A 57671-nucleotide genomic window follows, 5' to 3' on the forward strand; every position below is an offset into this window, starting at 1 on the left:
AAGGGAGGTGCTAGAGGCTTATTTACCATGGGCTGAAACTATTCAGGAAAAGTGCAAATAGAAAACGTTCCAGAGTCAAATCAACTTTGGAACGTTTTTTCAATATACCCTGTTATTGGGCGGTTACGAAGCTGTATTCAAAAGCGAGAGCAAACCTGAAAAATGTTTGCTTTTTAACACAAATCAACAAAAAATAAGGTATTAATAACGATTACATTTTTAGTAATGCTAACTTTTTGTAACAAAATATACAAAAATGTATTTCTTTTGCTTGTCAATTTTGTTACAATAGGCGTGTATTAAACGTACTAAATAAAAGGAGTTTTTATGTTAAACAGGAAATTTTTCACTTATGCGTCATTATTAGCATTGGTTGCTGTTCCTACTGTTGTTGAAGAGGTTACTCTGCAACAGCATCCCGTCTATGCTGAAGAGGTGGTTGTCCCTAAATCAGAAGAACCTGTTGCCACTGGTGTGGAAGAGAATGGTTCTGCAACAACTCCCCTAGCCCCTGTCGAGACTACCCAACCAGCTCCTACAACACCAGCTGACTCAGTCAATACGACTGTAGCAGCTAAAGAAGAGACCTCAGCGAGTCCTGAAGTAATGGCAGATGCTAATGGCAGCCAGCCTATTTCAGACGTTCGAGTAAGCCCTGAAGGAAAACCTTACACAGTTACAGGTAAAATTATCAGCGTCGTGAATGGCTGGGGTGGTAATGGTTTTTACATTCAAGATAGCAATGGCACAGGACTTTACATTTACCCTGAGAAAAATTTGGGTTATGCCAGTGGAGACATTATTCAACTGACAGGTACACTTACTAATTTCAAGGGTGAATTGCAGTTGAAAAAAATTACTGCCCATAAAAAATTAGAAGGGCAGCTTCCTACCCCTGTTAAAGAAACAACCATTCCCGAATTAGAAAAAGCAACTCAATCAACACTAGTTAAGTTATCGAATGTAACTGTAGGAGAAATAGCATCGGATAAATACGAAACCTCTTCTTTTAATGTCACAGATAACGATGGTAAAAGTGTGGCAGTTCGTTTAGACAATCGCACGGGGATTAAAACAAGTGACTTAGTCGCTAAAATTGGCCAGGGGGATGTCATCAATTTGACAGCTATTTTGTCAACTTTTGATGGAAAATTGCAATTAAAGCCATTTACCTTGGAACAATTTGAAGTGGTGAAACAGGCTGTCAGAAAAGAAGACACTACGCCAGTTGGCAAGGTTGTGAAAATTGGAGATATCCAAGGGACTAACCATACTTCTCCTCTTTTGAAAAAAGCTGTAACAGTTGAACAAGTTGTTGTTACTTACTTAGATGATTCCACTCATTTTTACGTTCAAGATCTTAACGGCGATGGTAATGTAGCCACTTCAGACGGTATCCGTGTCTTTGCTAAAAGCGCCAAAGTAGCTGTCGGAGATGTGTTGACGATTTCCGGAGAGGTTGAGGAATTTTTTGGTCGTGGATATGAGGAACGTAAACAAACTGACCTTACAATTACCCAAATTGTGGCTAAAACTGTTACCAAAACAGGGACAGCTCCAGTACCAGCCCCTCTTTTGTTAGGTAAAGATCGTGTGGCACCTGCTGATGTCATTGATAATGATGGCTTACGTGTCTTTGACCCACAAGAAGATGCTATTGACTATTGGGAATCCATGGAAGGCATGTTGGTTGCTGTCGACGATGCGAAAATCCTTGGTCCAACGAAAAATAAAGAAATCTATGTTTTACCTGGTTCTAGCACGAGAGTGTTGAACAATTCAGGTGGTGTATTGTTGCCTGCAACCAGTTACAATACCGATGTGATTCCTGTACTTTTCAAAAAAGGTAAGCAAACCATCAAATCTGGTGATTCTTACAAGGGAAGATTAGCTGGGCCAGTCTCATACAGTTATGGTAATTACAAGGTTTTTGTTGATGATAGCCAAAAGATGCCTGTCTTAATAGATGGCCACCTTGCACCTGAAAAAACACATTTGCAAAAAGACCTAAGCAAATTAAGTATTGCATCTTATAATATTGAGAACTTCTCAGCAAACCCATCTTCAACCAAGGATGAGAAAGTCAAACGTATTGCTGAATCCTTTATTCACGATTTGAATGCACCTGATATCATTGGACTGATTGAGGTACAAGATAATAACGGCCCAACCGATGATGGTACTACAGATGCTACCCAAAGTGCTCAACGCCTGATTGATGCTATTCAAAAGCTTGGGGGCCCAACTTATCGTTATGTTGATATTGCTCCAGAAAATAATGTTGACGGTGGTCAACCTGGTGGGAATATTCGGACAGGCTTCCTCTATCAGCCAGATCGTGTTAGTTTATCGGATAAGCCAAAAGGTGGCGCTAAGGATGCTCTGTCATGGGTAAACGGGGAGTTAAACCTCAGTGTTGGTCGAATTGATCCAACTAATCCTGCTTGGAAAGATGTCCGTAAATCACTAGCAGCAGAATTTGTTTTCCAAGGAAATAAAGTCATTGTGGTAGCAAACCATTTGAACTCTAAGCGTGGGGACAATGCTCTTTATGGACGTGTGCAACCTGTTACCTTCAAATCTGAAGAAAGACGCCATGTTTTAGCCAATATGTTGGCTAAATTTGCCAAAGAAGGAGCAACTCATCAGGCAAATATTGTGATGTTAGGTGACTTTAACGATTACGAATTCACAAAGACGATTCAATTGATTGAAGAAGGGGATATGGCTAACTTGGTTAGCAGACATGATTTAGCAGATCGTTATTCTTATTTCTACCAAGGAAACAATCAAACCCTCGATAACATGCTAGTATCTCGTAACCTGCTTGGTCAGTATGAATTTGACATGGTGCATGTGAATTCACCGTTTATGGAAGTTCATGGCCGTGCTTCTGACCATGATCCATTGTTGCTTCAATTATCCTTTAAAAAAGCCGCAGATGCAGGTATAGAGGAAGGTAAACCAGCTCCGACTGCTACTGAGCAGAAAAAGGTAGTGACAGCTAAACCACTTGCGGCAGCTCAAAAAGCTTCCTCAGAGAAGGCTTTGCCAAAAGCAGGTGAAAAAGCTGGGATTGTGATGACTATCTTAGGAATGACTAGCTTGTTTGCTTCTGTTAAGTTATTTAGAAAAGGCAAAGAAAGACAATAAGCACAAAACAGTTTTAAAATCCCTAGTGGGGTAAAGGACCTGAGTAAAGTCTCAGGTCCTTTTACTTTTCAGCCACATAATTTATCTCACAAAAGAGAAAATCGTGATACTAAAAGTATTCAGTTAGTCTGTATGAAAGGAATCGAGAAGGTAACCATGCCCCTTTGTTATAGGTCGCAGACTTATTTAGTATTTTTGTCAAGTTGGTCTTTTTGTGGTACAATGTAACCGTTGCTTAGCAACCCTTGGTGCTTAGTTCCCTTTCACCAAGCATATTAGACACGTAAAGAGTTAGGTTTGACTAACTGCTTTGACGTTAAAGGAGAAAAAATGACAAAATTAACAGTGCGTGACTACGTTCACATTGCTTTAGTGGCTGCTCTCTATGTGGTATTGACCATTACGCCTCCTCTGAATGCCATTTCTTATGGAATGTATCAGTTTAGGGTATCTGAAATGTTGAATTTCCTTGCTTTTTACCATCGCAAGTATATCATTGCAGTGACTCTTGGGTGTATGATTGCAAACTTTTACAGTTTCGGACTTATTGATGTCTTTGTTGGTGGTGGCTCAACCCTTATTTTTGTGACGTTGGGTGTCGTTCTCTTTAGGAAGTACCACAAAGACTATCTATTTAATGGTCTTGTTAACAAGGCGTTCTTTTACTTTTCTTTCTTTTTTGCCGCTTCCATGGTGACCGTGGCTATTGAGCTTTCTTTCTTTGGTGCACCCTTCCTGTTGACCTGGTTTACAACGGCTATGGGGGAATTGGCATCGCTGCTCATCGGCTCTCTGATTATTGATAAGCTAGCTAAGCGTATGTCTTTTCATTAACGAATATTCATAACCGGAGTGAGAGAAGCCCTACACTTTTTAGAAAATAGGTACTTGGACAGTTGCTGGATTTTACAGCTGTCCTTTTTATTTTCTTCTGATTAGGAAATAGCTTATTTTCACTCTTTTATGATAAAATAAGAGTATGAAAAAACGCATAAGAGAATTGACGGAATTGCTTAACCGTTACCGTCAAGAATACTATACCAATGATTCCCCTTCTGTTTCTGATAGCGAGTACGATAAGCTTTATCGTGAGCTAGTGGATCTTGAAAACCAATACCCTGAGCATGTCTTACAAGATAGCCCAACTCAGAATGTCGGAGGAACCCTTCTTACCGGTTTTGAAAAATACCAGCACCAGTATCCGCTATTTAGTTTGCAGGATGCTTTTTCGCGTGAGGAATTAGATGCCTTTGACAAGCGGGTTAAATCGGAATTTCCTGATGCCACTTATCTAGCAGAGCTAAAAATTGACGGCTTATCCATCTCTTTAAGTTATGAAAATGGCCAATTACAGGTGGGAGCTACCCGCGGAGATGGTAGTGTTGGTGAAAACATTACAGAGAATCTTAAACAGATTAAAGATATTCCTCAAGTACTGCCTCAACCCCTGACCATAACTGTTCGAGGAGAGGCCTACATGTCTCGGCAATCCTTTAAAGCAATTAATGAAGAGAGACAGGAAAACGGTGAAACAGAATTTGCCAATCCTAGAAATGCTGCTGCGGGTACCTTGAGGCAATTAGATACGGCGGTAGTGGCTAAGCGTCAATTGGCTACTTTTCTCTACCAAGAAGCTAGTCCCACAATCAGAAGTCAGCAAGATCATGTCTTGAAAGCATTAGCCGATTTGGGCTTCTCAGTTAATCAGCGTCACCATCTGTCATCCTCTATGGATGAGATTTGGGATTTTATTCAAACTGTGGAGGCAGAACGCGATCAATTGGCTTATGATATTGACGGTATTGTCATCAAAGTGAATAACTTAGCCATGCAAGAAGATTTGGGATTTACGGTTAAAGCACCACGTTGGGCGATTGCCTACAAGTTTCCAGCAGAAGAAAAAGAGGCAGAAATCCTTTCGGTTGACTGGACAGTTGGTCGAACAGGTGTGGTTACCCCAACAGCAAACTTGACACCAGTTCAATTAGCTGGAACAACGGTCAGCAGGGCTACCTTGCATAACGTCGATTATATTGCGGAAAAAGATATTCGAATTGGAGATACCGTAATTGTCTATAAAGCTGGGGATATCATTCCTGCTGTCTTGCGCGTGGTTTCTGACAAGCGTCAGGAACAGGTGCCTATGTGGATTCCAAGTCAATGCCCATCTTGTCAGAGTGATTTAGTGCATTTTGAGGATGAAGTAGCTCTACGCTGTATCAATCCTTTGTGTCCGAGTTTGATTCAGCGAGGGTTGGAACACTTTGCCAGTCGAAATGCCATGAATATTGCTGGACTTGGGCCTGCTGTTGTGGAAAAACTCTTTTTAGCAGGGCTTGTTCACGATGTGGCAGATATTTACAAGCTCACTAAGGAAGATCTTCTGCATCTAGATGGCATCAAAGAAAAGTCGGCCGAAAAATTGCTAGCAGCTATTGAAACGTCCAAATCAAATTCAGCCGAGAAATTGTTATTTGGTTTAGGTATTCGTCACATTGGTGCTAAGGCCAGTCGTTTAATTTTGGAAACTTGCGGAAACATTGAGCATCTTTTAACGGTGAGAGAAGAAGACATTGCGACTATTGATGGTCTGGGCATGGTGATTGCTAAATCATTGGTTCAATATTTTCAACAAGATTCTGCCATTCTTTTAGTAGAAGAACTAAAGAATGCTGGGGTTAACTTAGCTTATTTAGGACAGAAGATTGATAGTAATGCAGAATTATTTGGCTTAACGGTTGTTTTAACGGGCAAGTTGGAGAAAATGACTCGCAACGATGCAAAAGCAAAATTAGAAACCTTAGGTGCTAAAGTGACTGGCAGTGTGTCTAAGAAAACAGACTTGGTGATTGCTGGAAGTGATGCAGGGTCTAAGTTGGAGAAAGCGCAGGCTTTAGGCATTCGAATCGAGGGTGAAGAGTGGCTAGAGCAGCTTTAAGAGAGGTATTGTATGAAAAAACAAATGAGAGCACGTCTCATTTATAACCCGACATCAGGACAAGAAATGATGAAAAAGAGTGTTCCTGAGGTCTTAGATATTTTGGAAGGGTTTGGGTATGAAACCTCTGCCTTTCAGACGACAGCAGAAAAACATTCTGCTTTAAATGAAGCCAGAAGAGCTGCGAAAGCTGGATTTGATTTACTGATTGCTGCTGGAGGAGACGGTACCATCAATGAGGTGGTCAATGGGATTGCGCCACTGAAAAAGCGTCCCAAGATGGCTATTATCCCAACAGGAACAACCAATGATTTTGCGAGAGCTTTGAAAGTTCCAAGAGGAAACCCTAGTCAGGCAGCCAAACTCATTGGAAAAAACCAAACCATTCAAATGGACATTGGTAGGGCTAAGAAAGATACCTATTTTATCAATATTGCGGCAGCAGGGAGTTTGACTGAATTGACTTATAGCGTTCCTAGTCAGTTAAAAACCATGTTTGGCTACTTAGCTTATCTTGCCAAGGGAGTTGAGTTATTGCCACGTGTTAGCAATGTTCCTGTTAAAATTACTCATGATCAGGGCGTTTTTGAAGGTCAAGTGTCCATGATTTTTGCAGCCATTACCAATTCTGTAGGTGGCTTTGAAATGATTGCTCCAGATGCTAAACTGGATGATGGCATGTTTACCTTGATTTTAATAAAAACGGCTAATCTTTTTGAAATTGTCCATCTTTTACGTTTGGTCTTAGATGGGGGTAAACACATTACAGACCGTCGTGTGGAATACATAAAAACCAGTAAAATAGTAATTGAACCTCAATCAGATAAGCGCATGATGATCAATTTAGATGGGGAATATGGCGGCGATGCCCCAATCACACTTGAAAATCTGAAAAACCATATTACATTCTTTGCAGATACTGATTTGATTTCTGATGATGCCTTGGTACTGGACCAAGAAGAATTGGAAATTGAGGAGATGGTGAAGAAATTTGCGCATGAAGTAGAAGATTTAGAACAAGAACTGGAGGAATAAAGAAAGTGATAGATAATGCCATTACCGTTCATTATCATAGTCGTCAAGGAAACTACTTTAATTTAAGTTTGTGGCAGTGGCAAGATGGGAAATGGGGAAAAGATGCCTACTTCTCTCGATTTGATAGTTTTGGTGCAGTAGCTCAGTTAAGTTATCCGGCTCCTTACTTTTTAAGCCATGCTTATGTGATTGTAAAAGATCAATTGTGGCAGCACAAAACGATTGATTATCGTATTGACCGTGACTATGGTGTTCCAAAAACAGAAGTTTGGCTAGTGGACGGTGATGACACTGTTTATTATTCAAGGCAAGCTGCAGTTGCTAGTCGTTCGTATGGGCGTAGAATGGCTCATTCGTTTGATATGGCAGTTAACAGCAAAGCTTTCGATAAGCGTTGGGGATTTGATGGATGGCTTGGTTTTCGTTACCAGGAGAATCAGACGACCTTTCGCTTATGGGCTCCGACTGCTGAACGAGTTGATCTGATTTTATATGATTCAACAGCTGAACGAGCAAGCGTAGAGAGAGTTGTTCCTATGGATCGCGGCCATGTCAGTAATCCTGAAGATCATTCTAAAAATACTCACGGAGTGTGGGAGTTATGTTTAGAAGGAGACTATAACTATCAGGCCTATCGTTATCGAGTGTATTACCGTAAACGGACCTTTAGAGATACACGAGACCCTTATGCCATTGCAACAACGGCTAATGGTCGCCGCTCCATTGTGATTGCCCCTGACCAGCTAAAGCCAGAAGGTTTTGAAGTCAAACAGGGCAAAGAAGCAACGTGGAGACTAGACAATCCTAATCAAGCTGTTATCTATGAAATGCATGTGCGAGACTTCTCAAAATCTGAGACTTCAGGTGTCAGTCCATTACATCGTGGTAAATTTAAAGGTTTAATCGAAAAAGGAACGCGTAACGAATTTGGGGACAAGACTTGTTTTGATTATGTCACGTCATTAGGGATAACTCATATTCAGTTGCAACCTCTTTTTGATCATCATCAAATCATTGAAGACAATGGGGAATATGCCTATAACTGGGGATATGATCCTGAAAATTATAATGTTCCTGATGCGAGTTTTACCAGCAATCCTCACGAACCTGCGACACGTATTTTAGAATTAAAAGAAGTGATTCAAGCTTATCACGATGCTGGTATTAATGTCATCATGGATGTGGTTTATAACCATACCTTTTCATCTAGGGACTCAGCATTCCAACTAGCTGTTCCTGATTATTATTACCGGATGAATCCCAACGGAACCTTCCAAAATGGGTCGGGCTGTGGTAATGAGACGGCTAGTGAAAAGGAAATGTACCGTAAGTACATGCTTGATTCTATTTTATATTGGACCAAAGAATTTAATATTGATGGTTTCCGTTTTGATTTAATGGGCTTGCATGATATTGAAACCATGAATCTTATCAGACGGGAATTAGATAAAATTGACCCAAGAATTCTTGTTTTTGGAGAAGGATGGGATATGGGAGTGGGGTTAGCTCCTGAACAAAAAGCTAAAAAAGATAATGCTTACAAGATGCCAGGAATTGGTTTCTTTAATGATGATCAGCGTAACGCGGTTAAAGGCGCAGAAATCTACGGGACCTTTGAGGAAGGTTTTGCCTCTGGTGCAGCCACCGAAGATAGTGTTGCCAAGTCTATTTTGGGAAGTGATGAGTTGGTCCATTATTTAAGTCCTAGTCAGGTAGTTAATTATGTAGAAGCTCATGACAACTACAACTTGAATGACCTCTTTTGGGCTCTCAATCCAACTGATAATCAAGAAGAACATACTCGTCGTATCCAGCTAGCTTCTGCCATGAATATCTTGATGCAGGGCATGTGTTTTATGCAGATTGGTCAGGAGTTTCTAAGAACTAAATTATATCCGACAGGAGAACAAGGAGAACTCACCCACGCAGACAAAGAAAGAGCAATGAACTCTTATAACGCTCCAGATCAGGTGAATCAAATTGACTGGAGACAAGTCACTCTAGAAAAAGAAACCGTTGCTTTTATGAAAAAATTATTTTTTTTGAAAACAAAAACCCATCTGTTTTCATATCCAAGTTTCGAAGAAATTCGTCGTCATGTCTATATTGAAAAAGCGGATAAAGGTGCTGGTTTTATCAGCTTCACAGTGGATGATAAAAGAAAATACAAGGTTATTTTCACAACTTCTGGCAAACGCTTGCAATCATGTGTCGAGAATGATATAATTGAAACAAATGACAAGCGCTTTCAAAAAGGGGAGTTGTTACTCAATCCTTTGACAGCGATGATCCTTGATATTACAGAATAACCTGAGGTTTCTCAGGTTATTTTTGTTTTCTTGAGGCATAATCTTGTCTGGGATGAACCTGAAAATAGAGGTTTAAAAAGAGTGAGGATTAAAAGAGGGTGATGGAATGGACAATGAGTTAGCGCTTTACACATTTGGCACCGGGGAGAATAACCAGTTGCAAGATTACTTGGGTGTTCACCGGGTTGACATAGATCATAAAACTGCTTACGTCTTCAGGGTGTGGGCTCCGAATGCAGAAGAAGTGAGCCTAATAGGCGATTTTACTGACTGGAAAGCTAATCCTTTAAGCATGTTTAGGCATGAGGCGGGTGTTTGGGAGGTGACCACACCATTAGCTAAAGAAGGGGACATTTACAAATACCTGGTTAAACGGCAAGGTGGTCACGTCGTCGAGAAAATTGATCCTCTTGCTGTCTTGTTTGAAGCTAGGCCAGGGACAGGAGCTGTTGTTAAAACATTACCAGATAAAAAATGGCGAGATAGTTTGTGGATGGGGCGAAGGAAACGCTTTGGGTTTAGAGAAAGACCTGTTAACATCTATGAGGTCCACGCTAATTCCTGGAAGAAGGATGAAACTGGAAAGCCATATGACATGTCTCGCTTGAAAGAAGAGCTGATTCCTTATCTCAAAAAGATGCATTATACTCATGTAGAATTTCTTCCTGTCATGACGCATCCTTTGGACATGAGCTGGGGATACCAACTGATGGGGTATTTTGCTTTTGATTCGACCTTTGGTAGCCCAGAGGATTTCCAGGACTTTGTCGAAGCTTGTCACCTTAATAACATTGGCGTTATTGTCGACTGGGTACCAGGGCATTTTACACAAAATGATGATGCTTTAGCTTACTTTGATGGAACGCCAACCTTTGAGTATCAAGACCATCATCGAGCGCGGAATTATGGCTGGGGGGCTTTGAACTTTGATTTAGGTAAAAATCAGGTGCAGTCTTTCTTAATCTCCAGTGCCTTATTTTGGTTAGAAACTTATCATATTGATGGTATCCGGGTAGATGCGGTTAGCAACATGTTGTATTTAGATTATGATCAAGGGTCGTGGACACCTAATATTCATGGTGGAAACCAAAATCTTGAAGGGGTTGCCTTTCTTCAAAACTTGAATCGGGTGATAAAAGAAAAACACCCAGATGTCATGATGATCGCAGAGGAATCCTCTTCAGCAACACCGATTACCAGCCCTATTGAAGAGGGTGGACTAGGGTTTGATTACAAATGGAACATGGGTTGGATGAATGATATTTTGAGTTTCTATGAAGAAGACCCTTATTACCGGCAATTTGATTTCAACCTCTTGACTTTTAGTTTTGTGTATTGTTTCAATGAACGCTATATTCTGCCATTTTCTCATGACGAAGTAGTGCATGGTAAGAAGAGCATGATGCATAAGATGTGGGGAGATCGCTATAATCAGTTTGCAGGTTTGCGAAATCTCTACACTTATCAAATGTGTCATCCAGGTAAAAAATTACTATTTATGGGCTCTGAATTTGGTCAATTTTTAGAGTGGAAGTACAATGATCAACTAGAATGGCATGATTTGGAAGATCACTTTAATGCCAAACTACAACGGTTTACAGCTGAGTTAAATCAGTTTTATAAAGATCATAACATGCTTTGGCAAAATGATGAGACGTATGACGGTATTGATATCATTGATGCTGATAACAAACAAGAATCGGTTTTATCTTTCTGTCGCCTCAACAACAAAGGGGAACTGTTGTTGTGCGTCTTTAACATGACGCCTGTTGAACGACCAGGTTTTACTGTAGGTGTTCCAGTCGCAGGAATCTATGAGGAAGTTTTCAATACTGAAATGGAAGCGTATGGAGGTGTTTGGAAAGAACACAATCCTATCACTAAAACAGTAGAAGCACAATGGAAAGAATATCATCAAACCCTCTCTTTCACTTTACCAGCATTGGGAGCAAGTATCTGGAAGGTTAAGCGTCGTCAAAAAGACTAGGAAATGTCAGAATAACTCTCCTCTTTTTATCATTAATGTCGGATTAAGAGATGAAGGGAAGAAAGAGAGCTTATCCAAAAGTCTCTTTGACATATTAGGTGATGTTAGTCATGAAAGGATATCTAAATGAAGAATGAAATGTTAGCTCTTATCTTGGCCGGTGGTCAAGGAACTCGTTTAGGAAAATTAACACAAAGTATTGCTAAACCAGCAGTGCAATTTGGGGGTCGCTATCGTATCATCGATTTTGCCTTGTCAAATTGTGCCAATTCAGGGATTCACCATGTTGGTGTCATTACCCAATATCAACCGTTAGCTCTTAATAACCATATTGGGAATGGGTCATCTTGGGGTCTTGATGGTATTAATGCTGGTGCTACCATTTTACAACCTTACTCAGCAACAGAAGGTAATCGTTGGTTCCAAGGAACCAGTCATGCCATCTATCAAAACATTGATTACATTGATAGTATTGATCCTGACTATGTCCTTATCTTATCTGGAGATCATATTTACAAAATGGACTATGATGACATGCTTCAAAAACACAAAGACAACATGGCCAGCTTATCAGTCGCTGTCATTGATGTGCCTCTAAAAGAAGCTAGCCGTTTTGGTATTATGAATACGGATACCAGTGATCGTATTGTGGAATTTGAAGAGAAACCCGCTCACCCCAAATCAACCAAGGCCTCTATGGGGATTTACATTTTTAACTGGAAACGTCTAAGAACCATGTTGGTTGATGCTGAAAAAAATAATATTGACATGTCTGACTTCGGTCAAAATGTGATTCCGTCCTATCTAGAGACAGGTGAGAGGGTTTATAGTTATAACTTTAAAGGTTACTGGAAAGATGTAGGAACCATCGAATCCTTGTGGGAAGCCAATATGGAATATATCGGAGAAGAAAATGCTCTGGATAGTCGTGACCGCTCATGGAAGATTTACTCTAAGAACCATATTGCACCACCAAACTTTATCACTGAAGAAGCAGATGTTTCGAATTCGCTTGTGGTTGATGGTAGTTTTGTATCAGGGAAGGTTGAGCATTCTATTTTATCAACCAATGTTCAGGTCAAAAAAGGTGCTCAAGTCAAAGATTCCTTTATCATGAGTGACGTTATTATTGGAGAGGGTGCCAAAATCACACGTGCTATTATTGGAGAAGGTGCCGTCATTGGTGACGGTGTTGTGATAGATGGAACTGAGGATGTGCAAGTTGTTGGTTACAATGAAGTAGTGGGGGTTTCAAATGAAGATTGACAAATACACAGCCATTTTGGGAAGTTCAATTGGCTTTGCCGAAATGAAGGGATTGACAGATTCAAGACCCTTGGCAAACTTACCGTTTGATGGGAAATACCGTCTCATCGACTTTCAATTATCCAACCTTGCTAATGCAGGGGTGAGAAGTATTTATGGTATTTTCCGTGGGGAAAATATCCGTTCTGTCTTTGACCATATTAGATCTGGTAGAGAGTGGGGATTAAACTCCTTATTGAGCCACTATTTTTTAGGTTTTTATAACACTGCAGAAGATTCTCAAGAAGCAGATAAAGAGTATTATGATAATATATTAACCTACCTCAAACGTTCTGGATCAGACCAAACCATTTATATGAGTTGTGATATATTATGTAATATCGAACTAAATCAAGTTATCCATCTGCACACGGTTAATCAACGACCTCTTACAGTGGTCTACAAAAAAATGCCAACGGATGCCATCTCAAAAGCCAACGATATTTTAGATATTGATGAGACAGACACCGTTATCAATAGACGTCAGATTCCGAGCAATCAAGATATCGAAAAAATGTCAGCGGGTATTTACATTATTGATACCCCTTGGTTGATTGAACAAATGGAGAAAGAAGCTCAAAAAGAAAAACCTCAAAAGTTACGTTTTTTACTTCGTGAGTTAACCGTTTCAGAAGGAGCTTTGGGATTTGAATACACTGGCTACTTAGCCAATATTCACTCGGTCAAATCTTACTTCGATGCTAATATGGACATGCTTGATCCCCAAAAATTCTATTCTCTCCTTTATGCCAATCAAAAAGTCTACACTCGTGTGAAGAATGAGGAATCGACTTATTTTGATCAAACGTCAGAGGTGAAAAATTCACAGTTTGCATCAGGAAGCATTATTAAGGGATATGTGGAGCATTCTATTGTGTCGCGTAACTGCCACATCGAGGTAGGAGCGCGGGTAAAAAATAGTATTTTATCACCTAAAGCCATTATCGGTGAAGGAGCCATCGTTGAGAATGCTATTATCGACAAATTAGTGGAAGTGACACCTGGTGTTACCATTAAAGGAACGCAAGAAGAACCAATGGTGGTCGCTAAAGGAACTAAGGTTATTGAGGATATGATAAGATGAAAATAATGTTTGTGGCGGCAGAGGGAGCTCCTTTTGCCAAGACGGGTGGTCTAGGTGATGTGATTGGTGCCTTGCCTAAATCCCTGGTCAGAAATGGTCATGAGGTCTCCGTTATTTTGCCTTACTATGATACCATTGACCAAAAATTTGGCGATCAAGTGGAAGACGTGTTGTATTTTTACACACAAGTAGGTTGGCGCCGTCAATACGTTGGTCTCAAGAAGATTGTGAAAGATCAAGTGACCTTTTATTTTATAGATAACCAGTATTATTTCTTTAGAGGAAAAGTCTATGGTGACTGGGACGATGGTGAACGATTTGCTTATTTTCAGCTAGCCGCAATTGAGGCGCTGGAGAGGCTTGATGCGATTCCAGAAGTTTTGCATGTGCATGATTACCATACAGCAATGATTCCTTTCCTATTAAAAGAAAAATATCATTGGATTAAGGCTTATCGAAAGATTAAAACAGTTTTCACTATTCATAATATTGAATTTCAAGGTCAATTTGACCCAGGAATGTTAGGAGACCTATTTGGTGTTGGAGCAGAGCGATATGAGGATGGGACTCTGCGGTGGAACAATTGTCTCAATTGGATGAAAGCTGGGGTGTTATATGCAGATCGCGTAACGACTGTATCTCCATCGTATGCCGGTGAAATTCAAACTTCTGAGTTTGGAAAAGGTTTGGATCAGCTGATGCGGATGGAATCGGGGAAATTAACAGGAATTGTTAATGGCATCGACACAGAAGTGCTCAATCCTGAGACAGACCCACACTTAGTTGCTCCCTTTTCAGCAGCCGATTTATCTGGAAAATCAGCCAATAAAAAGGCTTTACAAGAAAGATTGAATCTTCCTGTACGCGATGATGTTCCACTCATTGGCATTGTCTCACGATTGACTGACCAAAAAGGCTTTGACTTGGTGGTGCAGGAGTTGGATAATCTACTCCAGCAAGATGTTCAACTGGTTGTTCTTGGGACAGGTTATAAGGATTACGAGGACGCTTTTAGGTGGTTTGCACAGGTTTACCCAGAGAAGCTTTCAGCTAACATTACCTTTGATTTAGGGTTAGCGCAACAGATTTACGCTGCCTGTGATCTTTTCTTAATGCCAAGTGCCTTTGAACCTTGTGGGTTATCACAAATGATGGCTATGCGCTACGGGACGATTCCAGTTGTTCATGAAATTGGAGGATTAAAGGATACGGTTATTCCTTACAACTCCTTTGATAAAACAGGAACTGGATTTGGTTTTAATCACTTCTCCGGTTTTTGGATGATGAAGACCCTCTTGTTTGCTTTGGATGCTTATCGCCATCATCTAGAGGATTGGAAAATGCTACAACAAAATGCCATGACACGTGATTTCTCATGGGAGACAGCTAGCTTGGCTTACGTGGAGTTGTATCACGGTTTGGGAACAGTTATTTAATTCGTTATCAAAAATATGATAAGACCAGAGAGACGGCGAAAGCCGTTTTTCTGCTGGTTGGGGGTTTTGGAAAATCCCAACCTTTTTGTTATAATAGAAGTGTGTTTCTATTTTTTGAAAGAAAATCCCAACCTTTTTTTCTGTTTTTGTAAAAAGGTTAGTATTAGTCTAAGAAAGCGTACCCAGACTAAAGAAATCTGTTGACATTCTTAATTTTAAGGAATAGAATAGCAAAGTAAAAAAAATTTTAAGGAGTATTCTACTATGAATCCTATTTTCGCATTGGCTTTGGCCTGTTTTGGTGTTTCTCTTGCTGAAGGTTTCTTGATGGCAAATCTTTTCAAAGCAGCTTCTCGCCAACCAGAAATCATTGGTCAATTACGTTCGTTAATGATCTTGGGTGTTGCCTTTATCGAAGGTACTTTCTTCGTTACCCTTGTTATGGCCTTCATTCTTAAATAACAGCCTATTTTATAATAGAAAAGGAGGGTGTTAGATGGAAGAAGCTAAAATACCTATGCTGAAGCTTGGTCCAATAACCTTTAATTTGACCCTACTTGCTGTTTGTATTGTCACAATTGCGATTGTCTTTGCCTTTGTTTTTTGGGCAAGTCGCCAAATGAAATTGAAACCAGAAGGGAAGCAAACTGCTTTAGAATATTTAATCAGTTTTGTGGATGGTATTGGAGAAGAGCACTTAGATCATAATCTACAAAAATCTTATTCGCTCTTACTGTTCACCATTTTTCTCTTTGTGGCTGTCGCTAATAATTTAGGATTATTTACTAAACTAGAGACAGTTAATGGCTATAACCTATGGACCTCGCCAACAGCCAATCTGGCTTTTGACCTTGCTCTATCCCTTTTTATTACCTTAATGGTACACATTGAAGGGGTTAGACGTCGTGGCTTGGTTGCCCATTTGAAACGTTTGGCTACGCCGTGGCCAATGACTCCGATGAATTTATTAGAAGAGTTCACAAATTTCTTATCACTTGCCATTAGGTTATTCGGTAATATCTTTGCCGGGGAAGTTGTTACAGGTTTGATTGTTCAACTGGCAAATTATCGAGTTTATTGGTGGCCAATTGCTTTCCTAGTCAATATGGCGTGGACAGCCTTTTCAGTCTTTATTTCCTGCATACAGGCTTTCGTTTTCACAAAACTGACAGCGACCTATCTAGGAAAAAAAGTCAATGAATCAGAAGAATAAGGAAGGAGAACAAACGAATGTCAATCACATTTGGTGAACTCGTTGGGAATTTTATTCTAGTAACAGGTTCTGTAATCGTCTTGTTACTCTTGATCAAAAAATTCGCTTGGGGTGCAATTGAATCGATTTTACAGACACGCTCACAACAAATCTCTCGAGATATTGATCAGGCTGAGCAATCACGCTTAAGCGCTCAACAGTTAGAGGCAGAAAGTCAAGCTAACTTGGACGCTAGTCGTTCAGAAGCAAGTAAAATCATCAGTGATGCCAAAGAAATTGGTCAATTACAAGGTGATAAACTGGTAGCAGAAGCTACTGATGAAGCAAAACGCTTGAAAGAAAAAGCGTTGACAGATATTGAACAAAGCAAATCAGACGCTATCTCAGCAGTCAAAACAGAAATGTCTGATTTAACGGTTCTTTTAGCGGAAAAAATTATGGGAGCTAATCTTGATAAGGCGGCGCAAAGCCAGCTTATTGATAGTTATCTTGATGACTTAGGAGAAGCTTAATGACCAAAAAAGAACAGGCTCTTATTGAGCAATATGCAAAAAGTCTTGTCGAGGTAGCAAGTGAACATCATTCTCTTGATGCCTTAAAGGCTGATGTGCTTGCCATTTTAGAGACGTTTGAAGCAACGAATCTTGAACATAGTTTATCAAGCCTGGCTGTTCCACATGCTGAAAAAATGAAACTGGTAACCTTATTAAAGGGAAATAATTCTATTTACATGAATAATTTCTTAGACCTCATTGTACAAAATGAACGTGAGACTTACTTGTATCCTATCCTTCAAGCAGTTTTGAAGGAGATGGCGGCGGTCTCAAATCAGTATGATGTGACCGTTACCTCATCACTACCTTTGACTGAGGAGCAAAAAAGCCGTGTTCGTGCAGTTGTAACAAAGAAATTTGCTGTAACAGCAGGTCGTTTAATTGAAAAAGTGGATCCTTCGCTTATTGGAGGATTTATTATCAGCGTCAATAATAAAGTAATTGATACCAGTATTCGTCGTCAATTGCAAGCATTTAAAATGAATTTAAAATAGAAAGTGGTGTGACTTTTGGCAATTAATGCACAAGAAATTAGCGCTTTAATTAAAAAGCAAATTGAGAACTTCCAGCCAAATTTCGATGTCACAGAAACTGGGATCGTTACCTATATTGGTGACGGTATTGCACGTGCCCGTGGATTAGATAATGCCATGAGTGGTGAACTTCTTGAATTTGAAAATGGTGCCTACGGGATGGCTCAAAACCTTGAGTCAAATGATGTGGGTATCATTATTCTTGGTGATTTTTCAACAATCCGTGAAGGAGATGTGGTTAAACGTACCGGTAAAATCATGGAAGTACCAGTTGGTGAAGCTCTCATTGGACGTGTGGTAAACCCACTTGGACAACCAGTTGATGGCTTGGGAGATATTGAAACAACTGGCTTTAGACCAGTAGAAACGCCAGCTCCTGGTGTTATGCAGCGTAAATCCGTTTCTGAACCATTACAAACTGGATTAAAAGCAATTGATGCTTTGGTTCCAATTGGTCGCGGGCAACGTGAGTTGATTATCGGAGACCGTCAAACAGGAAAAACATCCGTAGCTATTGATGCGATTTTGAACCAAAAAGGTCAAGACATGATTTGTATCTATGTGGCTATTGGTCAAAAAGAATCAACCGTTCGTACACAAGTTGAAACCCTTCGCCGTTACGGTGCCTTGGATTATACTATTGTTGTGACAGCATCAGCCTCACAACCATCACCATTGCTCTTTATCGCTCCTTATGCGGGTGTTGCCATGGCTGAAGAATTTATGTACCAAGGTAAGCATGTCTTGATTGTCTATGATGATTTATCAAAACAAGCGGTGGCTTATCGTGAATTGTCTCTCTTGCTTCGTCGTCCACCAGGTCGTGAAGCTTACCCAGGGGATGTTTTCTACTTGCATAGCCGTCTTTTGGAACGCTCTGCAAAAGTTTCTGATGATTTAGGTGGAGGTTCTATCACAGCTCTGCCATTTATCGAAACACAGGCCGGAGATATCTCTGCATATATTGCGACTAACGTTATTTCGATTACAGACGGACAAATCTTCTTGCAAGAGAACCTCTTTAATTCAGGGATTCGTCCAGCGATTGATGCAGGATCATCTGTCTCACGTGTAGGTGGTTCAGCTCAAATTAAAGCGATGAAAAAGGTTGCTGGTACTCTTCGTTTGGATTTGGCTTCCTATCGTGAATTAGAAGCCTTTACCCAATTTGGTTCGGACCTTGATGCTGCAACACAAGCAAAACTTAATCGTGGTCGCCGTACGGTTGAAATCTTGAAGCAACCATTGCATAAACCATTGCCTGTTGAAAAGCAAGTCGTTATTCTTTATGCTCTTACCCATGGCTTCTTGGATGATGTTCCAGTAGATGATATTTTGGCCTTTGAAGAAGCTCTTTACGACTACTTCGATGTTCATTACGATAACTTATTTGAAACTATCCGTACCACAAAAGACCTTCCTGAAGAAGCTGACCTTGATGCGGCTATTAAAGCGTTTAAAGATCAATCAAACTTTAAGTAATAGAGGGAGGATACTAGTATGGCAGGCTCTCTAAGTGAAATTAAAGCTAAAATTATTTCAACTGAGAAAACAAGTAAAATCACTAGTGCCATGCGTATGGTTTCTTCTGCAAAACTTGTTAAATCTGAGCAAGCAGCTCGTGATTTTCAAATTTATGCCTCAAAAATTCGTCAGATTACCACAGATTTATTGAAATCAGAATTAACCATAGGATCTGATAATCCGATGTTGGTGTCTCGTCCTGTCAAAAAAACAGGCTATATTGTCATCACGTCTGATAAAGGACTTGTTGGGGGTTACAATTCAAAAATCTTGAAATCTGTTATGGATATGATCACAGAGTACCACGCTGATGGTGACTATGAAATCATTTCTATTGGTAGTGTTGGTTCAGACTTCTTCAAAGCAAGAGGGATGAATGTGGCTTTTGAACTTCGTGGACTTGCGGATCAACCAAGTTTTGAACAAGTGAGACAAATCATTTCACAATCCGTTGACATGTTTGTCAATGAGATTTTTGATGAGTTATATGTCTGTTACAATCACCATGTGAATAGCTTAACCAGCCAAGTCCGTGTTCAACAGATGTTGCCAATTTCTGACTTGGTTGCTGATGAAGCAGCAGAAGAAGGTGTTACTGGGTTTGAATTGGAACCTAATCGTCATGATATTTTAGATCAATTGTTACCTCAATTCACAGAAAGTTTAATTTATGGGGCTATCATTGATGCTAAAACGGCTGAACATGCAGCAGGTATGACTGCTATGCAGACAGCGACAGATAACGCTAAGAATGTCATTAACGATTTGACCATCCAATATAACCGAGCTCGTCAAGCAGCAATTACACAAGAAATCACTGAAATTGTTGCAGGAGCAAATGCACTAGAATAAAAAATGACGCTGACTAGCGATTAGGTTATTGTCAGCATTCAATTTTATCAATCGAGATAAAATGACTTATGGGATTCCTTTTTAAAATCACTTGCGGTTTTTAGAATGAGATAGGTTAGTAAAACTAAGCAATCCCTTACTATCGAATATAAGGAGAAATGAATGAGCTCAGGCAAAATTGCTCAGGTTGTTGGTCCAGTAGTAGACGTCATGTTTGCTAGTGGGGACAAACTTCCAGAGATTAATAATGCATTGATTGTTTATAAAGATAGTGATAAAAAGCAAAAAATCGTCCTTGAAGTTGCTCTGGAACTTGGTGACGGTATGGTGCGAACAATCGCTATGGAATCAACTGATGGGCTTACACGTGGGTTAGAAGTTCTCGACACTGGTCGTGCGATTAGCGTACCAGTAGGTAAAGAAACTTTGGGACGCGTCTTTAATGTACTTGGAGAAACCATTGACTTGGAAGAACCATTTGCAGAAGACGTTGACCGTCAGCCGATCCATAAAAAAGCACCATCGTTTGATGAATTATCAACATCATCAGAAATTCTTGAAACTGGTATCAAGGTAATTGACCTTCTTGCCCCTTACCTTAAAGGTGGTAAAGTTGGACTCTTCGGTGGTGCCGGAGTTGGTAAGACTGTTCTTATCCAAGAATTAATCCACAATATCGCCCAAGAACACGGAGGTATTTCAGTATTTACCGGTGTTGGTGAGCGAACACGTGAAGGAAATGACCTTTACTGGGAAATGAAAGAATCAGGCGTTATTGAGAAAACTGCCATGGTTTTTGGTCAGATGAATGAGCCGCCTGGGGCACGTATGCGTGTAGCCCTTACTGGTTTAACCATTGCTGAGTATTTCCGTGATGTAGAAGGCCAAGATGTTTTGCTCTTTATTGATAATATCTTCCGTTTCACTCAGGCAGGTTCAGAAGTATCAGCCCTCTTAGGCCGTATGCCTTCTGCTGTTGGTTACCAACCGACCCTTGCTACTGAAATGGGACAATTGCAAGAACGTATTACGTCAACTCAAAAAGGATCTGTTACTTCTATCCAAGCGATTTATGTGCCAGCCGATGACTATACTGACCCAGCGCCAGCAACTGCATTTGCTCACTTGGATTCAACAACTAACCTTGAGCGTAAATTGACTCAAATGGGTATTTACCCTGCGGTTGACCCATTGGCTTCAAGTTCACGGGCCTTAACACCTGAAATTGTTGGTGAAGAGCACTATGCTGTGGCAACAGAAGTTCAACGTGTGCTTCAACGCTACCGTGAATTACAAGACATCATCGCTATTTTGGGGATGGATGAATTATCAGATGAAGAAAAAACATTGGTTGGACGTGCGCGTCGTATCCAGTTCTTCTTATCACAAAACTTTAATGTTGCTGAACAATTTACAGGTCTTCCTGGTTCTTACGTGCCAGTTGCTGATACAGTTCGCGGCTTTAAAGAAATTCTTGAAGGAAAATACGATGATCTTCCAGAAGACGCCTTCCGTTCAGTTGGTCCAATCGAGGATGTGATTAAAAAAGCCGAAAAAATGGGCTTTTAATGAGGTGATGCCATGACACAAATGACTGTTCAAGTGGTAACGCCAGATGGAATCAAATATGATCACCATGCTAAATTTATTTCGGTAACAACACCAGATGGGGAGATGGGGATTTTACCTAATCACATCAATTTAATTGCACCTTTGCAAGTTCATGAAATGAAAATTCGCCGAGGTGGTGAAGATGAAAAAGTGGACTGGATTGCAATCAATGGTGGTATTATTGAAATCAAGGATAATGTGGTTACCATTGTCGCTGATTCTGCAGAACGTGACCGTGATATCGATGTCAGCCGAGCAGAGCGAGCAAAACTAAGAGCAGAACGTGAAATTGCACAGGCTGAAACAACCCATAATATTGATGAGGTTCGTCGTGCCAAGGTTGCCTTGCGCCGCGCTTTGAATCGTATCAACGTTAGTAAAAAATAAAAGCTGTTAATAAAGAGGGAAGGGATCCAAGCTATGGCTTATCCTTCCTCAATCTTTATGATATCCTTTTTCGAGAGTTTAACCTTATTCTTTTCTCGCGGCAAATCATTATGGCCAAAGAAATGTGTAAGAGAACTCTTTTTTTATTGGGATTGTAAGGGGTTAGAAACCATCTCATCATAGGGGTACTGCTTATTAGATCACTGTTTAGAGGTGACATCCAGAAAAAGAGCCATAATTAACAAGAGACTCTATTATGCTTTGAGCTTTTATGTATGGACGTTCTTGCTTAGTTGGACGGATCAAAATGGTATGTTATAATAGGTTTATGGAATCACTAATGAAAATTATTACCTTTTTATGCCATTTATTTTTTATTGGCCTCAGTTATCAACTACTGATTAGCGTGATTGACTGGACAAAGTTTAGTCATCACCACCCAGAAAATCTTGGCAAACTGCGTCTTTTTGTATTTCTAGTGGCTATTGCCCTAGGGTATTTGGTGAGCCATTTTATGTTAGAATTAATTCAGATTAGCCAAACTCTCTTTTTTGAGTTCCGCTAGGATGTCAGCAAAAGATATATGGTATAATATGACAACAACTATGAGATAGATATGGGAGAAGATTGTGGATAAAATAATCATTGAAGGTGGTCAGACACGGTTAGGAGGAGAAGTAGTTATTGAGGGAGCTAAAAATGCAGTTCTTCCTCTGCTAGCAGCAACTATCTTACCTTCAGAAGGGAAAACAATTCTCAGAAATGTTCCTATTCTTTCTGATGTTTTTACGATGAATCATGTGGTGCGTGGTTTAGATATTACCGTTGATTTTAATGAGGCAGCTAACGAAATCACAGTTGATGCTTCAGGAAACATTTTAGATGAAGCTCCTTACGAGTACGTGAGCCAAATGCGTGCCTCTATTGTTGTTTTAGGACCTATTTTGGCGCGTAATGGCCATGCCAAAGTGTCTATGCCAGGTGGTTGTACAATTGGTAGTAGGCCAATCGATTTGCACTTAAAAGGCCTAGAAGCCATGGGGGCAAAGATTACTCAAAAAGGTGGAGATATTACTGCTCAAGCAAAACGCCTAAAAGGAGCAACTATCTACATGGATTTCCCATCTGTTGGTGCTACTCAAAACTTAATGATGGCTGCTAGTTTGGCTGAAGGCGTGACGGTGATTGAAAACGCAGCTCGCGAGCCAGAAATTGTGGATTTGGCTCAGTTTTTAAATAAAATGGGAGCTAAGGTTCGTGGTGCTGGTACAGAGACCCTGACAATCACGGGAGTCACAAGTCTTCATGGGGTGGAACACGATGTGGTTCAAGACCGTATTGAAGCAGGTACTTTTATGGTTGCAGCAGCTATGACATCAGGAAATGTCTTGGTCAAAGATGCCGTTTGGGAACATAATCGTCCTCTCATTTCGAAGTTAATAGAGATGGGGGTTTCGGTTACAGAAGAAGAAAAAGGTATTCGTGTGCAAGCTGATACGAGCAAACTAAAACCTGTATCAGTTAAAACCTTACCTCATCCAGGCTTTCCAACAGATATGCAAGCACAATTTACGGCTCTTATGGCTGTGGTCAAAGGTGAATCCACTATGGTTGAGACAGTCTTTGAGAATCGTTTTCAGCACTTAGAAGAAATGCGACGCATGGGCTTACAATCTGAAATTCTAAGGGATACTGCCATGATTCATGGGGGTCAAGAATTACAAGGAGCACCGGTCATGTCAACAGATTTACGAGCTAGCGCTGCTCTTATTTTGACAGGAATGGTTGCCCAAGGCACAACAACTGTTACCAAGCTGACCCACTTGGACCGTGGTTATTATCAATTTCATGAGAAATTGGCTAAACTGGGGGCTTCAATCCGCCGTATAAGCGAGGACTAGTTTATGACAAGTGGTTGGAGATATGTTGTAAGACAATTATTGCTCATCTTAGGAATTGCTTTGTTAGCATGCTTATTTTTAGCTTTTGGTCTAATGGTAGGTTACAGCTTTATGGGCGATGGGGGAAATCCTTGGTCTGTCTTATCTTTAGATAAGTGGGCAGAGTTAGTGAATAAATTTACTGGAAAGTAGGCCTTGCCTACTTTTTATAGCATTTGAGAGGAAGTATGTTAACAAGGAAAAAACGAAAAAGGGTGCTTAATTCCTTCTTATTGATTTTGTTAGTGTTGGGGTCTAGTTACCTTGCTAAGAGTGATTTCATAGCTAGCAACCATCCTATTAAGCAAATTTATCGTACCGTTTTGGGAGATAAGGGTGAATCATCATCAGAATCAAAAGAAGTCTATAGTGAGGTTCCCACAGAAGCCCTATCGGCTTCTGTCTTAACCAAATCCATTAAGGAACAATTAGGTTCCAATATTGAATGGAATGGAGCAGGCGCTTATATTATCAACCGGAACAAAACAGATTTAAACGCAAGCGTAGCCAGTCTGCCCTATGCTAATAATGAAACCAAATGGGTCCAAGGACAAAAGGTTCCTACTAGAGCTAATGCCTTACTTACTAAGTCGACACGACAGTATCAAAATCGCTATCAAACGGACAATGCTTATCGTACCTTCAAGCCTGCTGGTTGGCACCAATTACATCACTTAAAAGGAAATTATGATCATGCAGTTGATAGAGGACATTTGCTAGGTTATGCTTTAGTTGGTGGACTGAAAGGTTTTGATGCTTCTACCAGTAATCCTGATAATATTGCCACTCAACTAAGTTGGGCCAATCAAGCAGATAAACCCTATTCGACAGGTCAAAATTACTATGAAGGATTAGTACGTCGTGCATTGGATAAGGGCAAAAGGGTCCGTTATCGTGTTACCTTGCTTTATGATGGTGATAACCTGTTAGCCAGTGGTAGCCAGTTAGAGGCCAAATCTGCCGATGGGAGTTTAGCATTTAACGTGTTTGTTCCAAATGTCCAAGCAGGGCTGACGGTTGATTATCGAACAGGACAGATTGTCATCAATCCCTAGGCTAAAAATCCATGATTTAGGATTGTCACTAAGCACTTTTTTTGATAGAATAGAACTAATTGAATAAGTGTCTATGAGACTAGTACTAATAGGGAAATTGACAGGGAGTGAGGGTCGTGACTGGAAGCCTTCTGAAGGGAACTATTAGGAATTCACTCAGCTAGAGACAATTAATTAAGGTCTGATAACATCAGATAAAAACGGATGGTACCGCGTGTCAACGCTCCGCTTATGAAGTGGAGTAGTGGCACGCTTTTTTCATCGCTAAAAGAAGGGAAAACTATGGATTTACAAGCACAACTAGAGGAATTAAAAACAAAAACATTGGAGACTCTCCAATCTTTGACGGGGAATCATACCAAAGAACTGCAAGATTTGCGCGTGGCTGTTCTTGGGAAAAAGGGATCTTTGACAGAATTACTAAAGGGGCTAAAAGACTTGTCTAATGACTTGCGTCCTGTGGTTGGTAAACAGGTGAACGAAGTTCGTGACTTATTGACAAAAGCCTTTGAAGAACAGGCTAAAATTGTAGAAGCTGCTAAAATTCAAGCCCAGCTTGATGCTGAAAGCATTGATGTAACTTTACCGGGTCGTCAAATGACTCTGGGCCACCGTCATGTGTTAACACAAACCAGCGAAGAAATCGAAGATATTTTCTTAGGAATGGGTTTTCAGATTGTTGATGGCTTTGAGGTGGAAAAAGATTATTACAACTTTGAGCGCATGAATTTGCCAAAGGATCACCCTGCCCGTGACATGCAAGATACGTTTTATATCACAGAAGAAATCTTGTTACGGACTCATACAAGTCCTGTGCAGGCCCGTACTCTTGATCAACATGATTTTTCAAAAGGCCCTTTAAAAATGGTTTCTCCAGGTCGTGTTTTCCGCCGAGACACCGATGATGCTACCCACTCACATCAATTCCATCAAATTGAAGGTTTGGTTGTGGGCAAAAATATTTCCATGGGAGACCTCAAAGGAACTCTTGAAATGATTATCAAGAAAATGTTTGGTGACGAACGTAGCATTCGTTTGCGACCTTCATACTTCCCATTTACAGAACCATCTGTTGAAGTGGATGTTTCTTGTTTCAAATGTGGTGGTAAAGGTTGCAATGTCTGCAAGAAAACAGGTTGGATTGAAATCCTTGGTGCTGGTATGGTTCACCCAAGTGTCTTGGAAATGTCAGGTGTTGATGCACAAAAATATTCAGGCTTTGCCTTTGGTTTAGGTCAAGAGCGAATTGCCATGTTGCGTTATGGCATTAATGACATTCGTGGTTTCTATCAAGGTGACCAACGTTTCTCTGAACAATTTAAATAAAACGAGTCGTTTGAAGACCTTTGTCAGCTATTTTATCTAAGATTGAGTGAAAGTTGATAGGTAATGATAATAGGTTAATTGTCTAAAGGGAAAGCCCCTCTCGTTTCAACGTCACAAGGGTTTTTACTTGGAACTTAAAATACGAAAGGAAATGACTCAAATCACGGCTTGAGAGCTTTCTCTAGCCGAGTGATTTGGGCACTAAAATTATGTTAGTATCTTATAAATGGTTAAAAGAATTAGTAGATATCGATGTGACGCCAGCAGCACTTGCTGAGAAAATGTCGACAACGGGTATCGAGGTAGAAGGAATTGAAGTCCCTGCAGAAGGTTTATCAAAACTGGTTGTGGGGCATGTGCTTTCTTGCGAAGATGTGCCAGAGACACATTTGCATTTGTGTCAGGTAGATACAGGTGATGAAACGCCACGTCAAATTGTGTGTGGCGCACCAAATGTGAAAGCAGGGATTAAGGTTATCGTGGCTGTACCAGGTGCTCGTATTGCGGATAACTATAAAATCAAAAAAGGCAAAATCCGCGGCATGGAATCTCTTGGCATGATTTGTTCCTTGCAAGAACTTGGTTTGTCTGATAGTATCATTCCAAAAGAATTTTCAGACGGTATTCAAATCTTGCCAGAAGAGGCTGTGCCAGGTGATGCCATTTTTAAATACCTTGACTTGGATGATCATATTATTGAATTGTCCATTACACCTAACCGTGCAGATGCGCTTTCTATGCGAGGTGTGGCACATGAAGTCGCAGCTATTTATGGCAAGTCGGTGTCATTCCCCGAAAAAAATCTACAAGAATCTGATAAGGCAACTTCAGAAGCCATTGAAGTGGCCATTGACTCTGATAAAGTTCTAACTTACGCTAGCCGTGTCGTTGAAAATGTCAAAGTTAAGCCAAGTCCACAATGGTTGCAAAACCTTTTAATGAATGCTGGTATTCGTCCTATTAATAATGTGGTTGATGTGACCAACTATGTGCTCTTGTACTTTGGTCAACCTATGCATGCTTTTGATTATGATAAATTTGAAAATCATAAGATTGTGGCGCGTGCGGCTCGTCAAGGGGAAAGTTTAGTCACACTTGATGGTGAAAAACGGGAATTGACCACTGAGGATCTTGTTATTACCGTGGCTGACAAACCAGTTGCTTTAGCAGGTGTTATGGGTGGTCAAGCCACTGAAATTGATGCCAACTCTCAGACGGTTGTTCTTGAAGCCGCTGTTTTCGATGGCAAATCGATTCGTAAAACGAGTGGTCGTTTAAACCTTCGTTCGGAATCATCTTCACGCTTTGAAAAAGGTGTTAACTATGCAACTGTTTTAGAAGCACTTGACTTTGCAGCGGCTATGTTACAAGAATTAGCAGAAGGTCAAGTCTTATCAGGCCATGTTCAAGCTGGTCAATTGTCAACAGAACCTGTTGAAGTCTCAACTAGCCTTGACTATGTGAATGTTCGTTTAGGAACAGAGTTAACTTTTGAAGAGATTCAAACTGTTTTTGATCAACTTGGTTTTGGACTGACAGGAGATGAAACAAGCTTCACGGTAGCTGTTCCGCGCCGTCGTTGGGATATTAGTATTCCGGCTGATTTGGTGGAAGAAATTGCGCGTATTTATGGTTATGATAAGTTGCCGACAACCTTACCAGAGGCAGGAGGAACGGCTGCAGAATTAACGCCAACACAGGCTCTTCGTCGTAAAGTCCGTGGCTTAGCGGAAGGATTGGGCTTGACTGAAATCATTTCGTATGCTTTGACAACACCAGAGAAAGCTGTTGAGTTTGCAGTGGCACCAAGTCACCTGACAGAACTCATGTGGCCGATGTCTGTGGAACGTTCAGCACTACGTCAAAATATGGTTTCAGGTATGTTAGATACTGTTGCCTATAATGTGGCTCGTAAACAAAGTAACTTGGCTCTTTATGAAATTGGGAAAATCTTTGAACAAGAAGCTAATCCAAAAGAAGACCTTCCTAATGAAGTGAACCATTTTTCTTTTGCTATTTGTGGCTTAGTGGCACAAAAAGATTTCCAAACCCAAGCACAGGTAGTTGATTTTTATCATGCTAAGGGTATCTTGGATACTTTATTTGCAAACCTTAATCTCAATGTTCAATATGTGCCAACTAAAGACTTAGCAAGCATGCATCCAGGACGGACAGCGCTTATCCTATTAGATGAGCAAGTGATTGGATTTGTTGGTCAAGTTCATCCAGGAACAGCAAAGGCTTATAGTATTCCGGAAACTTATGTGGCAGAATTGGATATGACTGCTTTAGAAGCAGCGTTGCCAAGTGATCAAACTTTTGCGGAAATCACAAAATTCCCTGCTATGACACGTGATATTGCCTTGTTACTTGACCGTGAGGTGAGTCATCAGGCCATTGTAACAGCTATTGAATCAGCAGGTGTAAAACGCTTGACTAAGATTAAGCTCTTTGACGTGTATGAAGGAGCAACCATTCAGGCTGGCAAAAAATCAATGGCTTATAGCCTCACTTTCCAAAATCCAAATGACAATTTAACGGACGAAGAAGTTGCCAAATACATGGAAAAAATGACTAAGGCACTGACAGAACAAGTCGGCGCTGAAGTACGTTAAAAAAAAGGAACTGAGCCTCAAAAGCTCGGTTCTTTTCTGTTATAATAGGGGAAGAAGCAACTCCAACTCAAATAATTGGAGAAAATATCAGAAAAAGTGGAGGAAAATCAGAATGTACCAGACAAAAATAACAGGTGACCGCCTTTACCACACGGTTTCGGAAGGCTACGGAGATAGCGTGACCTTATTTGGAAAAACTGATCAAGGGGAAACCCCTATGAGTTTACTGGTCATTGCCTTGTCTTCTTGTGTGACTATGTGTGTGCAGGGTTTTTACCATCGTCAATTTAAGCAAGATTCACTTGCTGTTTCTGTTGAGGCTAGTTATGAGGAAGAAGCTTTTGAACTACTTGTTAGGATTGATGATGTTTTAGATGACAAAAAGAAAGCTGATTTATTGGCTTACATTGGGACTTATTGCCGCGTGAAGCGACTCCTCAAACCTGAAGTTATGATGACCATTACGTTAGAAGGGCTGTCTCATGACTGATGCTGGTTTGAAAACTTACCAAAAACAATGGGCTTATCAAAAGTATTGGGTCATGGCACATTCGCAACAGCATTATAATGCTTTAAGAGGTTTGTTTAAAGGAAATCAGTGGTCAGAAGAAAAGGTGTTGACTTTTCATTGTTTGATTGAAGAAGCGCAAGCCATTCCTCCTACAGTAAAAACCTTACGAACTGCATACCAGCATGTTTGGGGGTATTTTAAAAAGGTAGCTAGTCAGGAAGAAAAAGACCACTTCAAAGATTTGGATGCTCAGTTGGAAACGAAATCTGAGGAGATGCTATGCTTTTTACAAGAGATGACTGCTCATTATCAGCCCTCTTATCTGCTATCTTGCCGTTTGATTACCAAAGGTCCTTAAATGCTAAACAGATAAGTAGGGACTTCTGGGAAGTTATGCTAAGCTAGTGATATAAATAAGGGGGAATGAGAGATGTTTTTAGCGCTTAATGAAATGAAACAATCCAAATTGCGGTATGGTTTGATTGCTGGTTTGCTATGTTTGGTTGCCTATTTGATGTTCTTTTTGTCAGGATTGGCCTTTGGTTTGATGCAGGAGAACCGCTCGGCGGTTGATCTTTGGAAAGCTGACAGTGTTTTACTAGCCAAGGATGCTGACGCTACCTTGACCTTATCACAGGTATCCAGAGCTCAAGAAAATCAAATAACAGCAGACAAGGTAGCTCCTCTTGCTCAACTCAATACCGTGGCGTGGTCAGTTAAAAATCCTAAGGATGCCGACAAAGTTAAGGTTAGCCTTTTCGGGATTGATTCTACTAGCTTTATTCGTCCTAACATTGTAAAAGGTCGATTATTTAAGACTAATAAAGAGGTTGTTTTGGATCAAAGCCTTGCAAAAGAGGAAGCTTTTGCGATTGGCAAGGACTTTTACACATCGAGTTCTAGTCAAGCATTAACTATCGTTGGCTATACTCAAAATGCTAAATTTAGTGTGGCCCCTGTTGCTTACCTGTCGCTCGATGCCTTTCAAACCTTAAAAAATGGTAAGGGGGAGACTAAGAATAAGCAACTGGTTAATGCGTTTATTGTGAGAGGAAACCTGGAAGACTACCCTAATCAAGAGTTGACAAAGTTACCTATCAAAACCTTTATTACTAAATTGCCTGGTTACAAGGCTCAGCTTTTGACCTTTGGTTTTATGATTGGGTTTCTCATTGTGATTTCAGCCATCATCATTGGTATTTTTATGTATGTGTTAACCATTCAAAAGGCTCCTATTTTCGGTATCATGAAGGCTCAAGGTATCGGGAATATAACGATTGCACAAGCAGTTCTGCTGCAAACCTTCTTGTTAAGTGCTTTAGGAAGCGGTTTAGGGTTATTGGGAACTTGGTTGACGTCTTTAGTGCTCCCTGAAGCAGTTCCCTTCCAAAGTAATTGGCTAGTTTACTTAGCGATATTAGTCAGTATGGTTTGTTTTGCTTTGTTAGGAACCTTATTTTCTGTTTTTAGCATTGTACGAATTGATCCTTTGAAAGCAATTGGATAGGAGGTAGTGATGTCAGTTTTAACATTTAAACAAGTGACCAAAACATTTCAAGACGGTCATCAAGAAATCAACGCGTTAAAGGCAACTGACTTTTCCATTGAAGCTGGGGAATTTGTAGCGATTGTGGGACCATCAGGTTCTGGGAAATCAACCTTTTTGACCATTGCTGGTGGCCTACAGACTCCAAGTTCTGGACAGCTAATCATCGATGGTACTGATTATACACATTTATCAGAAAAAGAGCGCTCACGCTTGCGTTTCCAATCCATTGGTTTTATCTTACAAGCCTCCAATCTGATACCTTTTTTAACAGTCCAGCAGCAGTTGGAATTGGTCGATCATTTGACAGGAAGCAAAGAAAAAGCCAAAGCCAATCAGTTATTTGACGATTTAGGCATTGCAGGGATAAAACATCAGTTACCTCAAGAATTATCCGGCGGAGAAAGGCAAAGAGCGGCGATTGCCCGTGCTCTTTACCATGATCCAGCACTGATATTGGCAGACGAACCTACTGCAAGTTTGGATACTGAAAAAGCCTATGAAGTGGTCAAACTGTTAGCTAAGGAAAGTAAAGAAAAAAACAAGGCCATTATTATGGTTACTCATGATGATCGGATGCTGGCATCTTGTGACAAGGTTTATCGCATGGAAGATGGTGTATTGCGTCGAGAAAAATAGGCCGAGTTGTTATTGTTGTTTGAAAAAAAATAAAAACCAAACAAGTGCTACACTCGTTTGGTTTTTATTTGCGTAATGTTGGTTTTTCTTAGTTAAAGTTTATTGTAAGGGACGCTGAAGGTGTCGCCATGCTTAAAGTCACCATATTGGTAACCTCGGTCAAACCAGCGCTGTCGTTGTTGCGAAGTTCCGTGGGTAAAACTATCTGGAACGGCTCTGCCATAAGCTTCTTCTTGCAGAGTATCATCCCCAACTGCGTGAGCTGCTGCCATTGCCTCCTCAATATCTCCTTTTTCTAAAAGGCCTTGCCCTTGAACATAATTAGCCCAAGCACCAGCATAGTAGTCAGCCTGAAGCTCTAACTTAACATTGAGTTGATTGGCTTCTGCCTTTGAGCGTCCTTGTCTAGCACTAGCGTAGTCTTCCATGGTGCCAATTTCATTTTGGATATGATGGCCAACTTCATGAGCAATCACATAGGCCATGGCAAAGTCACCTTTAGCGCCGTATTTAGTAGACAACTCATCGTAAAACGAAATGTCTAAATAAACTTTTTGGTCGCCTGGGCAATAGAAAGGACCAGCAGAGGCTTGACCTGTCCCACAAGCTGTCTGTGTGGCACCAGAATATAAGACTAAGGTTGGTTTGTTGTAAGTTAACCCCTTATCTTTAAACTGTTTGGTCCAATAGTCTTCGGTAGAGGCGAAGACCTTACTGACAAAAGAAACCTGCTCTTGACTAGCCTTATCACCATTTGTACGTGTTACTTGGCTTGATTGGTAGGCATTGTTATTGGTGGAAGAAGGATTGCCTCCTAAAACACCAGATAGGCCACCCCCTCCCATGACTAGGAGAAGGAGTAGAATAACCAGTTTGGTTTTCCAACCTCCTCGTGAAAAGAGTAATTGAAGCAGAAGACCGCCCCCGCCGCCGCCTAGGCCGCCGCCCCCAAAAGAACTAGACGATTGACCACGTCTATCTTCAACCTGTTGACTTTCTCTCAAATCATCCGTTTTCATAAGATTTCCCTCGTTTCTTTCTTGTTACTATTATAAAATAATTCGGTCAGAAATGCTTGTTTTAGTGCTTGAAAACGCTATTTTGAGATGATTTTTAGTTAGTCCAAAATAGGAAAAGCTATAAGGATTTGCTATAATATAACAAAACAGATTTGGTCACCATAAAGGAGCTCTATGAAACTAATTTATACAGAAATGACCTATTCAATGACAGACATTTTGGTGGCTGAGGCAAGGCAGGCTGCCTCTCGAGGTTACCGTGTCTTTTACCTTGCTCCAAACTCTCTCTCGTTTGAAAAGGAAAGAGAAGTATTGACCTTGCTACCAGAACGAGGGTCCTTCTCCATTACCGTGACGCGTTTTGCTCAGATGGCAAGGTATTTTACATTCTCTAACTCTGAGTCAAAACAAGCCTTAGACGAGACAGCCTTAGCCATGATTTTTTACCGCGTCTTAATGCAGTTAACCCCTGAAGATATTCCTGTTTATGGTCGCTTGAAAGACGATCCGGCTTTTATTAAGCAGCTAATTGATCTCTATCAAGAATTAAAAACGGCTAACCTTAGTGTCTATGAGTTAACCGAGTTAGATACTCCCGGTAAACAAGAAGACCTAATAAGAATTATCTCCCTTGCCGAAGAACTCATGACTCAGCAAGATTACCATCAAGACAGTGCTTTGATGTCCTTTGCTAAAACTATTGAAACAGGTCAATTGGACGAACAACTGTCAAAAACAGTGCTAGTTATTGATGGGTTTTCTCGTTTTTCTGCTGAAGAAGATTATCTATTATCTCTTCTTAACAGCAAGTGTCAAGAGATTGTGATAGGAAGTTATATTAGTCAGAAAGCCTACCAAAAACCGTTTATTAAAGGGAATATTTATGAGGCTAGTATCCAATTTTTGCAAGGGCTTGCTGAACAGTACAAGACAAAACCGATTTATTCTCAATCGGAAAAGGTTTTCGCGCCGTCTTTTTCAAGAGTGACTCAGTTATTTGAAGCTAACCATGATTTTTCTCAACTAGATTGGCAATTGGAAGAAAAAGATAAAGAAGACATTTTCCTCTGGCAAAGCCATCAGCAAAAAGAAGAGATAGAGCATGTTGCTAAGGCTATTCGAGAAAAATTGTATGAAGGTTATCGCTATAAGGACATGTTGGTCTTGCTAGGAGATGTGGACGCTTACCAGTTGCAAATTGGTCCCATTTTTGACAAATTTGAGATTCCTTACTATTTAGGGAAGGCAGAACCCATGACCGCTCATCCCTTAGTGCAATTTATAGAATCTTTAGAGCGGAGCCAACGCTATAATTGGCGTCGTGAAGATATTTTAAACATGATCAAATCAGGACTTTTTGGAAGGTTTGCCGATAGTGACGTTGACCGCTTTGAAGAATACCTCCAATTTGCAGACATTAAAGGATTTACTAAATTTTCAAAGCCTTTTACGATTAATTCCTCTCGTCATTACCCATTGGAGTTGTTAAACGAAGTAAGAGAGGCTATTTTTTCTCCGTTGCAAACCTTATTTAAGAGTCAAAAACAATTGGGAACGTCATTGCTAGATAAATTGATGACCTTTTTTAAAGACGTTCAGTTAGCAGAAAATATGAAAAAACTGGGCCAAAATGAACTAGAAATAGAGAAAAATGAGGAAGTTTGGAAAACATTTACCGACGTGTTAACCTCTTTTTACCAGATTTTTGGTCAGGAAAAATTGAAACTGGCGGACTGTCTTTCCTTAATCAAAATGGGAATGCAGTCAGCCCACTATCGTATTGTTCCAGCTACTTTAGATGTTGTTTCTATCAAATCCTATGATTTGGTGCAACCTCACTCAAAACCTTTTGTTTATGCTATTGGTCTTACGCAATCCCATTTTCCAAAGCAAGTCAAAGAGACAGGGTTACTTTCTGATCAAGAACGGGCAAGAATTAACGAAATCACTGATAGCTTCCAGCATTTTGACATTGGCAGTATCGAAAATAGCAAGAAAAATCATCAGACAGCTCTTTCACTTTTGAATGCTGCCACTCAAGAATTGGTCCTAAGTGTTCCGGCAGTAGTGAATGAATTTTCAGATGACTTGTCGCCTTACCTCAAGGAATTGATGTCCTTTGGTCTGCCACTGATTGATAAAGGAAGCAATCGCTTTTCTTATGCTGCTAGTGATATTGGCAACTATAAGGCCCTTTTGTCACGTTTAGTTGACCTTAATCGAGAAGCTATAGTGGCTGACATGACCGAACAGGACAAGACTTTTTGGACTGTTGCCCTTCGTTATCTCCGACGACAATTAAGACATCAGCAAGTCACACTTCCTATGCTAGATGACCATTTGGTGACGAAACCTCTAGCCTCCGAGGTTATTGAGGCGCGTTTTCCAAGCGATCGTCCGCTTAGACTATCATCGACTGCTCTGACTGTTTTTTATAATAACCAGTACAAGTATTTTTTGCAGTATGTCCTAGGCCTACAAGAAGCCGAATCCATTCATCCTGATGCCCGCATTCATGGGCAATATTTACATCGGGTATTTGAATTGGTGATGACGGATCACACAGCAGCTTCCTTTGACAACAAATTGGCGCAAGCCATTCATCAAACTAACCAAGAAAAAGAGTTTCAATATATCTATCAAGACAGTGCTGAAGATCGTTTCAGTTTAGACTTGCTTGAAGATATTGCTAAGTCAACCGCTTCTATTTTGCGTCTTAATCAGAATATGACTGTCAGTCGACAAGAAGAACCTTTTGCCCTGCAGGTAACAGATCAGGTAGTGGTTCATGGGATAATTGACCGGATTGACCAGTTAAATGATGGGAGTCTAGGGATTGTTGATTATAAATCCAGTGCGAATCAGTTTGATATCGGGAAGTTTTACAATGGATTAAGTCCACAACTTGTTACTTATCTGGCTGCTTTGCAGCAACAATTTGGAGCAGATGATTTAGGGCACTTATTTGGTGCCATGTACTTGCATTTGCAAGAGCCTAAGTTGGACTTAGCATCTTTCAAAGCACTTGATGATAAACTAGTTGAAAGTATTTATAAAGAATTGACCTATAAAGGAATCTTTTTAGAGTCTGAAAAAGAATATTTAGCAAATGGTGCTTACCAGACGCGAAATGCACTTTATTCCACTGAAGAGTTACAAACCCTCTTGACTTATAATGCTCTTCTTTACAAGAAAGCAGCAGAGCAGATTAAGAAAGGGCATTTTGTCATTAACCCTTATACAAGTGATGGGAAGTCTGTTCAAGGAGAACAACTCAAGGCTATTACACGTTTTGAGGCTGATCTTGATTTGGGCCAAGCAAGGCATCTTGTAACGCTCCCTGCCAAAGATAAGCGCCAGCAGTTTTTAACGTTAATGAGAAAGGAGGATAATCTGTGATATCATTTGACCCTTTTTTAAGTCCAAGTGCCATTGCGCAACTACAAGAAAAAGAAGTTCAAAGTAGTCAAGCGCAAAAAAGAACCCCAGAACAAATCGAAGCTATTTATACTAGTGGGCAAAATATCTTGGTGTCAGCCTCAGCTGGATCTGGAAAAACCTTTGTTATGGTGGAACGGATTCTTGATAAAATCCTAAGGGGTGTTTCGGTAGATAGACTTTTTATTTCAACCTTTACGGTCAAAGCCGCTACCGAGTTACGTGAACGTATTGAAAAAAAACTGTATGCGCAAATTGCGAAAACCAGTGATCCTTTGCTAAAAGCTTATCTAACAGACCAATTACAAGCTTTGTCACAGGCTGATATTGGGACGATGGATGCTTTTGCTCAAAAAGTCCTCATTCGTTACGGGTACAGCATTGGTATTTCCCCTCAATTTCGTATTATGCAAGATAAGGCGGAGCAAGACATTCTAAAGCGAGATGTTTTTAGCAAATTATTTGAAGAATTTATGACTCAAGATGATTCGTCCTTATTCAAGGCATTGGTCAAAAATTTTTCCGGTAATCGTAAAGATCCTTCTTCGTTTAGAGAAGTCGTCTATAGTTGCTACGCCTTTAGCCAATCTACTGAAAATCCGAAACAGTGGTTAGAAGAAACCTTTCTAAAAGCTGCTCAAACCTATCAAGGGCTTGAAGATGTCCCTGAACAAGAGATTCAACTCTTACTGTCGACCATGCAAGATACCGCAGATCAGTTAAGAGATGTGACTGACATGGAAGATTATGGTCAGCTGACAAAAGCTGGGAAACCAACCGCAAAATACGTCAAACATTTGGCCATGATAGAGAAGCTTTACGAATGGGCGCGTGACTTTCCTCACCTCTATGGGAGACAGGGGCTAAGCCGCCTAGCAAAGGACCTGACAGCCCTTTTGCCGACTGGAAATGATGTGACAGTGGCTGGGATAAAATACCCTGTTTTCAAGAGTTTACACCAAAAGCTCATCCGATTTAGGCACTTAGAAACCATTTTAAGCTATCAGCCAGAAAGCCTTCCCTTATTAGAACTTTTGAAGATTGTTGTGCTTGCTTTTTCGAAGGCTTATCTGGATGCCAAAAAACAAGAAGGTGCTTTTGAATTTTCAGATATTGCCCATTTTGCCATACAGATTTTAGAAGAAAACCCTGACATTAGGCAGACATATCAAGACCAGTATCATGAAGTCATGGTTGATGAGTATCAGGATAATAATCATATGCAAGAACGGCTGTTGACCTTATTATCAAATGGACATAACCGTTTTATGGTTGGTGATATTAAACAATCCATTTACCGTTTTCGACAGGCAGATCCTCAGATCTTCAATCAAAAATTCAAGGACTATCAAACCTATCCTGAGCAAGGAAAACTCATTTTATTGAAAGAGAATTTCCGAAGTCAATCAGAAGTTTTAGAAGCTAGCAATGCTGTCTTTACTCATTTAATGGATGAATCTCTAGGAGATATTTTGTATGATGAGCAGCATCAGTTGGTGGCAGGTAGCGTTGGTCAAAAAATTGCTTCCCCAGAGCATCGTGCTAAGCTCCTGCTTTATAACACCGATCACGAAGATCAACTTGACATAGAAGATGCAGATGGCATTTCGCCTAGTGAAGTGACCATCGTTGCCAAAGAAATCATTAGGTTACACAATGAGCAACACGTACCTTTTGAGGATATAACCCTCTTAGTATCATCCAGAACAAGAAATGATGCCATTTTTCATACCTTTAACCAATACGGTATTCCGCTTGTGGCAGATGGTGGTCAGCAAAATTACCTTAAGTCAGTTGAAGTAATGGTGATGTTGGATACTTTACGTACTATTAATAACCCAAGAAATGATTATGCCTTGGTCGCCCTATTGCGTTCACCGATGTTTGCTTTTGATGAAGATGAACTGACTAGGCTAGCCCTCCAACAAGGAGACGACAAAGAAGCAGATTGCCTCTACGATAAACTGGAGAGAGCATTCCTTGGCACAGGAACACACCCTGAGTTGGTCCATCAAGACCTAAAACTAAAACTAAGCAAGTTTATAGAGACCTTAAAAAGCTGGCGCCGTTACGCTAAACTCAGGTCGCTTTATGATCTCATTTGGAAAATTTTCAACGACCGTTTCTATTTTGACTTTGTGGGTAGTCAAGCTAAAGCAGAACAGGCACAAGCTAATTTATATGCCTTAGCTCTTCGAGCTAATCAGTTTGAACAATCAGGTTACAAAGGTCTCTCGCGTTTTATTGGCATGATTGACAAGGTGTTGGAAACACAAAATGATTTAGCCGATGTTGAGGTAGCTAGCCCTAAACAAGCGGTTAATCTGATGACCATTCACAAGTCCAAGGGATTGGAATTCAAGTATGTCTTTCTCCTCAACTGTGATAAGCGTTTTGCCATGACAGATGTCCATGCGCCATTTATTTTAAGCCGTCAACAGGGCATCGGTATTAAGTATCTAGCAGATGTCAAAGACGTTCTGGAAGAAAAGACGTTACCTTCAGTCAAAATAAGTATGGAAACTCTCCCCTATCAACTCAATAAACAAGAGCTGCGTTTGGCGACTCTGTCTGAGCAAATGCGCTTACTCTATGTTGCTATGACACGGGCTGAAAAGCAAATCTATCTGATAGGCAAGGCAAGCAAGGAGAAAAGTCAAGAATTCACCGATGGCAAACGCTTGGGAAATCATTTGCCTTTAGCTCTGCGTGAGCGACTAATGTCCTTCCAAGATTGGCTTTTAGCGATAGCAGATACTTTCACCGCAGAAGATCTCCATTTTGATGTTCAGTTTATTGAAGAAAGTGAATTGAGTCCAGAAGCTATTGGTCATCTACAGAGTCAACAGGTCTTACAACTGGATGACCTCAAAGACAATCGTCAGTCAGCAGATATTACGAGAGCCATTGACATGCTTAATAAGGTATCTCAACTTAACGAACGCTATGAAGCTGCCATTCACCTACCAACAGTCCGAACGCCAAGCCAACTAAAAGCTGCTTATGAGCCCCTGTTGGATTCAGATGGCGTCGAGGTTATGGAAAAAAGTTATCGGACACTCAATGCATTTACCTTACCTGAATTTTCAAAGCAAGTTAAAGTTGAAGCTAGTCAGGTAGGGTCAGCCCTTCATCGACTCATGCAAGCCATCCCTTTAATGAAGCCAATCAGTTTGGCAACAATTGCGCAAGCGTTGGAAGAAATAGAAGCTGAAGCAGTGGTCAAAGCAGCCCTTGATTTACAAAAGGTAGAACAGTTCTTTACTGAAACGGCTTTAGGAAAAAGGTTTCAAACCTGCTCGACTAACCTTTACCGAGAAGCTCCATTTGCCATCCTCAAGAAAGACCCTCTCAGCCAAGAAGATTATGTCATTCGTGGGATTATAGATGCCTTTCTCTTGTTTGAAGATCATATCGAATTGATAGACTACAAAACAGATAGGTATCGTCATCCGAGTGACTTAAAAACACGCTATCAACAACAACTGGAATTATATGCAGAAGCGCTTAGCCAGACCTATGGACTTCCTGTAACCAAAAAGTACTTGGTGCTGATGGGCGGACCAGAGTTGGCTATTGTGACGCTTTGAGGCTACCTCTTTCGTGTAGATAAGTTTAGAGAAAAAAGAGAGGAATCCTCTCTTTTTTGTGATTTATTCCAGTGACCAATGAATAGCTATGCGTAAGTAATAGTAACAGAAGTGTATTTTTATGCTATAATGTAATAAAAATAAGACAGGAGGACAAGGATGTATCTACCAGCTTTTGGTGTGGAGGAATGGCTCAACCAGTATGAAAAAGAGGCAACCTACGATATTGCAGGCTCCTCTATTGCCTCCCTAACTTTAGATGACTTATTCAGCGTAACAGGCACAGACCCTCAAAGATTTTTCCAGACTCTTGCTCAAAAGCCCATGGATTATGGCTGGATTGAAGGTTCACCTGATTTTAAACAAGCTGTTGCTAATCTTTATCAGACCTTAAGTCCCGATAATATTTTACAGACCAATGGAGCCACGGGGGCTAATTTTACCCTTCTTTATGCCCTTGTTGAAGCTGGCGACCATTTGATTGCCCACTACCCTAGCTACCAGCAGCTTTACGATATCCCTGAGTCACTAGGAGCAACAGTTGACTATTGGCAGACTAAAGAAGAGCTGAATTGGCTTCCTGATTTAGATCAATTAGAACAACTTATTCGTCCCAATACGAAGCTGATTACCATCAATAATGCTAACAATCCTACTGGGGCTTATATGGATAAGGAATACTTGGACCGCTTGATCGCTATTGCTGAAACTCATGATCTTTACATTTTAAGTGATGAAGTCTACCATTCTTTTGCTTCCGATGAACTATTAGCTATTGCAGACCTTTACCATAAAGGGATTTCTGTCAATAGCATGTCCAAAACTTTTTCACTTCCGGGGCTTCGTGTAGGTTGGCTAGCAGCGTCTGAGGAAATGGTAGAACGGCTTAGATTATATAGGGATTATACGATGATTTGTGCTGGTGTCTTTGATGATATGGTAGCAACCTTGGCCTTAACTCATGCTTCTAAATTATTGGAACGGAATCGAACACTTGTCAATCAAAATTTAAGACTTCTTGACAACTGGATACAACAAGAAGATAAGGCTTCTTATATTAAACCGAAACACGTTTCGACAGCTTTTGTGAAACTAGACATTCAAGAGTCTATCGAAGCTTTTGCCCTTCGTCTTCTCAAAGACTATGGTACTCTAGTCGTTCCCGGCAATCGCTTTGGTCGCGAAAAGCATATACGGATTGGCTATTGTTGTCAATCTGACATTCTTAAAGCGGGATTAGCAGCACTATCAGAATGTTTAAAAATCACATCGTAAAGTATTGACCTTTGAATAATAATGCACTATAATAGACTACATTAACAATAAAAAGGAATAAATATACTATGAACCTAAAAAAAATACTATTTGGTCTTTTCGCTCCACTCCTCATTTTTAGTTTGGCAGCTTGCGGAAAGGCTGAAAAAGTCAATCGCCAAGATAGTATCAAACAAGCCGGTAAACTTGTGGTTGCTGTTAGTCCTGATTACGCTCCTTTTGAATTTAAAGCCTTGGTTAATGGCAAAGATACAATTGTTGGAGCTGATATTCAATTAGCGCAAGCTATTGCTGATGAACTAGGCGTTAAGCTAGAGTTGTCTCCGATGAGCTTTGACAATGTCTTGTCTAGCTTGCAAACTGGTAAAGCAGATTTGGCTATCTCTGGCTTATCTTACACAAAAGAGAGAGCTAAAGTTTATGATTTTTCAACCCCTTATTATGAAACTGAAAATGCCATTTTAATGAGAGCTGCAGATGCGAAAGCAGCTAAAGACGTGACAAGTTTAGAGGGACAAAAAGTAGCAGCTCAAAAAGGTAGTATCGAGGAAGGTTTGGTTAAAAGTCAGTTACCTAAATCTAATCTTGTTGCTTTAACAGCTATGGGAGAGGCTATCAATGAGTTGAAAGCTGGTCAAGTTTACGCTGTTGATTTAGAAGGACCAGTAGCAGCTGGTTACTTGGCGCAACATAAAGATTTAGCTTTGGCTTCCTTTAGTTTAAAAACCACTGATGGTGATGCTAAAGCAGTAGCCCTTCCGAAAAATAGCGGAACCTTAACCAAAACTGTTAATAAAGTTATTGCAAAATTAGCTGAGGATGATCAGTACAAGGCCTTTATTCGAGAAGCAGCATCATTAACAGGAAAAGCTGTCGAATAAAATGTAAAATTGGATTGACTTTTTCCGAAAAATAATGTAATATAGCCTAGAACGTGAAAATGTTACAATATCTTGAGGAGGTGAAACACATGTCAAAAACAGTAGTACGTAAAAATGAATCTCTTGACGATGCTCTTCGTCGCTTCAAACGTTCTGTTACTAAAGCTGGTACTCTTCAAGAATCACGTAAACGTGAATTCTACGAAAAACCTTCTGTAAAACGTAAACGTAAATCAGAAGCAGCTCGCAAACGTAAAAAATTCTAACATGAGATAATAAAAGCAACCCTAGAGACTTAGGGTTGCTTTTATTATCTCAGCAGCAGCTGGTGTTGTAGCCGATTTGTCGTCAAAAAAACAGTTGGAATAGGTATCCAACTGTTTTAAGGTGTAGTGGTTTATTTATTTGCTAACAAATCACGGATTTCAGTAAGCAATTCTTCTTGAGTAGGAGCTGCCACTTCAACAACCTCTTCCTCTTGTTTTTTAGGCATTGCTTTTTCAGCAGCTTTGACAACAAAGAAAAGGCTAGTACCAATGATAAGGAAGTTAATCACAGCGCCTAAGAAGCTACCATATTTAACACCGTTCCAAGTTAATTGAGTAATGTTTTCCACATTGGCAGCTTTCAAGGCTGGATTTAAGATAAGTGGTGTGATGATATCGTTGACAAATGATGTCACGATTGCGCCAAAAGCACTACCAATGATAACAGCTACGGCAAGATCGATGACGTTTCCTCTAAACAAAAATGCTTTTAATTCTTTAATCATGAGAATTCCCCTTTTTTCTAATGTAACCTAATGATATCACAATTGACCTGCAAAATCCAATGGAACCACCTGTGTTTTTAAATTTACAAATGAGGTCTTCAATGGTATAATGAAATATAAAACTATAATGGGATTTTTATGGGGAGGTGATGACTTGGCAATTGACAAAGAGATGATTTCCCAAATAAAAAACAGTGTGAATATTGTCGATGTTATTGGGGAAGTCGTTAAGCTTTCCCGTGCTGGTCGACACTACCTCGGCCTCTGTCCCTTTCATAAAGAAAAAACGCCCTCTTTTAATGTCATTGAAGACAGACAATTTTTCCATTGTTTTGGTTGTGGAAAATCAGGGGATGTTTTTAAATTTATCGAGGACTATCGTCAAGTTCCTTTTTTAGAAAGTGTTCAGATTATTGCTGAGAGAGCAGGGATAGCGTTAGAGATAACTCCCAGACAATCTGGGGTCTTTAGTCCTAACGCGAATCCCCATCAGGTTTTGATGTCTCTGCACGAAGACGCTGCAAAATTTTACCATGCTGTGTTGATGACAACCACCATCGGCCAAGAAGCAAGACAATATCTTTACCAACGTGGTTTAGATGACAACTTGATTGAACATTTTAATATCGGGTTGGCGCCTGATGAGTCGGACTACCTTTACCAAGCTCTTTCTAAAAAATACGACGAGAGCCAGCTAGCAGCCTCAGGATTATTTAACCTGTCTGAACAATCAAATACTATTTATGATGCCTTTCGCAATCGTATCATGTTCCCTTTGTCAGATGACAGAGGCAATATTATCGCCTTTTCAGGTCGAATTTGGACAAAGAGTGACTTAGAAAAGAAACAGGCTAAGTATAAAAATTCAAGAGGAACCGTTTTATTTAATAAGTCTTATGAATTTTATCACCTTGACAAAGCCAAGCCTGTTATCGCCAAAACTCATGAAGTTTTTTTAATGGAAGGTTTCATGGATGTGATTGCCGCTTACCGTTCTGGTCATGAAAATGCAATTGCTTCTATGGGAACTGCTCTAACTCCTGAACATGTTACTCATCTTAAACAGGTCACTAAAAAAGTGGTTTTGACTTATGATGGTGACGATGCTGGCCAAAATGCCATTGCTAAATCACTCGACTTACTTAGAGATTTCGTAGTGGAAATTGTCAGGATTCCCAACAAAATGGATCCTGATGAGTTTGTGCAACGGCATTCCCCCGAAGCATTTGCAGATTTGCTGAAGCAGTCTCGTATCAGTAGCGTGGAGTTCTTCATTGATTACCTCAAGCCTGATAATATGGACAATTTGCAGTCTCAAATTGCTTATGTGGAGAGAATTGCTCCCTTAATTGCACAATCACCTTCAATTACAGCCCAAAATTCTTATATCAATAAGGTAGCCGATCTCTTACCAGACTTTGATTACTTCCAGGTGGAACAATCAGTCAACGCTTTGAGGGTACAGGATAGGAGAAGACGACAGGAAGTACCTGTTCAACCTGTTAGCCGGCTTGTTACCCTACCGGTAACCAAAAGTCTTACAGCTGTTGCCAAAGCAGAAGGACATCTTTTGCATAGGCTTTTACATCATGATTACCTGCTGACAGAGTTTCGTCATCGGAAAGATTTTTATTTTGATACACCCACTTTTCAGGTGCTCTATGAGCAGCTGAAAAAGCAGGGGCAAATCACTTCTTACGACCTGTCCGAAATGCCCGAAGATGTCAACCAGGCTTACTACAGTATTTTGGAATCCAACCTTCCTGAAGAAGTGGCTCCAGGAGAAATTGATGATATTTTAGCCAAGCGCACCAAGCTTTTGGCGGAACGAGACCTTCATAAACAAGGTAAACAAGTGAGAGAGTCAAGCAATAAAGGCGATCATGAATTAGCCTTAGAAGTATTAGAAAATCTAATTACTCAAAAACGAAAAATGGAATAGAGGAAAATATGACAAAAGAAAAAGAAATTACAACTTTTAATGTTCAAGTTGCGGAGTTTATTCGTCATCATAAAAAAGAAGGAACAGCTATTGATGATGATGTAACCGAAAAGCTTGTCATTCCATTTGCCTTGGATGCTGATCAAATTGATGACCTCCTTGAGCGTTTGACGGATGGTGGAATTTCTATTACCGATAAAGAAGGCAATCCATCGTCTAAATATATTGTGGAAGAACCAAAACCAGAAGAGTTAACCGATGAAGAATTAATTGGTAGCAACTCTGCTAAAGTGAATGACCCTGTCCGCATGTACCTCAAAGAAATTGGTGTGGTACCACTTTTAACAAGTGAAGAAGAAAAAGTGTTGGCAGTAGCAGTTGCAGAAGGTGATTTAGAAGCTAAACAACGTCTAGCAGAAGCTAACCTACGTTTGGTAGTTTCTATTGCCAAGCGTTATGTTGGGCGTGGGATGCAATTCTTGGACTTGATTCAAGAAGGAAATATGGGGTTAATGAAAGCTGTTGATAAGTTTGACTATTCAAAAGGCTTTAAATTCTCAACCTATGCGACTTGGTGGATTCGTCAGGCTATTACTCGTGCTATTGCAGACCAAGCTCGTACGATTCGTATTCCAGTTCACATGGTGGAAACCATTAACAAATTGGTTCGTGAACAACGTAATCTGTTGCAAGAGTTAGGTCAAGACCCGACACCAGAACAAATTGCAGAGCGCATGGAAATGACTCCAGACAAGGTTCGTGAAATTCTAAAAATTGCTCAAGAACCTGTTTCTTTAGAAACACCAATTGGGGAAGAAGATGATAGTCACTTAGGTGATTTTATCGAAGACGAAGTCATTGAAAATCCTGTTGATTATACTACTCGCGTGGTTCTACGTGAACAGTTAGATGAGGTTTTGGATACCTTGACAGATCGTGAAGAAAATGTTCTTCGCCTACGCTTTGGACTTGACGATGGTAAAATGCGCACCCTTGAAGATGTGGGTAAAGTCTTTAACGTTACCCGTGAGCGTATCCGTCAAATTGAAGCTAAAGCGCTTCGCAAACTCCGCCATCCAAGCCGTAGCAAGCAATTAAGAGACTTTATAGAGGACTAAAATCGTCCAGTAGAGGATTTTAGGTCGTTGCTTTGAAATAGGAAGAGAACGAAAATTCAATGTTTTGCTTATCACTAGTACACCTAAACATTAGAAGGTGGACCGAACTTGGTGGGCATTTTAAACAGCAAGTTTGACATTACAACCGCGCCTGAAACCCACTGGATGATTTTATCGGTCTACCTTCACAAGAAGAGAGGACTCCGAACCCAGTGGGTATCTTTATCTATGGCATTAGAGAGAAATCCTTTGCGCAAATGTAGCTAAAGCCTTTAAAGGGGTTTTCTGTCTATGTGGAAAACATTCAACAAATGAAAGGGAAATCATGACTGAGACACCAAAATATACCGAAGAGCAAGTGGCAGCTATTAAAGATAGAATTCTTGAGGCCCTGGAAACGGTTATTGACCCAGAATTAGGCATTGATATTGTTAACTTAGGCTTGATTTACGAAATTCGTTTTGATGATAATGGGCATACAGAGATTGACATGACTCTTACGACGATGGGGTGTCCGCTGGCTGATTTACTGACAGATCATATTCACGATGCCATGCGAGATGTTCCAGAAGTGACCAAGATCGAAGTAAAGTTGGTCTGGTATCCTGCTTGGACAGTAGATAAAATGAGTCGTTATGCCAGAATTGCATTAGGTATTCGCTAATATCATCATCAAGGGATGAAATATTCCCTTTTTTGATGTAAAATAAAGACGTTAAAAGCAGTAATTATTCAATAATGATAAGGACACTTACTGAATAAAATAAGATGGTTTGCTTATGAAAAAGGAGAAACGATGATTTTAATTACGGGAAGCAATGGGCAACTAGGAACAGAACTTCGTTATTTATTAGATGAACGACAAGTGGATTATGTAGCTGTAGACGTTGCAGAGATGGATATTACAGATGCTGATAAAGTAGAAGCGGTTTTTGCACAAGTGAAACCAACTCTGGTCTATCATTGTGCTGCTTACACAGCAGTTGATGCAGCCGAAGATGAAGGTAAGACATTAAACGAAGCCATTAATGTGACAGGTTCAGAAAATATTGCTAAAGCTTGTGGTAAATATGGTTCCACACTTGTCTATATTTCGACGGATTATGTATTTGATGGCAATAAACCTGTAGGTCAAGAGTGGCTAGAAACGGACGTTCCAGATCCTCAGACAGAATATGGCCGCACAAAACGGTTGGGGGAATTAGCGGTAGAACAATATGCAGAGCACTTCTATATCATTCGTACGGCCTGGGTATTTGGAAATTATGGGAAAAACTTTGTCTTTACCATGCAGCAGCTCGCTGAAAAGCACCCACGTTTAACAGTTGTCAATGACCAGCATGGTCGCCCAACCTGGACAAGAACTTTGGCAGAATTCATGTGCTATTTAGCAGAAAATCAAAAAGCCTTTGGTTATTATCATTTATCAAACGATGCAAAGGAAGACACCACTTGGTATGATTTTGCTAAAGAAATCTTAAAAGACAAAGCAGTTGAGGTTGTGCCAGTTGATTCATCTGCCTTTCCAGCCAAGGCTAAGCGACCTCTAAATTCAACAATGAATCTTGATAAAGCAAAAGCAACTGGTTTTGTGATTCCAACATGGCAAGAAGCTTTGAAGGAGTTCTACCAACAAGACCGTCACCAATAAGGCAGTTAAAGAGAGTTAGTCTAAGGAGACTGGCTCTTTTTCATTGGTTTAAGGTCGCATTGGGCCGCTAATTGTGGTATAATATCACTGATTATATTTTAAAATGGGGTAGTATGCAATGCAGGATGTTTTCATCATTGGTAGCAGAGGGTTACCAGCAAAATATGGTGGCTTTGAGACCTTTGTCGAAGAATTAATTAGCCACCAATCAGCTAAAAACATTCGTTATCACGTTGCTTGTTTAAGCGATACGAAGCATAAGCTTCATTTTGACTATAAGGGGGCAGACTGTTTTTACCTTAATCCCCCAAAACTTGGACCCGCTAGAGTTATTGCCTATGATATGATGGCTATTGCTTATGCCTTATCTTATTGTGATCAGCATCAGATTAAGAAACCTATTTTTTATGTTTTAGGAAATACCATAGGTGCCTTTATTACTCCCTTTGTCAAACAAATTCATGACAGAGGTGGTCGCTTTTTGATTAATCCAGATGGTTTGGAATGGAAACGTTCCAAATGGTCAAGACCAGTTCAAGCTTATTTAAAGTTTGCTGAAAAACAGATGACCAAGTCTGCCGATTTGGTTATTTCAGATAATAGCGGTATTGATCGTTACCTTAAACAAGTTTACCCTTGGTCAAAAACGCGTTTTATTGCTTATGGAACGGAGACCACGCCTTCAAGTTTAACAACAACAGACAGCAAGGTTAAGGCTTATTTCCAGACCTTTGGCATTAAAGAAAAAGAATATTATTTAATTCTAGGACGATTTGTTCCCGAAAATAATTACCAGACAGCCATCAAAGAATTTATGGCATCGTCAACCAAACGCGATTTAGTGATTATTTGCAATCATGAAGGGAATCCTTATTTCAAGCAGCTGCTTGCTGAAACAGGGTGTGATAAAGACCCTCGTGTTAAGTTCGTTGGAACACTTTATGATAAGGAATTGTTGACCTATATTCGTGAAGAAGCCTTTGCTTACATTCATGGACATGAAGTTGGGGGAACTAACCCTGGTCTTTTAGAAGCGCTAGCCCATACCAACCTTAATTTGGTGTTGGGAGTGGATTTCAATCAGTCAGTGGCACGTTCAGCTGCTTTTTATTGGACTAAAGAAAAAGGTCAATTAGCTGAGTTGATTAATCAAGTGGATACAGGTCTTGATGATATTGCCTTAGGCAAAAAAGCCAAGGCTATTATTCAGGAACACTATACTTGGGAAAAAATTGTTGGGGAGTATGAGGCTTTATTTTTAGATGAACATTAACATTTTATTGTCCACTTACAATGGGGAACGCTTCTTAGCCGAACAGATTCAGAGCATCCAGAAACAAACCATCAAGGATTGGACCTTGTTGATTAGAGATGATGGGTCCACAGATAGAACACCCGACATTATTCGCGAATTTGTCAAACAAGATCAACGGATTCAGTGGATTAATGAAAATCAGATTGAAAATTTGGGGGTTATTAAGAATTTTTATACCCTCCTAAAATATCAAGCAGCTGATGTTTATTTCTTTAGTGATCAAGATGACATTTGGCTAGAAGATAAATTAGAAGTGACCTTGTTGGAGGCACAAAAACATGATTTATCGAAGCCATTATTGGTCTACACAGACCTAAAAGTCGTCAATCAACAATTAGAAATAACCCACGCCAGCATGATTAAAACTCAATCTGCTCACGCCAATACTACCTTGCTTCAAGAGTTAACTGAAAATACGGTAACAGGTGGGACCATGATGATTAACCAGGCCTTGGCAAAGGAGTGGAATACCTGTGAAGGGCTCTTAATGCATGATTGGTACTTGGCTTTAGTAGCTGCAGCTAGAGGAAAGTTGGTCTATCTAGATATTCCAACGGAACTCTATCGCCAACACGATGCCAATGTACTGGGGGCTAGAACTTGGTCTAAGCGAATGAAGCATTGGCTAAGACCTCATCAACTTATCCGAAAGTACTGGTGGCTGATTACTTCTAGTCAACAGCAAGCCCAATTATTATTAGATTTACCACTACAACCAAAAGATCATGATATGGTAGAAGCATATGTTTCGTTATTGACCATGTCATTGACTAAACGATTGGCTACCTTAAAAACATACGGCTTTCGTAAAAACCGCGCCTTTCATACCTTAGTTTTTTGGAGTTTAGTCATTACCCTATTTGGTTACAGGAGAAAATAAGAATGAATTTTTTAACAAAGAAAAACCGCATTTTACTAAGAGAAATGGTAAAAACGGATTTTAAATTACGCTATCAGGGAAGCGCTATTGGTTATTTATGGTCTATTTTGAAGCCACTGATGATGTTTACCATTATGTACTTAGTGTTTATTCGTTTCCTTCGTTTAGGTGGAAACGTTCCACACTTTCCTGTAGCTTTGTTGTTGGCTAATGTTATCTGGTCGTTTTTTTCAGAAGCTACAAGTATGGGTATGATATCTATTGTATCCCGAGGAGACTTATTGCGAAAATTGAACTTTTCTAAACACATCATTGTTTTTTCAGCCATTTTGGGTGCTTTGATAAATTTTCTGATAAACTTGGTTGTTGTTTTGATTTTTGCTTTGATTAACGGCGTTACAATTTCAAATTACGCTTATTTTTCTTTCTTTCTATTTATTGAGCTAGTGGTTTTCGTAGTAGGAATTGCACTATTACTTTCTACAGTATTTGTTTATTATCGTGATCTAGCTCAAGTCTGGGAAGTTCTACTGCAAGCAGGAATGTACGCTACACCAATTATCTATCCAATTACGTTTGTTTTAGAGGGACATCCTCTTGCTGCGAAAATCCTCATGTTAAATCCAATTGCACAGATGATTCAGGATTTCCGCTATTTACTTATCGATAGAGCAAATGTTACTATTTGGCAGATGTCAACAAATTGGTTTTATATAGCTATTCCTTATCTTATACCATTTATTTTATTATTTATTGGTATAACCGTTTTTAAGAAAAATGCGACTAAATTTGCGGAGATTATTTAATGACTAATAATAAAATTGCAGTTAAAGTAGAGCATGTTAGCAAATCTTTTAAGCTTCCAACAGAAGCAACAAAAAGTTTTAGAACGACACTCGTTAATCGCTTTAGGGGTATTAAAGGATTTACAGAACAACAAGTATTAAAAGACATTAGTTTTGAGGTACATAAAGGAGATTTTTTTGGTATTGTTGGTCGAAATGGATCGGGTAAATCAACACTCCTGAAAATTATTTCACAAATTTATGTTCCAGAAAAAGGACAGGTAACCGTAGATGGCAAAATGGTTTCTTTTATTGAACTAGGAGTAGGGTTTAACCCTGAATTAACAGGCCGTGAAAATGTTTATATGAACGGGGCCATGCTAGGATTCACAAAAGAAGAAATTAATGCTATGTATGATGACATTGTGGATTTTGCTGAGTTACATGATTTTATGAATCAGAAGTTAAAAAATTATTCTTCTGGAATGCAGGTCCGTCTAGCCTTTTCAGTCGCCATTAAAGCTCAAGGAGATGTTCTTATCCTTGATGAAGTGCTTGCTGTTGGAGATGAAGCTTTTCAACGAAAATGTAACGATTATTTCATGGAAAGAAAAGATAGTGGCAAGACAACCATCTTAGTGACACATGACATGGGAGCTGTCAAAAAATATTGTAATCGAGCGGTACTTATCGAAGATGGTCTTGTCAAGGCATATGGAGAACCATTTGATGTTGCTAATCAATACAGTGTGGATAATACAAATATTGAGTATCACACACAGAACGCTGATTTCAAAGACTCTTTAATAAAAAATTTGTCTGTTAATCTAGCTTCAGAGAGTCTTGTATCTCCGAATGAAGAAATAAAGTTTAATATCTCTTACGAAGTAACAGAGAATATTGAAACTTACATTGCTTTTTCATTGACTGACATTGAACGAAATCTATGGATTTATAATGATAATTCTTTTGATTATATGACTCTTGGAAAAGGAAAGAAGGAATTTTCTTATCATTGTAAACTCCAACAAGTAAACGATGTAAAATTGAAATTACAAGTATCAGTCAGAGATAAATCAGGAGCCATGTTAGCATTTGCTAATGATATTAATTCACCAATTATTCTTGTTAGCCGGAAAGATATTGATAAAGATGACTATTCTGAAATAGATTCTTCTACAGGACTTATTAAAAGGAATGGAATCTGGGGTATTAATCATGAATGAGTTAGTTTCTGTAGTCGTAACATGCTATAATCATGAAGCGTATATTAGACAATGCTTAGAAAGTATTTTTAAACAGACTGAAAAAAATATAGAGTTGATTGTTTTCAATGATGGTTCAACAGATTCTTCAGATAAGATTATTTCAGAGACTCTCAAAAACTCTCCCTTTAAAGTTACAAAATATATATTACAAAAAAATAAAGGGTTAGTGGTAACTAGAAATCAAGCCTTTGACCTTATAACGGGAAAGTTTTTACTTTTTGTAGATAGTGATAATTTTTTAGAACCAAATTATATTGAATCAATGCTTACTGAAGCAAATAATAAAAAAGCTGATATCATTTACACAAGGCTGATTAATCCAGATAACGGGACTGTTGTTCATGATATAATTCCTTTTGATTTAAAAACTTTTTATAAGTTCAATTTTATTGATAGTTGTTCAATGGTTAGGGTCTCAAAAATTAAAGATGTACGTTATGACGAATTCTTGAATTATAAAAAACTTGAAGACTATGATTTTTTTTGGAATTTAATTGTAAATAATAATGCTGTGCCTGTCCCTACAAATAAGACTCATTTAAACTATAGAGTACTTGAGAATTCTTTAAGTGCAAGAAATAGCCTGAAAAAATATTTTGATGCTTATGCTTATATACTCTCGAAATACGCTGGTTACGATAGAAACTTTGTAGAAGAAGCATTAATTTATAATTTTGATTTATTAAATTTAGAAGAATCTTACCAGAATCAATTTATTACTGTTTATTTTGATAAAGGGAAAGGTTTCTCTGAGGAAGATAAGCTTTGTTACCCGATAACTTATCAAGGAAAAGTAAGTATTAGTATACCAAAACAGGTAAGCGCCGTCCGTTTTGATATCACTGAAAAGCCAATTTTCTTAGAAAGACTTACTATTAAAATCCGTGGAAATGAAGAAATCCTTACACCTGATTTTACAAATGGTTTATTTATTGAAAATGGTGCCTTCTTTCCAGAAATAGATCCCATTATCATCTATGAGGATTCTAGCCTTGCAGATAACATTTTAGTTATTGACTACAAAATTTACAATTTGTCCAATATATACCATAAAGATTATGTTGTTAAAAGACTGGTCTCAGACTATTCTCAACTATCTGCAGAGTACAATAAAACTAAAAATGAACTACAATCCCAAAAACAACTATACCAATCAATAGTCAATTCACGTCGTTGGAAGTACATGTCAAAACTCATTGATTTTATTAGGAGAAAAAAATGAATCGTGTTTTATTATATGTTCACTTTAATAAATACAATAAAGTCAGCAAGCATATTTACTATCAATTAGAAAAATTAAGACCACTCTTTACAACAGTTGTTTTTATTTCAAATAGTAAAGTGGAACAAAAAGAGTTAGAAAACTTACAAAAACAGAGACTCATTGATTCTTTTATCCAACGAGAAAATAAGGGGTTTGACTTTGCTGCTTGGCATGATGGTATGATGAAAATTGGTTTTGACGACCTTACATTATGTGATTCTTTGACTATTATGAACGACACGTGTTTTGGACCATTATGGGAAATGGCCCCTTATTTTGAAAAATTCGATAACAATCAGTCAGTAGATTTTTGGGGACTAACCAATAATAGAAAAACAAGTAGCTTTAAGGAACACATTCAAAGTTATTTTATCACATTTAAGCAACATGTTATTCAAAGTAATGCTTTTCTAAACTTTTGGAAAACGATTAAAGAATATGATGACGTTCAAGAAGTTATTCAAAAATATGAAACTCAAGTAACAACAACTCTTTTGGAGGCTGGTTTTAATTATCAGACCGTCTTTGACACAAGGGAGGCTGATTCTTCATTTATGTTACATCCGGATTTTTCCTATTATAATCCAACAGCAATTCTTCAACATCGTGTACCATTCATTAAGGTTAAAGCAATTGATGCTAATCAGCATATTACCCCCTATTTACTGAATATGATAGAAGAAGAAACCACATACCCAGTAGACCTTATCATTTCGCACATGTCACAAGTTGGTTTACCAGATGCTAAGTACCTTTTGGCAAGAAAGTATCTTCCTTTTGAATCACTGGTAACACAGAATGTTCCAAGAATTGCTGTTCATCTCCACGTGTTTTACGTTGACTTACTAAATGAATTTCTGGAAGGTTTTGCTTCTTGGGAGTTTCAGTACGACCTTTATATTACAACCGATACTCAAGAAAAAAAGGAAGCAATTGAAAAACTATTAGTACAATCAAATAGACATGCTCATTTATATGTTACTGGTAATGTCGGGAGAGATGTTCTACCAATGCTTTTATTAAAGGATAAATTGCGTGATTATGACTATATTGGTCATTTTCATACGAAAAAATCAAAAGAAGCGGATTTTTGGGCAGGAGAGTCTTGGAGAAAAGAGTTGATCAATATGTTGATTAAACCGGCTAATGAAATTGTGAGAAGTTTTGAGAATAATGACATTGGCATAGTGATTGCAGATATACCAAGTTTTTTCCGATTCAACAAAATTGTTGATGCATGGAATGAACATCTCATAGCTCCTGAGATGATGCGTTTATGGAAAGAAATGGGCTTAAAAAAAGAGATTGACTTCCAAAGTATGGATACTTTTGTGATGAGTTATGGAACGTTTGTATGGTTTAAATTTGATGCTCTCAAACCGCTGTTTGACTTGGATTTGACTGTAGATGATATTCCGAAAGAACCCTTACCTCAAAACTCAATTTTACACGCTATTGAGCGATTATTAGTTTATATTGCATGGGATAGGTTTTATGATTTCCGAATTGTCAAAAATCCTTATGATCTTAGTCCTTTTATTGATAATAAGCTTCTCAATTTGCGCGAAAGTGGTGGTGCTCGCACCTACGTCAATTTTGATCATATGGGTGGCATCAAAGGAGCGTTAAAATATATTTTCATTGGTCCAGCCCGAGCTATGAAATATATTGTGAAACGAGTCTTAAAGAGTAAGAGGTAAAATAGAAGTGAATCTAATAGGTAGAGGAATAGTATAACGATATGAAAAAAGATTTATTAGTAATGATTCCAGCATATAACGAGGAGGAATCAATTAAGCGCGTTGTGGAAAACTTGAAGATAAATTATCCACAGTATGATTACATTGTCATTAATGATGGTTCTTCTGATAAAACATCCAGCATATGTCATCTAAATCATTATAATATTATTGATTTGCCAGAAAATCTAGGTTTGTCTGGGGCTATTCAAACTGGTTTTAAATACGCCTTTAAGAAAGGGTATGATAGAGCATTACAGTTTGATGCAGATGGGCAACACTTGCCTCAGTATATTGAATCACTAAGTAAAGCAATTGATGAGGGAAGTGATTGTGTCATAGGTTCACGATTTGTGAATGTTGAAAAGCATAAATCATTAAGGATGTTAGGAAATAGTTTGATTAGTCTTTTTATCAAGTTGACTACAGGAAAAACAATTACAGATCCAACTTCAGGAATGAGAATATTCAATAAAAAACTGATTGAAATTTATGCCACTAATATTAACTATACTCCTGAACCAGATACGATTTCTTATTTAATCCGTCAAGGATATAAGGTTTCAGAGGTTCAGGTTCAAATGAACGAACGAATAGCTGGTCAATCATATCTCACATTGTCAAGATCAATTAAGTATATGATTCACATGTTTATTTCAATTATTCTAATTCAGAATTTTAGAAAGAGGTAGAAAATGCATATTAGTTTGCAATTAATCTTAATAGTAGTGGCATTCTTGACAACACTTTTCATGATAGATAGTATTCGAAAATCTAAAATTTTAATTGAAGATAGTTTCTTTTGGCTATTTTTCTCTCTAATTATTCTCTTATTATCTATCTTTCCGGGTATGGCAGTATTTTTCTCTGACCTGTTAGGGTTTGAGTCTCCTGCTAATTTTGTTTTTTTATCTATTATATTTTTGTTAATCATCAATCAGTTTTTCATCACTAAAAAATTATCACTTACAGAGATAAAACTAAAAAAGACGATTCAATATTTAGCTCTCAAAGAGAAAGCAGAAGACGATAACAAAAACTAACTATAAAAAGTAGAGGAAGATAATTATTTTTAGGAAAAGGAAAAGACTATGTTAGAGATCGTAACCAGTAGATTGCATAATATACCAAAGACAGTTGCAATATTACTAGGATCATTTGCAGTATTTGTGGTTTTATATGGTAAGTCAATGGATTTACCAATAACATTCTTAGGGATTCTATTTTTAACATCATTAGTTTTAATGACGTTTTTACCATCTAAGATTGAAGTGGCGACACTATTAATTATTGCTATTATGGGGACAATTGCTGCTTTTATTTCGCCAATTAATGATATTCCGGATGAGAGAGTACATTTTGCTAGGGCTTTATATTTATCTGAAGGGAATATTAATTTGTCTAACGATGACTCTAAATTAGTCGTTTCAGATGATATCAATATTATTGATCATAATACTGGGCAGCCATTACAACACCAACTTTGGTTGAAAGACAAAACACAAGAAATGATTTCATTTAAGGAAATCAGATCAACTAATGGGTATTATAATTTTTCTTATATTCCTCAAGCTATTGGTTTAGTTCTAAGTAAATGCTTAGGCCTTCCAATTGGCATAGCTTATCTCTTGGGCCGTATATGCAATGTGTTAGCATACGGACTGTTGGTATACATTGCTTTAAAAATAGCAGATAAAGGACAACAATTACTAGCGGTTGCTAGTTTGTTACCAATGAATATATATATTGCTGGTTCTTTTAATCAAGACGCTGTCTCTTTAGGGCTAATTATCCTAACAATCTCGCTATTTGTCAGGATGATAACTATTTCAAAAATAAAGATATCTTATTTACTATTTTACACACTGCTTTGTTCAGTCATTGCTTTTACTAAATTACCTTACATTCTATTAATTTTTTTGCTTGTTTTTATACCGTCTGATAAGTTTGAAGAAAAAAAATATCAGGTATTATTCTTTAAGTTGTTGAGTATCTTAACAGTATTACTTGTGACAGTTACCTGGCTTAAATTGTATGGTCAGATTAAATCTCCGCAGATTGACATGGCAGAATTTCTTCAGAGAGTTAATTTAAAACAACAATTGATTAGTATTATAAAACATCCTATTTCATATGGAGCCACTTTACTGAAGCATACTCTTCTTCATTTAATCAATCCAGCAGGTATTGAGGTTTTTGGCCCCTTATCTTATGGGATGACAGAATTATTCCCACTAAGTATGGTTTATTATGCCATGGTGGTTATCAATAACGCTAATAAAGTAAAGGTTAGCTCCTTATCTCGAGTAGGAATGGGTCTGATATCTTTGGGTATAATTGGGGGAATTGTATTAAGCTTATATTTAACTTTTACCCCGGTTGGAGAAGCGACTGTGTTAGGAGTTCAAGACCGTTACTTCTTAGGAATCATTCCTTTAATCTTTGTATGGCTATCTTTTAACAACAAGAGGTTTGAAAAGTGTCAGAATATATTATCTGACCGTCAAGTTGCTACATGCTCCTTAATCTTTATCTTAGCAATGATTATTAGGGTGATGTTACAATATTATACTTAAAATAAGGGAGATATTTTGAAAACAGTCGCTATTTTTACGGCTTTTGTAAGCCCTCACTTAGGTGGTGTTGAGCGATATACTGAGAAAATTGCTCAACAACTTATTAATCAAGGCTATAGGGTTATTATTGTCACTACTAATAGTCATGAATTATTGGAACTTGAAAATAGTCATATGATGACTATTTATAGATTCCCTTCTAAAAGCCTATTTAAACAACGTTATCCTATTTTTAATAAAAACAACATCTACAAATCCATGTTTGAAAGATTGAAAAAGGAGAATATTGATTTTATCATCTGTAATACACGTTTTTATTTGACCACACTGATGGGATTAAAAATGGCTAAACTTAAAAATATCCCTGGAATTGTTATTGAACATGGAGGAGGATATGTTCAAGTTGGGGAAAATATAAAAGGGCATATTGTCTTGGATTCATGTGCTAAAATCTATGAACATGTCATAACATTTTTAATCAAAAGGTATCATCCGAACTTTTATGCCGTCTCAAAAAGAAGCATGAGTTGGCTTAAAAAGTTCGGGATTAAAGCTTCAGGAGTTATTTATAATTCAGTTGATTCGAGTCTTTATACCCAATACAA

At 39.0% G+C, this 57671-nt stretch carries 48 protein-coding genes and 1 riboswitch (1 of these 49 running past the window's edge); of the genes, 46 read left to right on the forward strand and 2 right to left on the reverse strand.

Annotated features, from left to right (window positions below; all coding sequences use genetic code 11):
• The first annotated feature begins 327 nt into the window (after positions 1 to 327).
• From ACYTR8_RS03615 to ACYTR8_RS03745, 27 genes are all read left to right on the forward strand, one after another.
• Positions 328 to 3153, forward strand: coding sequence for an endonuclease/exonuclease/phosphatase family protein (locus ACYTR8_RS03615; protein WP_479641681.1), 2826 nt, complete (start codon positions 328 to 330; stop codon positions 3151 to 3153).
• A gap of 213 nt (positions 3154 to 3366) precedes the next feature.
• Positions 3367 to 3486: riboswitch (PreQ1 riboswitch) on the forward strand.
• Positions 3484 to 3987 (forward strand): QueT transporter family protein, encoded by a 504-nt coding sequence (locus tag ACYTR8_RS03620; RefSeq protein ID WP_003050124.1) that lies wholly within the window; start codon positions 3484 to 3486, stop codon positions 3985 to 3987. (Overlaps the previous riboswitch by 3 nt.)
• 145 nt (positions 3988 to 4132) lie before the next feature.
• Positions 4133 to 6091 (forward strand): NAD-dependent DNA ligase LigA, encoded by a 1959-nt coding sequence (gene ligA, locus ACYTR8_RS03625; RefSeq protein WP_269760916.1) that lies wholly within the window; start codon positions 4133 to 4135, stop codon positions 6089 to 6091.
• A 12-nt stretch (positions 6092 to 6103) separates the two neighbouring features.
• Positions 6104 to 7126, forward strand: coding sequence for a diacylglycerol kinase family lipid kinase (locus ACYTR8_RS03630; RefSeq protein WP_003060188.1), 1023 nt, complete (start codon positions 6104 to 6106; stop codon positions 7124 to 7126).
• Between the two features lie 8 nt (positions 7127 to 7134).
• Positions 7135 to 9435 carry a type I pullulanase gene (pulA, locus tag ACYTR8_RS03635; protein ID WP_479641696.1) on the forward strand — a complete coding sequence of 767 codons (2301 nt, stop codon included), beginning with the start codon at positions 7135 to 7137 and terminating at the stop codon, positions 9433 to 9435.
• Positions 9436 to 9541: 106 nt separating this feature from the next.
• Complete coding sequence (glgB, locus tag ACYTR8_RS03640; protein ID WP_479641682.1) at positions 9542 to 11422, forward strand: 1,4-alpha-glucan branching protein GlgB; 1881 nt, start codon at positions 9542 to 9544, stop codon at positions 11420 to 11422.
• 126 nt (positions 11423 to 11548) lie between these two features.
• Positions 11549 to 12688 (forward strand): glucose-1-phosphate adenylyltransferase, encoded by a 1140-nt coding sequence (locus ACYTR8_RS03645; protein ID WP_046177179.1) that lies wholly within the window; start codon positions 11549 to 11551, stop codon positions 12686 to 12688.
• Positions 12678 to 13811 carry a glucose-1-phosphate adenylyltransferase subunit GlgD gene (gene glgD / locus ACYTR8_RS03650; protein WP_154412720.1) on the forward strand — a complete coding sequence of 378 codons (1134 nt, stop codon included), beginning with the start codon at positions 12678 to 12680 and terminating at the stop codon, positions 13809 to 13811. Before ACYTR8_RS03645 ends, glgD begins: the two co-directional genes overlap by 11 nt.
• Complete coding sequence (gene glgA, locus ACYTR8_RS03655) at positions 13808 to 15247, forward strand: glycogen synthase GlgA (protein ID WP_443596959.1); 1440 nt, start codon at positions 13808 to 13810, stop codon at positions 15245 to 15247. Before glgD ends, glgA begins: the two co-directional genes overlap by 4 nt.
• Positions 15248 to 15511: 264 nt before the next feature.
• Positions 15512 to 15709: a F0F1 ATP synthase subunit C gene (locus ACYTR8_RS03660; RefSeq protein ID WP_002985249.1), complete on the forward strand. Its 198-nt coding sequence runs from the start codon at positions 15512 to 15514 to the stop codon at positions 15707 to 15709.
• Positions 15710 to 15743: 34 nt separating this feature from the next.
• The gene (gene atpB, locus ACYTR8_RS03665; protein WP_003050130.1) at positions 15744 to 16460 is read left to right on the forward strand and encodes a F0F1 ATP synthase subunit A; all 717 of its coding nucleotides are present in this window, start codon (positions 15744 to 15746) and stop codon (positions 16458 to 16460) included.
• Positions 16461 to 16477: 17 nt separating this feature from the next.
• Positions 16478 to 16972 carry a F0F1 ATP synthase subunit B gene (gene atpF / locus ACYTR8_RS03670; protein WP_003057431.1) on the forward strand — a complete coding sequence of 165 codons (495 nt, stop codon included), beginning with the start codon at positions 16478 to 16480 and terminating at the stop codon, positions 16970 to 16972.
• Positions 16972 to 17508: a F0F1 ATP synthase subunit delta gene (locus ACYTR8_RS03675; protein ID WP_111716008.1), complete on the forward strand. Its 537-nt coding sequence runs from the start codon at positions 16972 to 16974 to the stop codon at positions 17506 to 17508. The genes atpF and ACYTR8_RS03675 overlap by 1 nt, the downstream gene beginning before the upstream one ends.
• A 15-nt stretch (positions 17509 to 17523) precedes the next feature.
• Positions 17524 to 19029 (forward strand): F0F1 ATP synthase subunit alpha, encoded by a 1506-nt coding sequence (gene atpA, locus ACYTR8_RS03680; RefSeq protein WP_111716011.1) that lies wholly within the window; start codon positions 17524 to 17526, stop codon positions 19027 to 19029.
• Positions 19030 to 19047: 18 nt separating this feature from the next.
• Entirely contained in the window at positions 19048 to 19923 is an 876-nt protein-coding gene (locus tag ACYTR8_RS03685; protein WP_002985236.1) for a F0F1 ATP synthase subunit gamma, read from the forward strand.
• 162 nt (positions 19924 to 20085) lie between these two features.
• Entirely contained in the window at positions 20086 to 21492 is a 1407-nt protein-coding gene (gene atpD / locus ACYTR8_RS03690; protein ID WP_111716013.1) for a F0F1 ATP synthase subunit beta, read from the forward strand.
• 12 nt (positions 21493 to 21504) lie between these two features.
• The gene (locus ACYTR8_RS03695; RefSeq protein ID WP_003050138.1) at positions 21505 to 21921 is read left to right on the forward strand and encodes a F0F1 ATP synthase subunit epsilon; all 417 of its coding nucleotides are present in this window, start codon (positions 21505 to 21507) and stop codon (positions 21919 to 21921) included.
• A 328-nt stretch (positions 21922 to 22249) separates the two neighbouring features.
• Positions 22250 to 22486: a DUF1146 family protein gene (locus tag ACYTR8_RS03700; RefSeq protein WP_277997757.1), complete on the forward strand. Its 237-nt coding sequence runs from the start codon at positions 22250 to 22252 to the stop codon at positions 22484 to 22486.
• Between the two features lie 64 nt (positions 22487 to 22550).
• The gene (murA, locus tag ACYTR8_RS03705) at positions 22551 to 23822 is read left to right on the forward strand and encodes a UDP-N-acetylglucosamine 1-carboxyvinyltransferase (protein ID WP_111716016.1); all 1272 of its coding nucleotides are present in this window, start codon (positions 22551 to 22553) and stop codon (positions 23820 to 23822) included.
• Between the two features lie 3 nt (positions 23823 to 23825).
• Positions 23826 to 24014, forward strand: a complete 189-nt coding sequence (locus tag ACYTR8_RS03710; protein ID WP_111716018.1) for a DNA-directed RNA polymerase subunit beta — start codon at positions 23826 to 23828, stop codon at positions 24012 to 24014.
• Positions 24015 to 24049: 35 nt separating this feature from the next.
• Positions 24050 to 24916: a DNA/RNA non-specific endonuclease gene (locus ACYTR8_RS03715; protein ID WP_111716020.1), complete on the forward strand. Its 867-nt coding sequence runs from the start codon at positions 24050 to 24052 to the stop codon at positions 24914 to 24916.
• A 282-nt stretch (positions 24917 to 25198) separates the two neighbouring features.
• Positions 25199 to 26242 carry a phenylalanine--tRNA ligase subunit alpha gene (gene pheS, locus ACYTR8_RS03720; RefSeq protein ID WP_111716023.1) on the forward strand — a complete coding sequence of 348 codons (1044 nt, stop codon included), beginning with the start codon at positions 25199 to 25201 and terminating at the stop codon, positions 26240 to 26242.
• A gap of 209 nt (positions 26243 to 26451) precedes the next feature.
• Entirely contained in the window at positions 26452 to 28857 is a 2406-nt protein-coding gene (gene pheT / locus ACYTR8_RS03725; RefSeq protein ID WP_479641683.1) for a phenylalanine--tRNA ligase subunit beta, read from the forward strand.
• Positions 28858 to 28969: 112 nt separating this feature from the next.
• Positions 28970 to 29347 (forward strand): OsmC family protein, encoded by a 378-nt coding sequence (locus tag ACYTR8_RS03730; RefSeq protein ID WP_111716028.1) that lies wholly within the window; start codon positions 28970 to 28972, stop codon positions 29345 to 29347.
• Positions 29340 to 29726 (forward strand): DUF1722 domain-containing protein, encoded by a 387-nt coding sequence (locus ACYTR8_RS03735; protein ID WP_046177791.1) that lies wholly within the window; start codon positions 29340 to 29342, stop codon positions 29724 to 29726. The genes ACYTR8_RS03730 and ACYTR8_RS03735 overlap by 8 nt, the downstream gene beginning before the upstream one ends.
• A gap of 72 nt (positions 29727 to 29798) precedes the next feature.
• Positions 29799 to 30875, forward strand: coding sequence for an FtsX-like permease family protein (locus ACYTR8_RS03740; protein ID WP_046159385.1), 1077 nt, complete (start codon positions 29799 to 29801; stop codon positions 30873 to 30875).
• 9 nt (positions 30876 to 30884) lie between these two features.
• The gene (locus ACYTR8_RS03745) at positions 30885 to 31553 is read left to right on the forward strand and encodes an ABC transporter ATP-binding protein (RefSeq protein WP_269760657.1); all 669 of its coding nucleotides are present in this window, start codon (positions 30885 to 30887) and stop codon (positions 31551 to 31553) included.
• Positions 31554 to 31645: 92 nt separating this feature from the next.
• Here the strand turns inward: ACYTR8_RS03745 and ypfJ are convergent, their stop codons facing one another.
• A complete protein-coding gene (gene ypfJ / locus ACYTR8_RS03750) occupies positions 31646 to 32572 on the reverse strand; it encodes a KPN_02809 family neutral zinc metallopeptidase (protein ID WP_269760658.1) in 927 nt (308 codons plus the stop codon).
• Positions 32573 to 32746: 174 nt separating this feature from the next.
• Between ypfJ and rexB the strand changes: the two genes are divergently transcribed.
• From rexB to rpsU, 5 genes are all read left to right on the forward strand, one after another.
• Complete coding sequence (rexB, locus tag ACYTR8_RS03755; RefSeq protein ID WP_479641684.1) at positions 32747 to 35971, forward strand: ATP-dependent nuclease subunit B; 3225 nt, start codon at positions 32747 to 32749, stop codon at positions 35969 to 35971.
• Positions 35971 to 39600: a helicase-exonuclease AddAB subunit AddA gene (addA, locus tag ACYTR8_RS03760; RefSeq protein ID WP_479641697.1), complete on the forward strand. Its 3630-nt coding sequence runs from the start codon at positions 35971 to 35973 to the stop codon at positions 39598 to 39600. The genes rexB and addA overlap by 1 nt, the downstream gene beginning before the upstream one ends.
• 159 nt (positions 39601 to 39759) lie before the next feature.
• The gene (locus tag ACYTR8_RS03765; RefSeq protein WP_269760660.1) at positions 39760 to 40875 is read left to right on the forward strand and encodes an aminotransferase; all 1116 of its coding nucleotides are present in this window, start codon (positions 39760 to 39762) and stop codon (positions 40873 to 40875) included.
• Positions 40876 to 40943: 68 nt separating this feature from the next.
• A complete protein-coding gene (locus ACYTR8_RS03770) occupies positions 40944 to 41756 on the forward strand; it encodes a transporter substrate-binding domain-containing protein (RefSeq protein WP_111716044.1) in 813 nt (270 codons plus the stop codon).
• Positions 41757 to 41845: 89 nt separating this feature from the next.
• Entirely contained in the window at positions 41846 to 42022 is a 177-nt protein-coding gene (gene rpsU / locus ACYTR8_RS03775) for a 30S ribosomal protein S21 (RefSeq protein WP_000048058.1), read from the forward strand.
• A gap of 131 nt (positions 42023 to 42153) precedes the next feature.
• Here rpsU and mscL read toward each other — a convergent pair whose 3' ends face one another.
• Entirely contained in the window at positions 42154 to 42528 is a 375-nt protein-coding gene (gene mscL, locus ACYTR8_RS03780; RefSeq protein WP_111716047.1) for a large conductance mechanosensitive channel protein MscL, read from the reverse strand.
• 127 nt (positions 42529 to 42655) lie between these two features.
• Here mscL and dnaG point away from each other — a divergent pair, with 127 nt between their 5' ends.
• The 14 genes from dnaG to ACYTR8_RS03850 all read left to right on the forward strand — a co-directional run.
• A complete protein-coding gene (dnaG, locus tag ACYTR8_RS03785; protein WP_479641698.1) occupies positions 42656 to 44470 on the forward strand; it encodes a DNA primase in 1815 nt (604 codons plus the stop codon).
• A gap of 8 nt (positions 44471 to 44478) precedes the next feature.
• A complete protein-coding gene (gene rpoD, locus ACYTR8_RS03790) occupies positions 44479 to 45588 on the forward strand; it encodes an RNA polymerase sigma factor RpoD (protein WP_014612178.1) in 1110 nt (369 codons plus the stop codon).
• A 325-nt stretch (positions 45589 to 45913) separates the two neighbouring features.
• Positions 45914 to 46252 carry a metal-sulfur cluster assembly factor gene (locus tag ACYTR8_RS03795; protein ID WP_111716051.1) on the forward strand — a complete coding sequence of 113 codons (339 nt, stop codon included), beginning with the start codon at positions 45914 to 45916 and terminating at the stop codon, positions 46250 to 46252.
• A 132-nt stretch (positions 46253 to 46384) separates the two neighbouring features.
• Positions 46385 to 47239, forward strand: coding sequence for a dTDP-4-dehydrorhamnose reductase (gene rfbD / locus ACYTR8_RS03800; RefSeq protein ID WP_111716054.1), 855 nt, complete (start codon positions 46385 to 46387; stop codon positions 47237 to 47239).
• A gap of 118 nt (positions 47240 to 47357) precedes the next feature.
• Entirely contained in the window at positions 47358 to 48512 is a 1155-nt protein-coding gene (gene cps2T, locus ACYTR8_RS03805) for a beta 1-4 rhamnosyltransferase Cps2T (RefSeq protein ID WP_111716057.1), read from the forward strand.
• A complete protein-coding gene (locus tag ACYTR8_RS03810) occupies positions 48502 to 49434 on the forward strand; it encodes a glycosyltransferase family 2 protein (protein WP_479641685.1) in 933 nt (310 codons plus the stop codon). Before cps2T ends, ACYTR8_RS03810 begins: the two co-directional genes overlap by 11 nt.
• Before the next feature lie 2 nt (positions 49435 to 49436).
• Positions 49437 to 50240, forward strand: a complete 804-nt coding sequence (locus ACYTR8_RS03815; RefSeq protein ID WP_164714915.1) for an ABC transporter permease — start codon at positions 49437 to 49439, stop codon at positions 50238 to 50240.
• On the forward strand, positions 50240 to 51445 hold the full coding sequence (locus ACYTR8_RS03820) for an ABC transporter ATP-binding protein (RefSeq protein WP_479641686.1): 1206 nt from the start codon (positions 50240 to 50242) through the stop codon (positions 51443 to 51445). The genes ACYTR8_RS03815 and ACYTR8_RS03820 overlap by 1 nt, the downstream gene beginning before the upstream one ends.
• Entirely contained in the window at positions 51438 to 52709 is a 1272-nt protein-coding gene (locus tag ACYTR8_RS03825; protein ID WP_479641687.1) for a glycosyltransferase family 2 protein, read from the forward strand. The genes ACYTR8_RS03820 and ACYTR8_RS03825 overlap by 8 nt, the downstream gene beginning before the upstream one ends.
• Complete coding sequence (locus ACYTR8_RS03830; RefSeq protein WP_443596933.1) at positions 52706 to 54451, forward strand: rhamnan synthesis F family protein; 1746 nt, start codon at positions 52706 to 52708, stop codon at positions 54449 to 54451. Before ACYTR8_RS03825 ends, ACYTR8_RS03830 begins: the two co-directional genes overlap by 4 nt.
• A 41-nt stretch (positions 54452 to 54492) precedes the next feature.
• On the forward strand, positions 54493 to 55182 hold the full coding sequence (locus ACYTR8_RS03835; protein ID WP_022554469.1) for a glycosyltransferase family 2 protein: 690 nt from the start codon (positions 54493 to 54495) through the stop codon (positions 55180 to 55182).
• Between the two features lie 3 nt (positions 55183 to 55185).
• Positions 55186 to 55533: a DUF2304 domain-containing protein gene (locus ACYTR8_RS03840; protein ID WP_003050166.1), complete on the forward strand. Its 348-nt coding sequence runs from the start codon at positions 55186 to 55188 to the stop codon at positions 55531 to 55533.
• Between the two features lie 48 nt (positions 55534 to 55581).
• A complete protein-coding gene (locus ACYTR8_RS03845; protein ID WP_111716068.1) occupies positions 55582 to 57066 on the forward strand; it encodes a DUF2142 domain-containing protein in 1485 nt (494 codons plus the stop codon).
• Between the two features lie 15 nt (positions 57067 to 57081).
• A protein-coding gene (locus ACYTR8_RS03850) for a glycosyltransferase family 4 protein (protein ID WP_111716070.1) crosses the window boundary here: on the forward strand, positions 57082 to 57671 show its 5' portion. It continues 559 nt past the right edge of the window; only the first 590 of its 1149 coding nucleotides appear in the window; the start codon lies at positions 57082 to 57084; its stop codon lies off the right edge, out of view.

It is taken from the genome of Streptococcus sp. F2, from assembly GCF_056500955.1.

Excerpts from the sequence above, each read along its gene's own strand:
- ACYTR8_RS03765 (WP_269760660.1), top strand. The coding sequence starts at position 39,760 with ATGTATCTACCAGCTTTTGGTGTGGAGGAATGGCTCAACCAGTATGAA.
- ACYTR8_RS03700 (WP_277997757.1), top strand. The coding sequence starts at position 22,250 with ATGGAATCACTAATGAAAATTATTACCTTTTTATGCCATTTATTTTTT.
- glgA (WP_443596959.1), top strand. The coding sequence starts at position 13,808 with ATGAAAATAATGTTTGTGGCGGCAGAGGGAGCTCCTTTTGCCAAGACG.
- glgB (WP_479641682.1), top strand. The coding sequence starts at position 9,542 with ATGGACAATGAGTTAGCGCTTTACACATTTGGCACCGGGGAGAATAAC.
- ACYTR8_RS03695 (WP_003050138.1), top strand. The coding sequence starts at position 21,505 with ATGACACAAATGACTGTTCAAGTGGTAACGCCAGATGGAATCAAATAT.
- ACYTR8_RS03675 (WP_111716008.1), top strand. The coding sequence starts at position 16,972 with ATGACCAAAAAAGAACAGGCTCTTATTGAGCAATATGCAAAAAGTCTT.
- dnaG (WP_479641698.1), top strand. The coding sequence starts at position 42,656 with ATGGGATTTTTATGGGGAGGTGATGACTTGGCAATTGACAAAGAGATG.
- ACYTR8_RS03615 (WP_479641681.1), top strand. The coding sequence starts at position 328 with ATGTTAAACAGGAAATTTTTCACTTATGCGTCATTATTAGCATTGGTT.
- ACYTR8_RS03745 (WP_269760657.1), top strand. The coding sequence starts at position 30,885 with ATGTCAGTTTTAACATTTAAACAAGTGACCAAAACATTTCAAGACGGT.
- ligA (WP_269760916.1), top strand. The coding sequence starts at position 4,133 with ATGAAAAAACGCATAAGAGAATTGACGGAATTGCTTAACCGTTACCGT.
- ACYTR8_RS03770 (WP_111716044.1), top strand. The coding sequence starts at position 40,944 with ATGAACCTAAAAAAAATACTATTTGGTCTTTTCGCTCCACTCCTCATT.
- ACYTR8_RS03685 (WP_002985236.1), top strand. The coding sequence starts at position 19,048 with ATGGCAGGCTCTCTAAGTGAAATTAAAGCTAAAATTATTTCAACTGAG.
- ACYTR8_RS03710 (WP_111716018.1), top strand. The coding sequence starts at position 23,826 with ATGACAAGTGGTTGGAGATATGTTGTAAGACAATTATTGCTCATCTTA.
- ACYTR8_RS03645 (WP_046177179.1), top strand. The coding sequence starts at position 11,549 with ATGAAGAATGAAATGTTAGCTCTTATCTTGGCCGGTGGTCAAGGAACT.
- ACYTR8_RS03795 (WP_111716051.1), top strand. The coding sequence starts at position 45,914 with ATGACTGAGACACCAAAATATACCGAAGAGCAAGTGGCAGCTATTAAA.
- ACYTR8_RS03830 (WP_443596933.1), top strand. The coding sequence starts at position 52,706 with ATGAATCGTGTTTTATTATATGTTCACTTTAATAAATACAATAAAGTC.
- rexB (WP_479641684.1), top strand. The coding sequence starts at position 32,747 with ATGAAACTAATTTATACAGAAATGACCTATTCAATGACAGACATTTTG.
- ACYTR8_RS03620 (WP_003050124.1), top strand. The coding sequence starts at position 3,484 with ATGACAAAATTAACAGTGCGTGACTACGTTCACATTGCTTTAGTGGCT.
- ACYTR8_RS03840 (WP_003050166.1), top strand. The coding sequence starts at position 55,186 with ATGCATATTAGTTTGCAATTAATCTTAATAGTAGTGGCATTCTTGACA.
- pheS (WP_111716023.1), top strand. The coding sequence starts at position 25,199 with ATGGATTTACAAGCACAACTAGAGGAATTAAAAACAAAAACATTGGAG.
- ACYTR8_RS03740 (WP_046159385.1), top strand. The coding sequence starts at position 29,799 with ATGTTTTTAGCGCTTAATGAAATGAAACAATCCAAATTGCGGTATGGT.
- ACYTR8_RS03660 (WP_002985249.1), top strand. The coding sequence starts at position 15,512 with ATGAATCCTATTTTCGCATTGGCTTTGGCCTGTTTTGGTGTTTCTCTT.
- ACYTR8_RS03810 (WP_479641685.1), top strand. The coding sequence starts at position 48,502 with ATGAACATTAACATTTTATTGTCCACTTACAATGGGGAACGCTTCTTA.
- glgD (WP_154412720.1), top strand. The coding sequence starts at position 12,678 with ATGAAGATTGACAAATACACAGCCATTTTGGGAAGTTCAATTGGCTTT.
- ACYTR8_RS03835 (WP_022554469.1), top strand. The coding sequence starts at position 54,493 with ATGAAAAAAGATTTATTAGTAATGATTCCAGCATATAACGAGGAGGAA.
- ACYTR8_RS03815 (WP_164714915.1), top strand. The coding sequence starts at position 49,437 with ATGAATTTTTTAACAAAGAAAAACCGCATTTTACTAAGAGAAATGGTA.
- ACYTR8_RS03730 (WP_111716028.1), top strand. The coding sequence starts at position 28,970 with ATGTACCAGACAAAAATAACAGGTGACCGCCTTTACCACACGGTTTCG.
- ACYTR8_RS03845 (WP_111716068.1), top strand. The coding sequence starts at position 55,582 with ATGTTAGAGATCGTAACCAGTAGATTGCATAATATACCAAAGACAGTT.
- ACYTR8_RS03715 (WP_111716020.1), top strand. The coding sequence starts at position 24,050 with ATGTTAACAAGGAAAAAACGAAAAAGGGTGCTTAATTCCTTCTTATTG.
- atpB (WP_003050130.1), top strand. The coding sequence starts at position 15,744 with ATGGAAGAAGCTAAAATACCTATGCTGAAGCTTGGTCCAATAACCTTT.
- atpF (WP_003057431.1), top strand. The coding sequence starts at position 16,478 with ATGTCAATCACATTTGGTGAACTCGTTGGGAATTTTATTCTAGTAACA.
- ACYTR8_RS03825 (WP_479641687.1), top strand. The coding sequence starts at position 51,438 with ATGAATGAGTTAGTTTCTGTAGTCGTAACATGCTATAATCATGAAGCG.
- ACYTR8_RS03630 (WP_003060188.1), top strand. The coding sequence starts at position 6,104 with ATGAAAAAACAAATGAGAGCACGTCTCATTTATAACCCGACATCAGGA.
- atpD (WP_111716013.1), top strand. The coding sequence starts at position 20,086 with ATGAGCTCAGGCAAAATTGCTCAGGTTGTTGGTCCAGTAGTAGACGTC.
- rfbD (WP_111716054.1), top strand. The coding sequence starts at position 46,385 with ATGATTTTAATTACGGGAAGCAATGGGCAACTAGGAACAGAACTTCGT.
- pheT (WP_479641683.1), top strand. The coding sequence starts at position 26,452 with ATGTTAGTATCTTATAAATGGTTAAAAGAATTAGTAGATATCGATGTG.
- ACYTR8_RS03735 (WP_046177791.1), top strand. The coding sequence starts at position 29,340 with ATGACTGATGCTGGTTTGAAAACTTACCAAAAACAATGGGCTTATCAA.
- ACYTR8_RS03820 (WP_479641686.1), top strand. The coding sequence starts at position 50,240 with ATGACTAATAATAAAATTGCAGTTAAAGTAGAGCATGTTAGCAAATCT.
- rpsU (WP_000048058.1), top strand. The coding sequence starts at position 41,846 with ATGTCAAAAACAGTAGTACGTAAAAATGAATCTCTTGACGATGCTCTT.
- cps2T (WP_111716057.1), top strand. The coding sequence starts at position 47,358 with ATGCAGGATGTTTTCATCATTGGTAGCAGAGGGTTACCAGCAAAATAT.
- ypfJ (WP_269760658.1), bottom strand. The coding sequence starts at position 32,572 with ATGAAAACGGATGATTTGAGAGAAAGTCAACAGGTTGAAGATAGACGT.
- rpoD (WP_014612178.1), top strand. The coding sequence starts at position 44,479 with ATGACAAAAGAAAAAGAAATTACAACTTTTAATGTTCAAGTTGCGGAG.
- mscL (WP_111716047.1), bottom strand. The coding sequence starts at position 42,528 with ATGATTAAAGAATTAAAAGCATTTTTGTTTAGAGGAAACGTCATCGAT.